Source organism: Enterobacter sp. RIT418, from assembly GCF_003057745.1.
Lineage (GTDB): Bacteria > Pseudomonadota > Gammaproteobacteria > Enterobacterales > Enterobacteriaceae > Enterobacter.
Genome location: NZ_QBJD02000015.1, coordinates 57,015 through 114,685 on the forward strand (window position 1 = coordinate 57,015; position 57,671 = coordinate 114,685).

The window sequence follows — 57,671 nt, forward strand, 5'->3', positions numbered from 1 at the left end:
CGATGGATTCAAACGGAGGGTAAGACGCCTCGGTAGCGAAGCGAATGGTCTGAGCTGCGGTAGCGGAAAGGCTGACGCTTGCGAGCAGCGCGGCAATCAATACTTTTTTCATTATCATTTTTCCCTAACACATCAGTGAGATAAGTAGTTTTTGAAGGCGTCGGTTTGCGGGTTGCTAAAGCAGCTCGCGTCACCTTGCTCAACGATATACCCGTTTTCCATGTAGACCACGCGGCTGGCGGTTTTGCGCGCCACTTCCACTTCGTGGGTCACGATGACCTGAGTAATGTTGGTTTCCGCCAGCTCGCGGATAATGCTGACGATTTGGGCGGTAATTTCCGGGTCCAGCGCGGCGGTCGGCTCATCGAACAGCAGCACCGCCGGCTCCATCATCAGCGCGCGGGCAATGGCCACGCGCTGCTGCTGCCCGCCGGACAGGTGCAGCGGATAGCGATCGCTGTATGGCTTAAGGCGCAGGCGCTCGAGCAGCTTTTCGGCACGCGCCATCGCCTGGTCTTTGCTTAAGCCCAGCACGCGGCACGGGGCCTCGATCAGGTTTTGCAGCACGGTCAGGTGCGGCCAAAGATTGTACTGCTGGAAAACCATGCCAACGTTTTGACGCAGTTCGCGAATCGCTTTATCGGAAGGCGTTTTGGCAAAGTCGAAATGATTACCCGCGATCGCCAGCGTGCCGGAGCGCGGCATTTCAAGCAGATTAAGAACACGCAAAAGAGAGCTTTTTCCCGCGCCGCTTGGGCCAAGCAAAACCAGCGTTTCGCCTTCCGGGCAGTTCAGCGTGATGTCAAACAGCGCCTGGTGTGCGCCGTAGAAGCAGTTAATGCCGTTTAGTTTAATACTCATCGGGGCAGTCTTTACTCATCCAGGCAATCTATAGCAATTGAGGCCGCAGATAGTACCGTTGACAGAATAGTTATGCAATATTTCTGCGTTAAAAGTTAAATATAACCCGTATTCTGATCTAAACATAGCACAAAATAGGGAACGGCAGGGGGGGCGAGAATAAATGTCGGCATTCCGCATGAAATGCCGGACATTTTACGGGGGTAACAATTTTAGGGCTGCGTTTTAGCGGTTTTCAATCGACTGGCGAAGCGTGCCCGCCGGGGCGTGTACGCTGCCGCCGATGTACCGTACGTCGTCCACGGCCCAGCACTGGCCTTCGCGGATCATCAGCACCTCATCCTGCCAGGTCTGGCTGCCCTGGGTCAGCTTCACGCGCAGGGGGATGTTGCGGGCATCGGTGTTCGGAATGGTAGAGGCGCTGGCGACGTCGGCGCTGTCCGGCAGGGTGGCGCGGCTGGAGAACGGATCGGATTTGAGCAGCGCGTCATGCTGCGGATCGCGCGCCGCGTCGTTCAGCAGTTTTGCCAGACCATCGCTCAGGTATGGGCGCAGGGCGGTGAGATCGTTACCGCGATGCTGAATACGATAATCGTAGAACTGCTGCGCCACGGCGTCCGGGCCGCCGTCAATACAAGGGCCGCTGCGGGTTCCAATATCCTTAAAAGCAGGCGTGACCGTGGTGCACGCGCTGAGCACCAGCGCACACGGCACTAAAAGCGTTAAAGCAGAGTAGCGCATGTTGATTTCCTTATTTATTAACTATCCTTTCAATCATAGCGTAACGAACCGATAATGCAGTTGCTAACGCATTGAACGCTAAAGAAGGAGAGAAAGTATGCAATTTTCAACCACGCCTACCCTGGAAGGGCAACCCATCATTGAATATTGCGGCGTCGTCACCGGCGAAGCGATTCTTGGCGCCAACATCTTCCGCGACTTTTTTGCCGGCATCCGCGACATCGTCGGCGGGCGTTCTGGAGCGTATGAAAAGGAGCTGCGTAAAGCGCGCGAAATCGCCTTTAAGGAGCTCGGCGAACAGGCCAAAGCGCTCGGCGCGGATGCGGTCGTCGGGATTGATATTGATTACGAAACGGTCGGCAAAGACGCCAGCATGCTGATGGTGAGCGTCAGCGGCACGGCGGTGAAAACCCGCCGATGAAGCGCTCGCTTGCCGCCGTCCTGCTGGCGATGATGCTGGCAGGATGCGCCACGGAAAAAGGCGTGGTTGATAAAGGCGCCTACGAGCTGGATACCCGCCACCAGGCGCAGGCGGCCTACCCGCGCATAAAGGTGCTGGTTATTCACTATACCGCCGATGATTTTGACACCTCGCTTGCTACCCTCACCGATAAAAACGTCAGCTCCCACTATCTTATCCCCGCCAGGCCGCCAGCGCCTGACGGCAAGCCGCGCATCTGGCAGCTGGTGCCCGAAAGCGAACTGGCCTGGCACGCGGGAATCAGCTTCTGGCGCGGGACGAACCGCATTAACGACACTTCCGTCGGCATTGAGCTGGAAAACCGCGGCTGGCAGATGATTAACGGGCAGAAGCGCTTTACGCCGTTTGAACCTGCGCAAATCAGCGCCCTGATCCCGCTCGCTAAAGACATCATCGCGCGCTATAGCATCAAGCCCGAAAACGTGGTCGCGCACGCGGATATCGCCCCGCAGCGTAAGGACGATCCCGGCCCGCTGTTCCCGTGGGAAGCGCTGCACAGGCAGGGCATTGGCGCATGGCCTGACGCCGATCGGGTGGCGTTTTACATGAACGGGCGCCCTCGCTTTCAGGCAGTCGAGCAGAGCGCCTTGCTCGACCTGCTGGCGCGCTACGGCTATGAGGTGCCTGACAACGGTACGCCGCAGCAGCTGAAAAGGGTCATCATGGCGTTTCAGATGCATTTTCGCCCGCAGCTGTGGAACGGCGCTGCGGACGTGGAGACGATGGCGATTGCCGAAGCGCTTCTGGAGAAATACGGACAGGGGTAATCCTTCGGGATTGCCTCCGAAAGGGCTGATTTTTCTCTCTTTAAGTAAGATTAATCTTAAGTACAATCTCAATTAACTTTTAGTTAATTGACTTAAAATTACCCGCGATTAATATAGACACATAGCCTGCTAAGTAATTGCAAAAATATAATCATTAAGTAGTACTTTCTCTATTTTATTTACGTATTCATCAGGAATGCATTCGTGGCCCTGGTATTATCCGTGGCCGCAGATAATCTTAAATTACATCTTAAACGGGTATAACAATATTAAGCATCTACGGTAAAAAATTACGTCCACAACAAGAGATGGAAACCATTATTTCTGCGACGTCAGGTTATGAAGAAAAAACGTTAAAGAAATGGCAGAAAATCTCCACGTCTGATTCAGGAAAAATTCATATCATCGTCAGTGGCGACGTCGAATTTCGTCGTGAATCGGATGAACTTTGCATGTTCACCTTACAGGGCCAGTGTATTTTTGGTCTTTCCTCAATCTTTTATAACTCGTCCCACATGTACGGCCTGGTGCGCGGCAACACGGTTGTTCGCTCCATCGACAAAGAAGAGTTTATGCGCCTGATGACCGAGAAAGGCCTGTGGCCACAGCTGACAAAAGTGCTCTCCTGGTATATCTGCATGCTCAGCAAGCGTGACGATGTACTGGTTGCCCGCAGCGCGTATTCCGTCGTACGCGAGTTTTTATTAGAAATAAATGAGCTGATCGTCCATCACCAGCGCGATATTAACGTTTATGACTATATTCAGGAATACACCAACCTGGCTCGCAGCACCATTATTAAAATCCTTTCCGATTTAAAGAAAGGGCAATACATTGTGGTGGAGAAAGGACGTCTCCTGAACCTCACCAACCTGCCTGAAAAATATTAATGGCTTCCGCCGGTCCTCTTTTCAATAAAAGGGGGCCTTGTTATTTTCTGCTGTTCTTCCTTCACCTCGACATTACCCTGCGTCTCATCGGTTGGTGGCGCAGGTATTTTTCCTTGAGAATAATCTTGCTCTTGTTCTTTTAGCGCCTGCATAAACAGCGTTTTTAACGATGCGCTGTCATCATCCGCGCCTGAAGCCGGTGAATCGTGCTCTTCCGTTCCGGGAAGCGTATCGCGCGACGTATCGTGCGGCGCGTCCAGATTGCCGTCGGGCGCCTGCTGCCAGTCCGCGTCATCGCCGTTAATCGGCATATCCTGCATGGGCGGAACGTCTTCATGTACCGGAATGGGTTTCGGCTGCGGGTGCGGGAACGGCTTGCTTACGTACACGTAGTGCATGTCCGAAAGCGACGTTTCCGGTTTCGTCGTGTTCACCTTAACCGGTTCCGGCGCGGGATGGCGCAGGTTCCAGTAAACGTGGGCGTAAAGCCCGGCGATAATCACGGCGGCGATCCCCAGCATCCACAAAAACGTGTTGCCGAAGACCTTTTTCAGACTGGGAAAACGGTATGAAAACCACACCGCTTCCCCAGTCTCATAGCTGCGCTGGGCAGCGAGACAGATCGTAGACATTATGCGTGTTTCTCCTGGGGGGTTGCGCCCGCCGTCGTTTGGGGAGCCTGTATCAGTACGCTTGGCGTAGCGTGAGTTTCACGCATCAGCTGCATCAGGGTATCTTCACCCGGAATACCGTCCACGTGCAGGTTCAGTTTCTCCTGGAACGCGCGGGTGCGCTTCATTAACTCCGCGGTCCACGCCTGCGCGTGGGTTTCCGGCATTCCCAGCGCCAGGCTGAGCTGCCGATCGAGCCAGGCGAGATCTTTGCCGTCGCTGGCCGCGCTGATGGCGTCTTTGCCTTCCGGCGTCAGGCGGTGCAGCAGCGTATAGTTGCCGGTGGCGTGCTGGTTATACCAGCTGCGGCTCACCTGCCAGGTTTTCCCGTTCATCAGCAGATCCAGGGTGCGATCGCCCACGCGGGCGACAACAGCATAGTTCAGGTGGTTGCCAGTGGTGATTTCTCCGACCCACGGATAGCCCTCTTTCCCCAGCTCCGCCAGCGGGGCATTTCCCTGCCTGCACGTCAGGTTGACCTTCGACGCGTTCTGGCACAGCGCGTCATCGGCGGAGGCATCGTATCCCCACATCAGGTAAAGCTGATGCATGGCGTCCGGCTGGTTAACCATTTCATTATCGATGACCGGAACAACCGGCGCCTGAACCTGCGGCTTGGGCTGTTTCCAGCTCGCCGGGATCGGCAGCGCGACGGGCAATCTGGCACTAATGAAGGCGGTTTGATACCAGCCGCAGGCGGCGAAAAGCACCGAGGCAAACAGTCCCACGGTTGCCAGGCGCTTACCGTGTTTTTTTGCCGGGAGGATTTCGCCCGCGGCCAGGCGCAGGTGCCGAGGGCTCACTGCCGGGGCGCGTTCGGTCCAGGCGGCGAGCAGGGCAAGATGCGCCAGCGCGTTAAATGACGTGATGTTCCCTTTGGTCAGGGTATGCATTTTGCGCACGCGCGCCGGTACCAGCGGGGAATTTTCGCAGCCGTGCTCGTCGCACTGCGCCTGAACGTAGCTCAGGGTTTCGCGGCAGGTCATGGCGCGCAGCGCGTGGTGGGTATGCACATACTCTTTGAGCCCTGAGCGCTGCATCAGTTCGGCTTCCTGAGCGGCGGCGCCCATCAGGACGATGGATAATTGAAACTCCAGCTCATGGGCGCGGGTCAGCAGCATGCCCAGGACCTCATGGCAGCTCTCTTTCATCGCTTCCACGTGGGTAATAACCAGCACTTTACCGTTCGCCTTGCGGGAAGAGGGATCTTCCTGCCACTGGCGCAGCACCGCATCAACGGCGTGAATGCGATTCTTACTCTCTTTGGTGCCTGGATTGAGCTTGTACAGCAGGCTACTGGCGCTCAATTTTGGAAAGGCATTAATCGCGAGGACGTTGCGGCCGTGGGATTTCAGCGCATCGCTGAACTGGCCCAGCAGCGGCGCGTCGTTGCAAAAGAGTCCGGTAATACCCGCCTGCTGGATCTTCTCTTTCAGCAGGTTAAAAACGTCCTGATGATAAGGCACAAAAAAATCACCCGAGGCGCGAGTGACCTTTTTGAACGGCGGATTCTGGAAATGAAAATGACTCTGATACATACGACTTACCGTCTCTTTACATGAATAGCATTAGGGCGAAAAAGTAAGGTAAGGCGGGGTGATGGTCAATTTGCAATCAGGGTAAAAATAACCTGTTCCCGCTATCTAACATCACGTATTTATTGGGTCAATATTTTTCTTTATTAAAGTTAATGGCGAAGCAAGTGGTCGATTTACAGCCGGATAATTACTATCTACTTCACATATTGGCGCAGCATAACGCTGCTTTTTTTCGCTTTGCTAAAGGCCAGATGAAAATGAGGTTCTCATTTCTTTCCAGGTTGATAATGCCCTGTATTATGTTTGTGACGCTATTGTTTTGCGGTCACCAGGGATACGTCATCTTTAAGGATTATAAAAAACAATCTACCAGGCGGGCGCTTGCGAACGTAAAGCCGCAAATAAAGCGTCAGGAAGAAAACGCGTTCACCCTGTTTAATGCCGCCGTCCGTCAGGATGCGCTCGCCGCTGCGGCAAAAGCGCCGCTCTCCGCCGAGATTGAAGGCATTGTCAGCAGCGATGAATCCTGGCTCTCCTTCGCCGTCATCAAGACGCCATCAGGGCAGAAAAGCTACCGAGAAGGGGAAAGCCTGACGGGGTTTAACGACGCGTATGTGGAAGAAATTAATCAAGATAATGTGGTGGTCAATTATGAAGGGGCCACACAGGTTCTGGCGTTAAAAAAACCAGATTACTTCAAGGGCGGCGTTGACAGCGGCCCGGTAACCAAATCGACAAAAGACGCGGGCGCTGACAGCCTGCACCTCAATGATTATCTGGTGTTAAAGCCGGTTATCGAAAAGGGCCAGCTGGAAGGCTACAACATAAACCCAAGGAATGCCTCCGCTTTCTTCAGCCATTCAGGGCTGAAAAAAGGCGACGTGGCGGTAAAAGTCAATTCTGTCGATATGACCAAAGAAGCTGAGGCAAAAAATATTATTGCCAGTTGGTCGAAAATGAAAGAAGCGGAGGTCGTCGTAAGACGTCACGCTCACCTTGAAAATATTCGGGTCAATGTTCTAAACAATTAACAAGTGTACAGACATGAAGAAATTTCCTTGGGCGTGCGTGGCGCTGACCGCATTGTCGTTATATTCCGGTTCGCTGCTTGCAGCCAACTTTAGCGCCAGCTTTAAAAATACCGATATTCGAGAATTTATCGATACCGTCGGGCGTAACCTTAATAAAACCATTCTGGTCGATCCTTCCGTTCAGGGCACGGTATCGGTCAGAACCTATAACGTGCTGACGGAAGACGAATATTATCAGTTCTTCCTGAGCGTGCTGGACCTGTACGGTCTGTCGGTGATCCCGATGGATAACGGCATGGTCAAAGTTGTGCGCTCAAGCGTAGCCCGCACCGCCGGTGCGCCGCTCGCGGACAGCAAAAACCCGGGCAAGGGCGATGAGATCATCACCCGCGTTGTGCGCATGGAGAACGTGCCGGTGCGCGAGCTGGCCCCGCTGCTGCGCCAGCTGAACGATGCGACCGGGATCGGCAACGTGGTGCACTTCGAGCCGTCGAACGTGCTGCTGTTAACCGGCAAAGCGTCGGTGGTAAACCGCCTGGTGGACCTGGTGCAGCGCGTGGATAAAGACGGCGTTCAGCGCCGCGAAATCGTGCCGCTGCGCTATGCCTCCGCGAAGGGGCTCTCCGACATGTTGAACAACCTCAACAACGAAGAGCAAAAAGGGCAAAACGCGCCGCAGCTGGCCACCAAAGTGGTCGCGGACGACGAGACCAACAGCCTGGTGATCAGCGGCTCGGAAGACGCGCGTGCGCGCACCCGCTCCCTGATCGGCCAGCTGGATCGCGAGCAGAACAACGAGGGGAACACCCGCGTGTTCTACCTCAAATATGCCAGCGCGACCAAGGTGGTTCCGGTGTTAACCGGCATCGGCGAGCAGCTGAAGGACAAAGCCGGCGCGCCGAAGAGCAAAACGGCGACAGCGTCTACCGACCTGAACATAACCGCCGACGAATCAACCAACTCACTGGTGATCACCGCGCAGCCAAACGTGATGAACTCGCTGGAGAAGGTGATCGACAAGCTGGATATCCGTCGTCCGCAGGTGCTGGTGGAAGCGATCATTGCTGAAGTGCAGGACGGCAGCGGCATGGATCTCGGCGTGCAGTGGACCGGCAAGCACGGCGGCGTGCAGTTCGGCTCGACCGGGCTGCCGATCAGCCAGATTAAGAACGGCACGATGAAGGGCACAAGCTTTACCGGCCTGGCCACCGGCTTCTTTAACGGTGATTTCGGCGCGCTGCTCACGGCGCTCTCGACCGGGGCCAAGAACGACATTCTTTCTACGCCAAGCGTGGTCACGCTGGATAACAAAGAGGCCTCGTTCAACGTCGGTCAGGACGTGCCGGTGCTGTCCGGCTCCCAGACCACCAGCGGCGATAACGTCTTCAACTCCGTTGAGCGTAAAACCGTCGGTACCAAGCTTAAGATCGTGCCGCAGATTAACGACGGCGACATGATTCATCTGAAGATCGAGCAGGAAGTGTCCAGCGTGGACAACAGCGCCACCGAAGATGCGAGCCTAGGCCCGACCTTCAACACGCGCACCATCAACAACGAAGTGATGGTCCACAGCGGCCAGACGGTGGTGCTCGGCGGCCTGATGGAAAACGTGACCAAACAGACGGTGTCGAAAGTGCCGCTGCTGGGCGACATTCCGCTGGTCGGGCAGCTTTTCCGCTACACCTCGGAGGACACCTCCAAGCGCAACCTGATGGTCTTTATCCATACCACGGTGCTGCGCGATGACGACAACTACAGCGCCGCATCGAAAGAGAAATACGATCAGATCCGCGCGCGCCAGCAGCAGCGGATGGAGGAGAAGAAGCTTGGGATCGTTGAAAACAGCGACAACCCGGTGCTGCCCGCCTTCCCGGTCGATAAAAGCAGCAGCGTGACGCCCGTGAAATCAACCGGCGCGGCTTCCCGTAACCCGTTTAAAGAGTAGCGCGGAGGTGCAACGTGGATGAACTGAGCAGAACGCTGTGCAGCAGCAGCTACGCAAAGGACAACGGCATCTTGTTTTACCACGACGAGGTCTTTGTCCGGGACGATACGCCGGCGTTTGCCCTGCTGGAGATGCGCCGGGTGCTGGGGCGGGCCTTCGTGCCCGTCATTCTCAGCGCGGAAGCATTCGAGGAGATGCTGACCAAAATCTGGCAGCAGAACAGCGGCGTCTCCCAGCAGATGGTGGACGACATGGACGCCGATATCGATCTGATGGCGCTGACCGAGGAGATCCCGGACAACGAGGATCTGCTGGAAAACGACGAAAACTCGCCGGTCATCCGCCTGATCAACGCCATTCTCGGCGAGGCGGTGAAGGACGGCGCGTCCGATATTCATATCGAAACGTTCGAGCGCACGCTGAGCATCCGCTTTCGCGTCGACGGCGTGCTGCGCCCGGTGCTGCAGCCCGCGCGCAAGCTCGCGCCGCTGCTGGTGTCGCGCATTAAGGTCATGTCAAAGCTCGACATCGCCGAAAAGCGCCTGCCGCAGGATGGCCGTATCTCGCTGCGCATCGGCCGCAAGGCGATCGACGTGCGCGTGTCGACCATTCCGTCGCAGTACGGCGAGCGCGTGGTAATGCGCCTGCTGGATAAATCCAACCTCAAGCCGGATATCAACAAGCTTGGGCTGATTGATGAAGAGCTGGAGAAGCTCAAGGGGCTGATCGACCGCCCGCACGGCATTATCCTGGTCACCGGACCGACTGGCTCCGGTAAAAGTACCACCCTGTACGCCATTCTGTCGGCGCTGAACGGCCATGAGCGCAATATTCTGACCGTCGAAGATCCGATCGAGTACGAGCTGGAAGGGGTGGGGCAGACGCAGGTCAACCCGCGCGTGGACATGACCTTTGCCCGCGGGCTGCGCGCGATCCTGCGCCAGGACCCGGACGTGGTGATGATCGGGGAAATTCGTGACGGCGAAACCGCGCAAATCGCGGTGCAGGCGTCGCTCACCGGTCACCTGGTCATGTCTACGCTGCACACCAACAGCGCGGCGGGCGCCATCACGCGCCTGCGCGACATGGGGCTGGAGTCATTTTTGATCGGTTCGTCGCTGCTCGGCGTCATTGCCCAGCGTCTGGTGCGTCGGCTGTGTACCCACTGCCGGACCACCAGTCCGCTGGACGCCAATGAAAAGGCGCTGTTCAGCTTTATGGAGACGCCGCCGAAGGCGATTTATCGCGCGGTGGGGTGCGAGCACTGCCGTCAAAGCGGCTATCAGGGCCGCGCGGGCATTCACGAGTTTCTGGTGGTGGATACCGCCATGCGTCGCGCCATCCACGAGGATAAAGACGAAATGTCCCTCGAAACGCAGCTGTTTAAGCAGGCCTACAGCCTGCGCGAAAACGGGCTGCTGAAGGTGATTTCCGGCGTCACGTCGCTGGAAGAGGTGATGCGCGTCACCGCCGAACGCGGGGGGGATGAGTAATGGCCCTCTACGCGTGGACGGCGACGGACATGGCGGGGAAAACCCGCCGCGGTACCCAGCAGGCCGAAGGGCAAAAGCAGGTGCGCCAGTGGCTGCGCGAGCAAAAGCTGATGCCGGTCAGCATCAGTGAAACCCGCGAGAAGGCGGAGGCCGGCAAGGCGAAGACGGGCGTTAAGCTCTCGACGCCGGTGCTGTCGATGTTTACCCGCCAGCTGTCGACGCTGGTCAACGCGTCGCTGCCGCTCGAAAGCGCGCTGAAGGCAATCTCAAAGCAGACGGAAGATAAAAAGCTCGCGGCGATGGTGGTGGAGATCCGCGAAAAGGTAGTGGAAGGCCATACGCTGTTTGACGCGTTTAGCCAGTTCCCGCGCACCTTCGACAAGCTCTACTGCACCCTGGTGATGGCCGGAGAAAAAACCGGCCACCTGGGCGACGTGCTGGAAAAGCTGGCGGAGTACAACGAGCAGCGCCAGAAGATGAAAAGCAAGCTGACGCAGGCGATGGTCTACCCGATCACCCTGACGGTGGTGGCCATCGCGGTCATCAGCATCCTGCTGGTGGCGGTGGTGCCGCAGGTGATCGAACAGTTCACCCACATGAAGCAGCAGCTGCCGATCACCACCCGCACGCTGATCGCGGTGAGTGACTTCCTCCAGGCCTACGGCATGTATATCGTCGGCGCGCTGGTCGGCGGGTTTATCGGCTTTAAGGCCTGGCTTAAGAACGCCAAAAACCGCTTTAAGTGGAACAGCTGGCTGGTCAACGGATCGCCGATCAAAAAGCTGGTGTGCGCCATCAACAGCGCCCGCTACATCCGCACGCTGAGCATTCTTCAGGCGAGCAGCGTGCCGCTGCTGGAGGGGATGTATATCGCGATGGACGGTATCGAAAACCTCTATGCCCGGCAGGTGCTCGAGCAGGCGGCGGATACCGTGCGCCAGGGGGCCTCACTGTATGCCGCGCTGGATCAGGCGAAACTGTTTCCGCCCACCATGCTGTATATGATTGCCTCCGGCGAAGAGAGCGGGGAATTAGGCAATTTAATGGACCGCGCGGCGGAAAACCAGGAATCGGCTTTACAACATCGAATCACGTTAACGCTGTCGGTATTTGAACCGGCGCTGGTGGTGAGTATGGCGACGATTGTTTTATTCATCGTCCTGTCAATATTACAACCGCTTCTGCAACTTAATAATATGGTAGGTTAAATCATGGCTTTAAAACGTAAAAACCTGGCTCGCCAGGCGGGCTTCACCTTGCTCGAATTAATGGTGGTTATTGTTATTCTCGGCGTGTTGGCGAGTATGGTTGTGCCCAACTTAATGGGTAATAAAGAAAAAGCCGACGCGCAAAAGGCCACCAGCGATATTGTCGCGCTGGAAGGTTCGCTGGATATGTACAAGCTGGATAACCACCGCTATCCCACCACGGAGCAGGGCCTGCAGGCGCTGGTCACCAAGCCGGAAATCGCGCCAATCCCGAACGGCTACCGCGCCGACGGCTATATTCGCCGCCTGCCGCAGGACCCGTGGGGCAGCGATTATCTGATGGTGAGCCCGGGTGAGCACGGCGCAGTGGACGTATTTTCCGCAGGCCCGGACGGCGAAGCGAATACCGCCGATGACATTACCAACTGGTCTCTGGATAAAAAAGAGAAATAATGAAAAAACAACGCGGCTTTACGTTGCTGGAAATTATTCTGGCCCTGGTGATATTTGCCAGCTGCGCCATGATGGTGGTGTCAACCATACCTTCACGCAGCGGTGCGGATATTTTTGGCCAGCAATTAAAAGCCCTCGTTGATTATGGCTCTGACCGTGCGGTAATGGACGGAAATATTGTCGGGCTGGTCGTGACCACCGATCAATATCAGCTGGTGACCCTGGAAGATAAGCAGGGCGAACGCCGCTGGGTGCCATTATCCGCCGGACGTATCACGACGAAAGGCGATTTTCCGCCCGACATGTACGTTTCGCTGTCGCCTCAGCGCCTGGCCGCTACGGTGGACAGCGAGCCGCAGGTGCTGTTTTTGCCTGACGGTGAGATCGGCCGGTTTACGCTCACCCTGCAAAGCCACGACAAGCAGCACCATTTTCGCGTGGTGTCGCAAGGAGCGGCGCCGGTATCGGTAGAAAACGATGACTAAGGGCAAGGCAAAGCAAAAAGGGATGACGCTGCTGGAGGTGATGGTCGCACTGGTGATCTTCTCCACCGCGGCGCTGGCGCTGATGAACTCCGTCTCCCTGAACGTCCGTTTCACCCACGGCCTGGCCGAAACGCTGCAGGCGAGCTGGGTGGCGGAGAACCAGCTCGCCGAGGCGCAGCTGACGAAGAGCGATTTCCCCGATGCGGAACAGCAGGGCACGGAAATCATGGGCGGGCGCAGCTGGAACTGGCGCAAGCAGCGGGTGAAAACGGCGGATAACCGCTGGGCGAACGCGATCCGCGTGTATGCCGAAGGCGACGAAAGCCAGCCCGCGATTGCCCTGCAGATTATCCCGCCGGGAGAGAGCAAGTGAATAAAACGCAGCGCCAGCGCGGGTTTACCCTGCTGGAGATCATGATTGCGCTGACCATTTTTGCCGTGATCAGCACGCTGGCCTGGCAAATTCTTGACGGGGCCATGCGCACCAGTTCGGCCACCGATGCCAGCGCGGCAAAGCTCAACCAGGTGCAGCGCGCCTGGAGCCTGCTGGAGCGTGATTTCTTTCAGCTCCAGCCCCGCGCGCCGCGCAACGAGCCGGATCTGTTTCGTCAGGACGGCGACACCGTCGAGCTGACCACGCTGAACGGCGTGAGCGGAACCGTGCAGCTGGAGCGCGTGCGCTGGCGGCTGGAAGAGGGGCGTTTATACCGTGACGTCTGGCCGGCGATTGACGGCCCGGCGGACGTGAAGCCCGACGCAGTGCCGATCGTTAACGAGGTGAAATCCCTTAGCTGGCGCTTCTACCGCAAGGGCTGGCTGAAAAGCTGGACGGACTCCGCGCACCAGCCGGACGGCGTGGAGCTGACGCTGACGATGAACAACGGCGATACGTGGCGCTGGGTGTTTACCACCCCGGGCGATGTGCCGCAGGCGGCCGCGCCGGAGAGTGCGCCCGCCCCGACGGCGGAGGCTGCGCCGTTGCCGGACGCCGCGCCCGCCCCGCAACCCGTGCCGGACGTGAAACCATGAACGCATTACGCAAACAACGCGGCGTTGCCCTGCTGGTGGTGCTGATCCTGCTGGTGATGATGTCCGCGCTGGCGGCGAAAATCAGCCAGCAGTTCTGCCGCAACCTGCAAAAGACGCACTACCAGGTCAGCCAGCAGCAGCTGCGCTGGGCGATGCAGGCCCAGGAAAAGGCGATCAAGGATCGCCTGCAGGAAGACGCCAGCGGCGAAAGCAAGGCGCTCGATCCTGAAGGGGCGTGGCATCAGCCGCTGGAGACGCAGGGCGACGACTACACGGTGGTCGGCCAGGTCGAGGACGCGCAGGACTGCTTTAACGTCAACAACCTGCTGGCAGTTGAAAAAGCCGCACAGGGGCAGGCGGAAAGCGGCGTGCCGCAAAAGCCGCGCAGGGAGCTGATTCTCGAGCAGATCCTCACCGACAGCGGCGTGAGCCATACCGCGGCGGAAGAGATCTATCAGCAGCTGGTGGACTACCTGGACGGAGACGCTACCACGAGTAAGGACGGGGCCGAGAGCGACGCCTGGTCGGGGCTGGTGCCCGCGCGTCAGCCCGCGAACCAGATGATGCGCGCCATCTCGGAGATCAAGCTGCTGCCCGCCTTCCCGGCGGCGGCCTACCCGAAGGTGAGCCGGCTGCTGTGCGCGCTGCCGGATTCGGCGAGCAAAGTGGACGTGAACACCCTGAAGCCGGAGCAGGCGGCCATTCTGGCGGCGATGTTCCCTGGAAAAATAACCCAGGACGACGCGGCGCGGCTGATTGAATCGCGTCCGGAAGCGGGCTGGGAAAATATGGAGGCGTTCAGCAAAGCGCTGGAGCAGACCTTCCCGCAGTTGAAGGATGATTTACCCCAGGTGGCCGAGTTTCTCGCCATCAACAGCCGATATTTTCGCGTCAGCTACACCGGGAATACCGATGAGCTAACGCTTCGCGTGGTGAGCCAGCTTCAGGTGAATAATGAAGCCGGTGAAATTGTGACGTGGCAACGTCGTTACCGAATGATTGAATAACACAAGTTGAACGCTATGAAACAGGTGCTTTTTGTTCGTCCCGACAGTCGCGAGGACGGAAAGATTATGTGGTGCGAGTCCGGCAGTCAGGAGGTCATCACCGGTGAAGGCCGCGAGGCGCTGGATACGCTTGCGCAGCATCCCTTAGCCACGCGCGTCTGCCTGCTGCTGCCCGCGGGTGAAATGGTTTTCCGCCATTTTACGCTGCCGAAAAAGATGGCCTCGCAGGCTACGGCCTTCTCGTGGATGGCGGAAGAGACGCTGATCGGCGAGGTGGATAACCTTCACTGGACGGTGCTCAATAAAAAAGGGGCGGAGGTTGACGCGGTGGCGATTGATGCCGATCGCCTGCGCGGCTGGCTGGACCGTTTCCAGGAGGCCGGGCTAAAGGTGGTCCAGGCGCTGCCCGACGCCTGGCTGCTGCCGGTTGCCGCGGGCGGCAGCACGATCGTCGCGCTGGAGGACAACTACTGGCTGCGCCTGTCTTCCCACGTGGCCTGCGAGGTCGAGGCGGCCCTGCTGCCGCTGCTGATGCAAAAGGCGGGCGAGGGCGAGGTGGCCTGCTACGGCGAGGCTCCCGCCGGGGTTGAGGTGGATGAGCGCCTGGCCTGGGAGCATCCGCTACTGCTGATCCAGCCGCAGTGGGCGCACAGCCGCGTCAACCTGCTGCACGGTGCCTTTGGCGCTACAGCCTCTGCCGGTAGCGCAAAGCGCTTAAAGGCTGCCATCGCCGCGGCGGGGCTGCTTTCGCTGGGGCTGTTGCTGGGCCCGCGCGTCGCCATGGCGTGGATGCTGGTCCAGCAGGAGAACCAGATGCAGGAGGAAATAATGCAGGTCTATCAGCACCATTTCCCGAGCATGCGCCATCAGACCAACATCAAATACCACTTTGGCCAGAGCGTGAAAAAGCAGAGCAAGGGTATTTTTCTGCAGCTTGAGGATCTGGACACCGCGAAGCGGGCCGTTCCGGCAATGGAAATCAACCTGGTCGAGTACGACTACCCGAACAATACGCTGTCGCTTAGCGTCAGCGCGCAAAACCCGCAGGCGCTGCAGACGTTTGTCCAGCAGGCCAGTGAGAATTTTGATTTTACGCTACAGCCTGTTTCCAACAGCGCGCCGTATACCGCCATGATCTCAGGGAAATATAAATGAAAGCGCGAATCGCTCAATTAACATCACGTTATCAACAATACAGCACCCGGGAAAAAACGATATTGAAAGCAGGCATGGCCGCCTTGTGCTGTGCGGCCATTTATTATGGAGGCGTCGTTCCTTTGGATAATATGATTAAAGATAGTCAGTTGACATTAAAAAAACAGAGCGAAACGCTGACCTGGATGAGAGACGAAATTGATAAAAATCATCTTCCGGTATTACAGGTGAAAACGGATAACCCCAGAAGCGTTGTCGAAAACAGCGCGCACGAAATTAATATTTCCCTCACCGATATTCGCCAGGACGGTCAAACGCTGGCGTTCGTGGTGAATCGGATTAACGTTTATGAGCTGAAAAACTGGCTGCGTGAAATGAACCTCACGTCCGGCATTCGTTTAGAGAAAATGAACCTCACGCCGGTAGACCATTTAAGCGACGTGAAGGCCGATATTCAGCTCACCTGGAAAAAGGTGGCATGAATACGTTAATGCTGGTGCGGGAGAGTTGCCCGGCGGGATTCAGCGCAATGAGCGGCGTGCTGGGGGCGATCGTGGGCAGCTTTCTCGGGCTGGTGGCTGAACGCGTTCCGGCCATGATGATGGACGACGAGAGCCGCACAAACCTGCTCTTTCCCGGCTCGCACTGCCCCGCCTGCGGGCACTCGCTGAAGGCGTGGGAAAATATCCCGCTCGTCAGCTGGCTGGCGCTGCGCGGGCGCTGCAGCCACTGCCGTACGGCCATTCCGCTGCGGTTATTTTTAATCGAAGGCGTTACGGCGCTCTTTTTTGCCGTTTCGGCCTGGTGTATTGCCGATATTCAGGCGCTGTGCTCGCTTTGGCTGCTGGCGTCGTTCCTGCTGCCGCTGGCGATGATTGACCGGGAACACCAGCTGCTGCCCGACTGCCTGACGCAGCCGCTCCTGTGGGCCGGGCTGCTGATGCATGCCTTCTCTGGCAGCCTTCCGCTGCGCGATGCGCTGCTCGGCGCTGCGGCGGGATACCTGTCGCTGTGGCTGCTGTACTGGGGATTCAGGCTAACGACGGGCCGCGAGGGGCTGGGCTACGGTGATTTTAAGCTGCTGGCCGCGCTGGGCGCCTGGTGCGGCTGGCAGGCATTGCCGACTATCGTGCTTATTGCCGCACTGAGCGGTATTGCGGGTTATTTTCTGATGATTAAATCAGATAAAAATAACCTCATCATCTCTTTCGGACCGTACCTCTCTTTTGCTGGAATAACGGTATTCATTAGTCAGCTTCTCGTTATTAACGTTTGATTGGATGGTCAAGTTTTTTTAAAAATTTTTTCGACGAGGAAAGGGAAGGAAACCCTTTTGCCTCCGGTGTATCGTAAGGGATATAGGCAATAAGGAATTTGTGCTTGTGTCTTTTTATGGAGGAATACAGCGCGTCATCTCAATTTTAGTTTGAAATATTACGTCGTTTAATATTGTCAGTGAGATTTATATTCCATGTTTTAAAGGAAAGCATGGGTAACACATTTTCAAATAAATTTATCAGGAAATAAGAATGAAATTTATGAAGCCTAAATATCTGGCGCTTTTTGTGGCAGCAGCGTCCAGCTCTGTCTTCGCAGCGGCACCGGGTACGCCTTCTATCAGCAGCGGCAACGACAAGTTTGCCATTGTAGAAGTGGATCAGGCCGCGCAGGACTATAACAGCCTTGTGAAAGTGCATGACGGCGCTGACGTTAAGGTTGAGTGGAACGTCTGGAGCGGCGATGCGCCAACCTCTGCGAAAGTCCTGCTTGACGGCAAAACCGTCTGGAGCGGCGCGGGCAGCGCGTCCGGCTCGGCGACCTTCAAAGTGAAAAAAGGCGGTCGTTACCAGGAGCAGGTTGAGCTGTGTAACGCCAGCGGCTGCACCAAGAGCGCGAGCAAGCTGATCGTCGTTGCCGATACCGACGGTAGCCACCTGCTGCCGCTGAACGCAGCGATGCAGGAAAACAACAAATCCTTCAGCAAGCACACTGATAAAGTGGTTGCCGCCTATTTCCCAGAGTGGGGCGTATACGGCCGTAACTTCCCGGTAGATAAAATTCCTGCCGCTAACCTGAACCACATTCTGTACGGCTTCATTCCAATCTGCGGCGGCGACGGCATCAACGACGGTCTGAAAACCGTTGAAGGCGGTAACAGCTTCTCCGTGCTCCAGCGCGACTGTGAAGGCCGCCCTGATTACACCGTGGCAATCCACGACCCGTGGGCTGCGCTGCAAAAACCACAGTCCGGCGTCTCTAACTGGGACGACCCGTACAAAGGTAACTTCGGCCAGCTGATGGCGCTGAAAAAAGCCCACCCTGACCTGAAAATTCTGCCTTCTATCGGCGGCTGGACCCTGTCTGATCCGTTCTTCCACATGGGCGACTCCGCGATCCGCGCACGCTTCGTCTCCTCTGTTAAAGATTTCCTCAAAACCTGGAAATTCTTCGACGGCGTAGATATCGACTGGGAGTTCCCTGGCGGCGGCGGCGTGAGCGAAAACCTCGGCAACCCGCAGCAGGACAAAGCCACCTACACCGCGCTGATGCACGACCTGCGCGCCATGCTGAACGAGCTGTCTGCTGAAACCGGCCGTTCTTACGAGCTGACCAGCGCCATCGGTGCCGGTAAAGACAAGATCGAAGACGTGGATTACAACGCTGCCCAGCAGTACATGGACCACATCTTCCTGATGAGCTACGACTTCTACGGCGGCTGGAGCAACACCGATCTGGGTCACCAGGCGGCGCTGCGCGGCGCTGAGTGGAAGCCAGACACCAACTACACCACCGAAAACGGCGTTGACGCGCTGCTTGCTCAGGGCGTACAGCCGGGCAAAATCGTGGTGGGTGCGGGCATGTACGGCCGCGGCTGGACTGGCGTTCACGGTTACACCGGCGACAACCCGTTCACCGGTACGGCAACCGGTCCAGTGAAAGGGACCTGGGAACCGGGCGTCGTTGACTACCGTCAGATCGTTAACGAATACAAGGGCAAGCCGGGCTGGGAATACAAATATGATGCGGCAGCAGAAGCACCGTACGTATTCAACAAGTCTACCGGTGACCTGATCACCTATGAAGACGCCCGCTCTACTGCCGCTAAGGGCAAGTACGTGATGGCGAAAAACCTGGGTGGCCTGTTCTCCTGGTCTATCGACTCCGATAACGGCGACATCCTGAACGCGATGAACGAAAGCCTGCTCGGCGGCTCAACGCCGGTTGAGCCTGTTGCGACCAACCATGCGCCGGTCGCCACTGCGGTTGACCAAGCGGTAACGGGCCCGGCAGCGGTAACGCTGGACGGTTCTGCTTCCAGCGACCAGGACGGCGATGCGCTGACCTACAAATGGACCCAGATCTCTGGCCCAACCGTGACCCTGGCGAACAGCACCAAGGCGAAGGCCACCTTCAACGTGGCTGCGGTCACCAGCAACCAGACGCTGGCGTTCCGCCTGACCGTGACGGATGCGAAAGGTCTGAGCAACTCCGTGGACGTGCAGGTTCTGAACAAAGCGCCAAAAGCGAACCAGGCCCCTGTCGTTAACAAAATCGACGCGGTTTCCCTGGAAGCAGGCCAGAGCTACACCCTGAACGCACAGGCTGCGGATCCGGACGGTGATGCGCTGACCTACTCCTGGAGCGTTCCAGCGGATATGCACGCGACCGGTACCAATACCTCCAGCGTTAACATCACCGCGCCAGACGTAAGCTCTGACTCCAGCTACACCCTGAGCGTTATCGTTTCTGACGGTAAAACCAGCGTGCAGTCCGACGTACAGGTTTCCGTGTCGCCTAAAGCGGCTCCGGCCCCTGTTGACGAAGATACCAACCCATCTGACGAAGGCACTCAGCCGTCTGACGAAGGTACCACCCCATCTGATGAAGGTACTACCCCATCCGATGAAGGGACTCAGCCAGCGGACGAAGGCACTGCAACCGGCAGCTGTGATAACCCAGTAGACGCCAATGCCAGCAAATACGCTGCATGGGACGCCAGCAAGGTTTACAACAACGGCGACACCGTCAGCTCCGGCAACCTGGTCTGGAAAGCGAAATACTGGACTCAGGGCAACAAGCCAGGCTTCGATGCTGACGCATGGGAACTGGTCAGCCAGGTGAAAATGAACTGGCGCTCTGACCTCGTCTACAACGGCGGTGAAACCACCACCTACAACGGTTCCGTATACCGTGCGAAATGGTGGACCCGCGGTGACAAACCGGGCAACAGCGACGTATGGGTGAAAGAAGGCGCGTCTGCGGACTGCAAATAATCTTCTGAACTAACATTGCGGGCGTAATATTCGCCCGCAATATCTGACCACGCCCCGCTTCGGGTGTGGTCAATTCTAAAATTAACAGTGACGTGCGCAAAAAGAGGATGGGATATAACGTAAGCAGGTGCATAAATGAAACGCATGATTTTATTATTACTGTTTGTCAGCCAGAGCGTGTTTGCAAACTGTTGGGATAAAGCGGCGCATTATTACCACGTCGACCCGTATTTATTATTTGCCATCGCCAAGGTGGAATCAGGAATGAACCCCAGAGCCGTTGGCTGGAACCGTGACGGTTCGCATGATGTAGGGCTGATGCAGATTAACAGCACCCATTTTGATGAATTAGAACGCCGCGGCATTGATGAACGCCGCCTTATTGTTGAACCCTGCACCTCCATCATGGTTGGCGCATCCATTCTCTCTAATATGATTAAAGTGTATGGCTATAACTGGGAAGCGGTAGGCGCGTATAACGCCGGGCTGAAAAAAGAGAATTATCCGAAGCGAATGCAATATGCCCACAAGGTGTGGAGTAAATATCAGGAAATAAAACAGCGTAACGCATATGTTTATTAATTTTTGTTTTTTGAAGAATACCGTTCAGTGTTCTTCAGAAAGTGAAAAGAACCGCACGCTCAGGTTTATTTATTAATGGACTAATACATAAGCCGTGTTTGCATTAACCATTGTTGCTTAAAAACAGGATTATTTGAGATGAACAAAAGGACTCTTCTGAGCTTACTCGTTGCAGGGGCATGCGTTGCTCCGTTTATGGCTCAGGCTGCTTCGCTGCAGGCGACCAGCAGCGAACCGTACACCATGAAAGCCAGCGATCTGGCGAAAAAAGAGAAGGAGCTGACGAGCTTCCCGCTGATGGCGTCCGTCAAGGAGACCATCCGCACGCTGGATAACGAGCAGGTTGAGCTGATTGAGCCAGGCCGCGCGGCGAATCCGGACAACGTGAAGCGCGTTGAAGGCATCGTGAAGGAGAGCGACTGGGAGTATCTGTTCCCGATGCGCGCAGCTTCTTATACCTATAGCAACTTCCTGAAGGCGGTGGGCAAGTTCCCGGCGCTGTGTAAGACCTATAACGACGGTCGCGACAGCGACGCGATCTGCCGTAAAGAGCTGGCAACCATGTTTGCCCACTTTGCGCAGGAAACCGGCGGCCACGAAAGCTGGCGTCCAGAAGCCGAATGGCGTCAGGCGCTGGTTCACGTCCGTGAAATGGGCTGGACCGAAGGCCAGAAGGGCGGCTACAACGGTGAATGTAACCCGGAAATCTGGCAGGGTCAGACCTGGCCTTGCGGTAAAGATAAAGACGGCGACTTCGTCAGCTACTTTGGCCGCGGCGCGAAGCAGCTCTCTTACAACTACAACTACGGTCCGTTCTCTGAAGCGATGTTTGGCACCGTTCGCACCCTGCTCGACAAGCCTGAGCTGGTGGCTGACACCTGGCTGAACCTGGCGTCCGCGATCTTCTTCTTCGCGTATCCACAGCCGCCAAAACCAAGCATGCTGCAGGTTATCGACGGCACCTGGCAGCCAAACGATCGCGATAAGGCGAACGGCCTGGTTCCAGGCTTCGGCGTGACTACCCAGATCATCAACGGCGGCGTTGAGTGCGGCGGCCCGACTGAAATTGCTCAGTCTCAGAACCGCATCAAGTACTACAAAGAGTTCGCGAACTACCTGAAAGTGCCTGTTCCGGCAAACGAAGTGCTGGGCTGCGCCAACATGAAGCAGTTCGACGAAGGCGGCGCGGGCGCGCTGAAGATTTACTGGGAGCAGGACTGGGGATGGAGCGCGGATACGCCAGACGGTAAGACCTACTCTTGCCAGCTGGTGGGCTACCAGACGCCGTTCAGCGCCTTCAAAGAGGGTGATTACACTAACTGCGTGAAGAAATTCTACAACGTTAACATCATCAACGACGATGGCTCTGCCACCAAGCCTGACGAAACGCCGGTAACCCCAGCGCCAACGCCGGCCGATGAAACGCCAGCACCAGCACCTGCGCCAACGCCGGATGAAACGCCAGCTGAACCGGCCGTGGTTAACCATGCGCCAGTGGCGCAGATCGCCGGTCCAATCGGCGCGGTTGAAGCCGGTGCGCAGGTTTCCCTGAGCGCGGAAGGCTCCTCCGACCAGGACGGCAACCAGCTGACCTACACCTGGCGTTCCCAGGACGGCACCACGGTGACCGGCCAGGACAAAGCGGTAGTGACTTTCACTGCGCCTGAGTCCGCAACCGCGCAGCAGATTGAAGTCAGCTTGACCGTCAGCGACGGCGAGCTGAGCAGCACCACCACCTATCTGCTGAACGTGAAGGCTAAAGCCGCCACTCCGTCAAAAGACGAAGGCACCTCCGGTTCATACGCCGCGTGGAGCGCGAACAGCAAGTACAACGCAGGTGATATCGTGAACAACCACGGTAAACTGTTCCAGTGCAAACCGTTCCCGTACAGCGGCTGGTGTAACAACGCCCCGTCATACTATGAACCAGGCGCAGGTCTGGCATGGGCTGACGCCTGGACGGCTCTGTAATAGCAAAACGGCAACCGAAAGGTTGCCGTTTTGGTGTTTACACTTTCCCCTCACCCTAACCCTCTCCCCAAAGGGGAGAGGGGACAGATCGTGTGCGGTGTGATTTTCTTCCTCTCCCCGTGGGAGAGGGGACAGACTGTGCGCGGTGTGATTTTCTCCCTCTCCCTGTGGGAGAGGGCCGGGGTGAGGGCACCAAACTAGCGGTGAAGCTTCCCGTGATCGCGTAACCACGCCGCCGTGCGCACAATCCCCTCATCCAGCGTCACCACCGGCTTATACCCCAGCTCGTTCTGCGCGCGAGAAATATCCAGCGTGAAATCAAAGTTGAGCTTCGAGACGCCGTAGTGCGTCAGCGCAGGCTCTTTGGCGGATTTGCTGCCAAAGCGCTCCATGCTGCGGGCGATCATGTCCAGCATCGGGTAGGGAACGGAGCGAATGCGGCACTGGATCTGCAGCTCGTCAATCAGCCTCTGGACGATGCTGCGCAGCGTGCACGGCTCGCCGTTGGTGATGTTATACGCCCGGCCTGAAACCAGCTTTTCGCAGTCCGGCTGGCTTGCCAGCCACATCGCGTGAACCGCGTTTTCGTAGTAGGTCATATCCACCAGCGCATCGCCGCCGCGCGGCAGCAGCACGCTGCCGTAGTGGTGCATCATCTGCGCCAGGCGTGGGATAAACACCTTATCATGCGGCCCAAACAGGCTCTGCGGGCGCAGTACGGTAAAGCGGGTATGCGGGTTGGACTGCGCAAGCAGGTCGATAACCTCTTCGCTGGCGGCCTTGCTGCGGGCAAATTCGCAGGCAAAGCGCGCCGGACGGAAATCTTCCTGAATATCGCGGTGGTGGTGATAATCAAAATAGAGCGACGGGGAAGAGATATGGATGAAGTTACGCACGCCCCAGGCAACGGCCCATTCGCCCAGACGACGCGTTGCGCGCACGTTGGCGAGATCGAAGGCTTCCTGGGTTCCCCACGGCGAGGTGAAACTGGAGCAGTGCCACAGCGTGTCGATTCCGGCAAGCATCACCTTAGCCTGAGAGGAGACCAGCTCCGTCAGATCCGCATGGACAAATTCCGCGCCCATTTTTTGCAGCAGCTTGCCCATTGCCTCGTTGCGACCGGTTGCCCTGACGCTGATGCCTTTGTTGCGCAGAAACTCGACCGCGTTTCGGCCTAAGCCGCTGGTCGCACCGGTAACCAGTACCTTCATAACTGTCCACTGTGTTGAAAAGAATTTCGTGCGCATTCTTCCGTGAATTACGCGAGTATGCAATGGGAAAGGTGAAAGAATAAGAGTTTTAATTAGATATTTTAATGCTTTTGTTCTGCCAGCCGCGCAATGCGTTTTGCCATGCCGCGGAAGATAAACAGGTGCGCCGGGATCATAAACAGCCAGTAGAACAGGCCGGGCATGCCGTGCGGGTGCCACCACGCGCGAACGTCCAGCTCGCGATGGTCGCCTTTGTCTTTCAGCGTGAAGCAGAGCCGTCCAAGGCCCGGCGCCTTCATGCCAAACAGCAGCGCCAGCTGTTTTTCCGGCTCGACGATAATCACCTTCCAGCTGTCGACCGCATCGCCAACCTTTAAATAGGGATGAGCGGGGCGGCCCTTCGCCAGCCGGTGGCCGACGAGCAGGTCCATCGCGCCGCGCGTTTGCCAGAGAATATTGCCGAAGAAGTAGCGCTCTTTGCCGCCGATCTGGTTGATAACCTCCCATAGCGCTGCGAGGCTCGCCTTGGTTTTCACCGTGCAGCCCGCCTGTTTGGGATAGTAGCCGTACTCGGGCCGCCAGCGGGCAAAGGCCTGGGCGTCGTAGCCCCAGTCGCTGGAGTTCACCAGCTTTTCCTCTTCCTTCAGCGTGTTGCGCACCGCGTCGTCGAAGCGGATCAAATCCTGCGGGATCAGCGCGCGAAGCTCGCGATCGTCCGCCAGCAGGTCGTGCTTAAGCCCCTGGATCAGCGCTTTCGCCGTGGTCGGCGGCACGGAGGTGATGACGTTTAAAAACCACACCGAGATCCAGCGGGTCGGGAAGGGAACGGGCACCAGAAGCCGGTGGCGGCCGCTGACCCGCATAAAATGTTCGAACTGCTCCTGGTAGCTCAGCACCTCCGGACCCGCCGCTTCCAGCACGCGGTGCTGGTCTGCGGGATGGTTAAGCAGTTCCACCAGGTAATGCAGCAGGTTTTCCAGCGCAATCGGCGTGGTGCGTGAGCGTACCCAGCGCGGCGGCGTCAGCACCGGCAGGTTGTAGACCATATCACGCATCACTTCGAACGCGGCCGAGCCTGCGCCGACGATGATCCCCGCCCGCAGCTCGGTGACGGGGACATTGGCGCTGCGCAGGGTGTCGCCGGTCAGCTGGCGCGCGCGCAGGTGGTCCGACTGCTCGTGCTCGGGCGCCTGCAGCGAGCTGAGAAAAATCACCTGCTTCACCGGCGTTTGCAGCAGCGCGTCGCGCACGTTCATCGCCACCTGGCGCTCGTGGGCGATGAAATCGCCGCCTTCGCCCATGCTGTGAACCAGGTAATAAAGCGTATCAACGCCTTCGAGCAGCGCGGGCAGCGTCTTCGGCCAGTTCAAATCGACGTTGTGGCAGGTGACGCCGGGCAGCTGCTGCTTTTGCAGGCGTTCCGTGCTGCGCGCCACGGCCAGCACCTGATGCCCCTGCTGGCCGAGCGCCGAGGTCAGATGTTGACCGATATACCCGCTGGCACCCAGCACCAGAATCCGTTGCGCCACGTTGCTCTCCTTTATTAACGCTGTAAAAACGCCTGCCAGTGCTTCACGACTTCAGACAGCTGGTCGCGGCTGACGTCAAGATGCATCACCAGGCGCACCACCGGAGAGGCGTTGATCAGCACGCCGCGGGCCTTCATAAACTCGCCCAGCGCGGCGGCGTTTTCGTCGCCCACGCGCACGAACAGCATGTTGGTGTCGTGACGCATCACGTCCGCGCCGATCTCGCGCAGCTGCGCGGCCATCCACGCGGCGTTGTCGTGGTCATCCTTCAGACGCGCCACGTTGTTTTTCAGCGCATAAAGGCCCGCCGCCGCCAGAATCCCCGCCTGGCGCATGCCGCCGCCGGTCATCTTACGCCAGCGGTTGGCGCGCTTGATGTAGTCGGCGTTGCCGACCAGCAGCGAGCCGACGGGCGTCCCCAGCCCTTTGGAGAGGCATATGGTGAACGAGTCGCAATATTGCGTGATGTCTTTGAGTTCGCAGCCGTATTCCACCACCGCGTTAAAGATGCGCGCGCCGTCAACGTGCAGGCCCAGCCCGCGCTCGCGGGTAAATTCCCACGCCGCTTTCAGGTACTCGCGCGGCAGCACTTTGCCGTTGTGGGTGTTTTCGAGGCTCAGTAATTTGGTGCGGGCGAAGTGAATATCGTCGGCTTTGATTTTCGCCGCGACCTTATCCAGCGGCAGGGAGCCGTCCGCTGCGGCGTCAATCGGCTGCGGCTGAATGCTGCCGAGCACCGCCGCGCCGCCGGCTTCGTACAGGTAATTATGCGCGCCCTGGCCGACGATGTACTCTTCGCCGCGCTCGCAGTGGCTGAGCAGCGCGACCAGGTTGGCCTGCGTACCGGTTGGCAGGAACAGGGCGGCCTCTTTGCCGCCCAGCTCCGCCGCGAAGCGCTGAAGTTCGTTGACCGTCGGGTCGTCGCCGTACACGTCGTCCCCGACCGGGGCGGCCATCATCTCGTCGAGCATGGCGCGCGTCGGCCGGGTTACGGTATCGCTGCGTAAATCAATCATGGCAAGTCCTTATGTTTAAAAAGGCAATGCCAGATGTTTTACCTGAGCCAGTTGGTTTTTGCTAGCTCCATCACCTCGTCGCCGCGTCCGCTGATGATGGCGCGCAGCATGTAGAGGCTGAAGCCTTTGGCCTGCTCCAGCTTGATCTGCGGCGGAATGGCCAGCTCGTCCTTGGCAACCACCACGTCCACCAGCACCGGGCCGTCGATGGAGAAGGCGCGCTGTAGGGCTTCGTCTACCTCCGAGGCCTTCTCCACGCGGATGCCGGTGATGCCACAGGCTTCGGCGATGCGGGCGAAGTTGGTGTCGTGCAGGTCGGTGCCGTCCGTCAGGTAGCCTCCGGCCTTCATCTCCATGGCCACGAAGCCCAGCACGCTATTGTTAAAGACCACGATTTTAAGCGGCAGCTTCATCTGCACCACCGACAGGAAATCACCCATCAGCATGCTAAACCCGCCGTCGCCGCACATCGCCACCACCTGACGCTCCGGCGCGGTAGCCTTCGCGCCCAGCGCCTGCGGCATGGCGTTAGCCATCGAGCCGTGGTTGAACGAACCGAGCAGGCGGCGCCTTCCGTTCATCTTCAGATAGCGCGCCGCCCAGACGGTTGGCGTGCCCACGTCGCAGGTGAAGATGGCATCGTCGTCGGCAAAATGGCTGATCTGCTGCGCCAGATACTGCGGGTGAATCGCCTTGTCGCTCGGCTTAGCGAGATCGTCCAGGCTTTTGCGCGCGTCGCGGTAGTCGCTTAGCGCTTTGTCGAGGAACTTGCGGTCGGTTTTTTCTTCCAGAAGCGGCAGCAGGGCGGTGAGGGTGGCTTTAATATCGCCGATCAGCGCCATGTCCACCTTGCTGTGCGCGCCGATGCTGCCGGGGTTGATGTCGATCTGGATGATTTTAGCATCGGTCGGGTAGAAGGCGCGGTACGGGAACTGGGTGCCGAGCAGGACCAGCGTGTCGGCGTTCATCATGGTATGGAAGCCGCTGGAGAAGCCGATCAGCCCGGTCATGCCGACGTCGTACGGGTTATCGTATTCGACGTGCTCTTTGCCGCGCAGGGCGTGGACGATCGGCGCTTTCAGCTTGCCCGCGAACGCCAGCAGCTCTTTATGCGCCCCCGCGCAGCCGCTGCCGCACATCAGGGCGATATTGCTGGAGTAGCGCAGCAGCTGGGCGAGCTTTCTCAGCTCCTCTTCGGCTGGCGTCACCACCGGCAGCGGCGCGGGATACCAGTGGCTGCTGGCGCTTTCCGGCGCGGCCTTCAGCGCCACGTCGCCCGGCAGAACCACCACCGAGACGCCGCGGTTGAGCACCGCCTTGCGCATGGCGATCGCCAGCACCTGGGGAATTTGCTCCGGCGAGGAGACCAGCTCGCAGTAGTGGCTGCATTCACGGAACAGCTCCTGAGGATGCGTCTCCTGAAAATAGCCGCTGCCGATTTCGGAAGAGGGGATGTGGGCGGCAATCGCCAGCACCGGCACGCGGTTGCGGTGGCAATCGAACAGGCCGTTAATCAGGTGCAGGTTGCCCGGCCCGCACGACCCGGCGCAGACGGCCAGTTCGCCCGTCAGCTGCGCCTCCGCGCCTGCGGCAAACGCGGCGACCTCCTCATGGCGGGTAGGCATCCATTCGATTGTTTTCATTTTATTGAGGCTATCGCTCAGCCCGTTCAGGGAATCGCCGGTCACGCCCCAGATGCGCTTAACGCCCGCCTGGTCGAGGGTTTTAGCTATATATGCAGCCACGGTTTGTTTCATGGGTGTCCATCTCCTTTAAGTGATCTCGCTTACAAGCTTAGAAGAAAGAAAGCGGCTTGCCCGGCAGAAGATGCGCAGACCCTTTTTTTTGCGTGATTTGTAATCTATTGATTTGTATAGCGGGAAAAGAGAGCGCTGAAAAAAGGGTTTACTGGCGAAAATGCGGGGGTTGTATTTATTTTACAAAGAGATAAGCGTAGATTGGTCCAGTTCACTGCCGAGCAGGCAGCTTAGAAAACCCTCTACCGCCGCAGCGGGAAAAACTCGATGTTCACTGCCGAGCAGGCAGCTTAGAAAACCGGTGTTGAGATGGCGGCGCGCCAGGAACGGTTCACTGCCGAGCAGGCAGCTTAGAAAATGAAATCGACATGATGCGTTTGAGCATCATGGTTCACTGCCGAGCAGGCAGCTTAGAAATGGCTGGAGTCCCAGCTATGAGGCGTTTATGAGTTCACTGCCGAGCAGGCAGCTTAGAAAGACGGCAATGAGAATGTTGTTGAGAATGCTAAGTTCACTGCCGAGCAGGCAGCTTAGAAACAAAGGCTGAAAATCTTTCACGCGAAGCCGCGAGTTCACTGCCGAGCAGGCAGCTTAGAAATATCGCGCCAGAGGAAACTCAATGGCGCACACGTTCACTGCCGAGCAGGCAGCTTAGAAACGGTGGCAGCTGCAATGCCGCTGGATAATTTTGTTCACTGCCGAGCAGGCAGCTTAGAAATGCGTCGTCATGACCAGATTAACGGAAAAGAAGTTCACTGCCGAGCAGGCAGCTTAGAAAGAACGCGTGTTTTAACGCGGGGTTTAACTTCGGTTCACTGCCGAGCAGGCAGCTTAGAAATCTCGCAGCAGTCGCAGGTGTACGCCAGCCAGGTTCACTGCCGGACAGGCAGCTTAGAAAACAAGATGAAAGACTACACCGTCTATCCGTCTGTTCACTGCCGGACAGGCAGCTTAGAAACGTGAGGGGGGATCATCAATCCTTTTGGGTCTGTTCACTGCCGGACAGGCAGCTTAGAAATTAGTCGATGCGATGCCATGGAATGGCTTGCTGTTCACTGCCGGACAGGCAGCTTAGAAATCGGCAAACGAGTGACCGGAGGCCCGCGCGATGTTCACTGCCGGACAGGCAGCTTAGAAAGCACCCGTCATACCGCATTACACCATCAACTGGTTCACTGCCGAGCAGGCAGCTTAGAAAGGTTGTGACCAGAGTCGGCCGGGTTGTTATTGGTTCACTGCCGAGCAGGCAGCTTAGAAACTTACGTCAATCACGTTTAAGGCCCGCGCCGTGTTCACTGCCGAGCAGGCAGCTTAGAAACGAAATCCGAAGGGGGTTGGCGGAGCTTGGCGGGTTCACTGCCGTTCAGGCAGTTTAGGAAATAATCGAATCTATGGGATCGGTATCATTCGCTCTGCCGTACAGGCAGCGCTGTATCAAGCAAGTGCAGAACCCAAAAGCCCGGCAGCGATATCGCTAACCGGGCTTTCATTTTACGTTAACCGATTATGCCAGAACTAAATCACCCTGCGGATGGCACGAGCAGGCGAGCACGTAGCCTTCGGCGATTTCCGCGTCCGTCAGCGTCATGGTGCTGCTGACGGTATAGTCGCCGGACACCACCTTCGTTTTGCAACAGCCGCACACGCCCGCGCGGCAGGCGGCCGCTACGGGCACGCTGTTGCTCTCCAGCGCCTCAAGCAGCGTGGTGCCCACGCGGCCAAAGAAGGTTTGCGCAGGCTGCAGCTTGGTGAACCTGATGCCGCTGGTCGCCGCTTCCGCCACCGGGGTGAAGAACTGCTCTTTGTAGAAGCGCGTCACGCCCAGCGCCTTCACCTCTTTTTCCACGATATCCATATACGGAGCCGGGCCGCAGGTCATCACGGTGCGGGAGGCAATGTCCGGCACGCTTTGCAGCAGCTCGCGGCTCAAACGGCCCGGCACAAAACCGTGCGTGGCGTTATTTTCCGCCACCAGCGTCACCGGGTAGTTGCGCCACTCGTCGGCAAAAATTACGTCCTGCGGTGAACGCACGCTGAAAATCACCAGCACGTCGGCCTGCGGGCGGTTTTTCGCCAGCCAGCGGCGCATTGACATAATCGGCGTCACGCCGCAGCCCGCCGCCAGCAGCAGGAACTTATCTTCCGCTTTGTCGTCGCAGGTGAACTCGCCCTGCGCGTCTGAAAGCCAGATATAGTCCCCGCGCTTCACGTCGCGCGTCAGCCACTGAGAGCCTGCGCCGTCATCGATGCGGCGCACGGTGAGGGTAATGTACTCGCTTACGCCCGGCGTGGAGGAGATGGTGTAGGCGCGCAGGGTGTCCGCAGCGTTGCGCACGCTGACCAGCGCATACTGGCCCGCGCGGTACGGGTAGTAGTCATGGCACAGCAGCGAGAGCGTCCACACGTCCGGCGTCTCCTGATGGATGTGGTGCACCTGCATCCGCCACGGGCACTGTGAGGTTGGCATCGTCATCAAAAACTCCTTATGCGCTCAGCAGCTGTTTCATGTCGTCTTCTACGTTCGTCACCGAACGCAGGCCAAATTTCTCGTTCAGCACGGCCAGCAGGTCCGGCGTCAGGAAGCCCGGCGCGGTAGGGCCAGTCACGATATTGGTCACGCCGAGAGAGAGCAGGGTCAGCAGAATGACGATGGCTTTTTGCTCGAACCAGGAGAGCACCAGCGACAGCGGCAGGTCGTTCACGCCGCAGCCCAGTTTTTCCGCCAGCGTGACCGCCAGAATGATGGCCGAGTAGGCATCGTTACACTGGCCCGCATCGATCAGGCGCGGCAGACCTTCGATGTCGCCGAAGTCCAGCTTGTTGAAACGGTATTTGCCGCAGGCCAGCGTCAGGATCAGGCAGTCTTCCGGCACGCGGGTGGCGAAATCGGTGAAGTAGTTACGCTCGCCGCGCGCGCCGTCGCAGCCGCCGACGAGGAAGATGTGGCGCAGCTTCTCGCGGCTCACCAGGTCAATCAGGGAATCCGCCGCGCCCAGCAGGGTCTCGCGGCCAAAGCCGACGGTGATGAGGTGCGGAATTTCGCTGTACGGGAAGCCCGCCATCTGCTGCGCCTGCGCAATTACCGGGCCGAAATCGTCGCCTTCGAGGTGGCTCACGCCCGGCCAGCCGACGATGCTGCGCGTCCAGATGCGGTCGTCGTACGCGCCGACGGTCGGGTCGATGATGCAGTTAGAGGTCATCACGATCGGGCCCGGGAAGCGGGCGAACTCCACCTGCTGGTTCTGCCAGCCGCTGCCGTAGTTGCCGATCAGGTGCTTGAATTTACGCAGCTCCGGGTAGCCGTGCGCGGGCAGCATTTCGCCGTGGGTGTAGACGTTTACGCCGGTGCCTTCGGTCTGCTTCAGCAGGTTATAGAGATCCTTCAGGTCGTGGCCGGAAATCAGGATGCATTTGCCTTCGGTGGCCTTCACGTTGACCTGCGTTGGCGTCGGGTGGCCGTAGGCGCGGGTTTCACCGGCGTCGAGAATGCTCATCACGCGGAAGTTCATCTGGCCGATTTCCATGGAGCACTCAAGCAGCGCATTCATGTCGGCAGGCCACGTGCCCAGCCACGCCATGATCTTGTGATACTGCGCGTAAATATCGTTGTCGTACTGGCCGAGAACGTGCGCGTGTTCCATATAGGCCGCGGCGCCCTTCAGGCCGTACAGGCAGAGCAGGCGCAGGCCGAGAATGTTCTCGCCAATCGCCGCTTTGTCTTTGTTTGGGGTAAATTCCGCCGCCTGGCGCTGCAGCTCGCCGAGGTCGTCGCTGACCAGCTGAAGCCCGGCCATCGGGTTATCCACCGCGGCGTTGGCATCCGCGCTCAGGCACTGCGCCTTCAGCGCTTCGCGCAGGGCGATGGCTTCACGGGCGTAACCGACGATGCGCGGAGAGTCAAAGTTGACGTTGGTCAGCGTGGAGAAAAAGGCGCGCGGCGCAAAGCTGTCGACGTCGTGGTCGACAATCCCGTATTCGCGGGCTTTAAACGCCCACGCGGACAGCCCCTGCAGCGCCGCGATCAGCAGATCCTGCAGGTCTGAGGTTTCTGCGGTTTTACCGCACATTCCCTGCGCGTAGGAGCAGCCGTTGCCTGCCGGGGTACGGATGGTTTGTTCACATTGCACACAAAACATAATCACACCTGTTAAAGTTATATTTGATATACATGTTTAAGATTATGCCCGTGCCGGGACGGAGAAAAGTGCTTTCTGCATCAAAAGAGAGGGAGATTGATTTAGCGCAATTTTGGCGGCAGGAACGCTACCGCCAGAGAGGTATCAGGCTGAGAAAAACGCCATCAGAATCGGGACCAGCAGGCTCAGAATAAAGCCGTGGACGATGGCGGCAGGCACCATCTCAATGCCGCCGGAGCGTTGTAAAACGGGCAGGGTGAAGTCCATTGAGGTGGCACCGCACAGGCCGAGCGCCGTCGAGCGGCTGCGGCGCACCAGGCCCGGGATCAGCATAATGGCGATCAGCTCGCGCGCCAGGTCATTGAAGAAGGCGGCGCTGCCGATGACCGGGCCGAAGGACTCGGTGAGCAGGATCCCGGAAAGAGAGTACCAGCCGAAGCCCGATGCCATCGCGAGGCCCGTTTTGATCGGCAGGCCGAGAATTAAGGCGTTTATGACGCCGCCAATCAGCGAGCTGGCGACCACGACCACTGCCACAATCATTCCCCGACGATTGAGGACAATCTGTTTTAGCGTCATGCCGTTATTGCGCAGCTGAATGCCGATCAGGAACAGCAGGAAAATCAGGGTATATTCGCTGGCCTGCGTTGCGTGCTGTAAAAATGCCCATCCGGTTAAGCCGAGCAGAAAGCCGAGCACCACCACGCCGCACAGCTTTAATGATTCCAGCGCCATGGCTATACGTGAGGGTAATTTTTCCTGATGGTGGTGGTTTTTCCACGGAATAGACCGTTCGAGCCAAAAAAGCGCGGCAATATTGCACAGCAAAATAACCACAACGGTGACCGCGGAATAATGAAGTATAGAGAGTAAATTGGCCGACAGGTTATCGAGGAAGGCCAGGCTTATTCCCATGAAGAAAAGAATGACGTAGACAATCCAGCTGAGAAAACGGTTGATCAGCCTTAATGCCGATTCACGCCGCAGCGGTATAAGGTAGCCCACGATCAGGGGCAAAAGAATAATGAGGAGTCCTGAAAACATGAACGGCCTTTCCTTTTGAGTATCTTTAAGCGCCAGAGACACTACCCAATAAAGGCTGCCCAGTAAAGCCACAAAAAAAGCCGGGGGGCGGTTACGCCTTACCCGGCTCGTGCGTGCGATCCGTAGCCCTCTCCCACGGGGAGAGGGAGGGAATGATTAATCGCGTTTTTCCAGCAGGGTGCGGTACAGCACGCCGCCCAGGATACCGCCGACGATTGGCATCACCCAGAACAGCCACAGCTGCTCAAGCGCCCAGCCGCCCTGGAAAATGGCGACCGCGGTGCTGCGCGCCGGGTTGACGGAAGTATTGGTTACCGGGATTGAGATCAGGTGAATGAGCGTCAGCGCCAGGCCAATCGCGATCGGCGCGAAGCCTGCAGGCGCGTGCTTGTCCGTTGCGCCGTGGATCACCAGCAGGAAGCCCGCGGTCAGCACGATTTCAATCACGATGGCAGAGAGCATAGAGTATCCGCCCGGTGAGTGCTCGCCATAGCCGTTAGAGGCAAAGCCGCTGGCGGCAGCATCAAAGCCTGCTTTACCGCTGGCAATAACGTACAGCACCGCTGCGGCTATAATGCCGCCAATCACCTGGGCAATAATATAGCCAATCACCTCTTTTGCCGGGAAACGGCCGCCGGCCCACAGGCCGAGGGTAACGGCCGGGTTGAAATGACCGCCTGAAATATGCCCCACGGCAAATGCCATGGTTAATACCGTCAGGCCAAAGGCCAGCGCGACGCCGACAAATCCAATACCTAATTCCGGAAATGCCGCCGCAAGCACCGCGCTACCGCAGCCACCAAACACCAGCCAGAATGTACCAAAGCATTCTGCCGCTAATTTTCTAAACATAACCACCTCAAAAAATAAACTTCCGCACGCTTTAAAGCGCACGGCCTATATCGTCATAAAGGGATGACGACTCAAAGAGCCAATATTTTAGAAACCATTAACATCCCTTCGCCAGTTAAATAAATTCAATTAATTTGATTTTAGGCAATGTGATGTCGTTCCTTGTTCGAACGGGTGGTAAAAAAAGCATAGACCAATTTCGGAGCGGTAGTATCTGTGCTGTTAGCCTTATTTCGAATGAAACCATGTAGGGAGATTTTAAATTTTTCCGGGCAGGTTTAAATAATCGACGCGTATGGGTATGTCCTGCCGGGCGCCCTGCCGCTATACTGCTGATAACTTGAAGGAAAAAGTGTTCATTTTGCGGGGGATTTATGCTTCTCGAACGTGTAGAAATTGTCGGGTTTCGCGGTATAAACCGCCTGTCACTGCAACTTGAGCAAAATAATGTCCTGATAGGGGAGAACGCCTGGGGTAAGTCCAGCCTGCTGGACGCATTGACCCTGCTTCTCTCGCCGGACGATACCCTTTATCACTTCACGCACGACGACTTCTGGTTTCCGCCGGGAGACGTCGCCGGGCGCGAGAAGCACCTGCACATCATTCTGACCTTCCGCGAGTCTGAGCCCGGTCGCCATCGCATTCGCCGCTTCCGACCGATGTCGCCGTGCTGGGTGCCATGTGAAGACGGCTATCATCGTCTTTTCTACCGCCTGGAAGGTGAGATGGCGGAAAACGACAGCGTTCTCACCCTGCGCGAGTTTCTCGACCAGAAAGGCAATCCGATCCCGCTTCAGGACATCGACGAGCTTGCCCGCCACCTGATCCGGCTGATGCCGGTCCTGCGCCTGCGCGACGCGCGCTTTATGCGGCGCATTCGTAACGGCTCCGTGCCCAATATGCCGGACGTGGAGGTGACCGCCCGCGAGCTGGATTTTCTGGCCCGCGAGCTGGTTTCCCGGCCGCAGAACCTCAGCGACGGGCAGATCCGCCAGGGGCTGTCTGCGATGGTCCAGCTGCTGGAACACTACTTCTCCGAGCAGGGAACGTCTCAGTCCCGCCACCGCCTGATGCGCCGCCGCTCGCACGACGAGCAGCGCAGCTGGCGCTATCTCGACATTATTAACCGGATGATTGACCGCCCCGGGGGCCGCACGCACCGGGTGATCCTGCTGGGGCTTTTCTCCACGCTGCTGCAGGCGAAGGGCACCGTCCGCCTCGACCGGGACGCGCGGCCGCTGCTGCTGGTGGAAGATCCTGAAACGCGCCTGCACCCGATCATGCTCTCCGTCGCCTGGCACCTGCTCAACCTGCTGCCGCTGCAGCGGATCGCCACCACCAACTCCGGCGAATTGCTTTCGCTGACCCCGGTGGAGTACGTTTGCCGCCTGGTGCGTGAGTCTTCGCGCGTAACGGCCTACCGGCTGGGGCCGGGCGGGCTAAACGCCGAGGACGGGCGGCGCATTGCGTTCCACATCCGCTTCAACCGCGCATCGTCGCTGTTTGCCCGCTGCTGGCTGCTGGTGGAAGGCGAAACGGAAACCTGGGTCATCAACGAGCTGGCGCGCCAGTGCGGCCACCATTTTGACGCGGAAGGGATTAAGGTGATCGAATTTGCCCAGTCGGGGCTCAAGCCGCTGATCAAATTTGCCCGTCGGATGGGCATAGAGTGGCACGTGCTGGTGGACGGCGACGAGGCGGGCAAGAAGTACGCCTCCACCGTGCGCAGCCTGCTGAACAACGACCGGGAAGAAGAGCGCGATCATTTAACCGCGCTGCCCGCCATGGACATGGAGCACTTTATGTACCGTCAGGGGTTTGACGACGTATTCCACCGTATTGCGATGGTGCCGGTCGACGTGCCGATGAATATGCGCCGGGTGATTGCCAAAGCGATCCACCGCTCGTCGAAGCCCGACCTGGCGATTGAGGTGGCGGCGGAGGCGGGCAGGCGCGGCGTGGAATCCGTTCCGACGCTGCTGCGCAAGATGTTCTCCCGCGTGCTCTGGCTGGCGCGCGGAAGGGCCGACTAGCGCTCGCTTTGTCTGCAACCCGCGGTTCAGATAGAATCAACGGCGATGATAGCCAGAACAATTAATTGGAATATTTATGAACCTTAAGGGAAAACGCGGGAAGCTCTTTCTGCTGCTGGCGGTAGTGATATTGATCGGCGTGTATTGGCTATGGCAGGTGCTGAACGCGCCCGTGCCCCAGTACCAGACGCTGATTGTTCGCCCCGGCGAGCTGCAGCAAAACGTGCTGGCGACGGGCAAGCTCGACGCGCTGCGCAAGGTGGACGTGGGCGCGCAGGTGAGCGGCCAGCTGAAAACGCTGTCGGTTGAGATTGGCGACAAGGTGCAAAAAGGCCAGCTGCTCGGCGTGATCGACCCCGAGCAGGCCGAAAACCAGATCCGCGAGGTGGAAGCAACGCTGATGGAGCTGCGCGCGCAGCGCAGCCAGGCGCAGGCGGAGAGCCGCCTTGCACAGGTGACGCTGAGCCGCCAGCAGGCGCTGGCAAAAACGCAGGCCATTTCCCGGCAGGATCTGGACACCGCCGCCACGGAAGTCGCGGTCAAGCAGGCGCAGATTGGCACCATCGACGCGCAAATCAAGCGTAACCAGGCCTCGTTGGATACGGCGAAAACCAACCTCGACTACACCAAAATCGTTGCGCCGATGGCCGGTGAAGTGACCCAAATCACCACCCTCCAGGGGCAAACGGTGATTGCGGCGCAGCAGGCGCCGAACATCCTGACCCTGGCCGATATGAGCACCATGCTGGTCAAGGCGCAGGTATCAGAGGCCGACGTTATTCACCTTAAGCCCGGGCAAAAGGCCTGGTTCACGGTGCTCGGCGATCCGCAAACCCGCTACGAGGGCGTGCTGAAGGATATCCTGCCGACGCCGGAGAAGGTGAACGACGCCATCTTCTATTACGCCCGCTTTGAGGTGCCGAACCCGCAGGGCGTGCTGCGTCTGGACATGACCGCCCAGGTGCACATTCAGCTGACCGGCGTGAAAAACGTCCTCACCATCCCGCTCTCCGCGCTGGGCGAATCCGCTGGCGACAGCCGCTATAAGGTCAAAGTGCTGCGCAACGGCGAAACCCGCGAGCGCGAGGTGACCATTGGCGAGCGCAACGACACCGACGTGGTGGTGGTGAAAGGCCTGGAAGAGGGCGAAGAGGTCGTCACCAGCGAAAGCCTGCCCGGAGCGGCTAAATGACGGCGCTGCTTGAGCTAAACGATATTCGCCGCAGCTACCCGTCCGGCGACGGGCCGGTGGAGGTGCTGAAAGGGATCACCCTGCGCGTGGAAGCGGGAGAGATGGTGGCGATTGTCGGCGCGTCCGGCTCCGGTAAATCGACGCTGATGAATATCCTCGGCTGCCTGGATAAACCGACCAGCGGCACCTACCGCGTGGCGGGGACGGACGTCTCTACGCTGGACGGCGACGCGCTGGCAAAGCTGCGCCGCGAGCACTTTGGGTTTATCTTTCAGCGCTACCATCTGCTTTCGCACCTGAGCGCGGCGCAGAACGTTGAGGTCCCGGCGGTGTACGCGGGCGTGGAGCGCAAAAAGCGCCTCGAGCGCGCGAAGGCGCTGCTGGCGCGTCTGGGGCTGGCGGAGCGCGTGGAGTATCAGCCGTCGCAGCTTTCCGGCGGCCAGCAGCAGCGCGTGAGCATCGCCCGGGCGCTGATGAACGGCGGTCAGGTGATCCTCGCGGATGAACCAACCGGGGCGCTCGACAGCCATTCGGGTGAAGAGGTGATGGCGATCCTCCACCAGCTGCGCGATCAGGGGCATACGGTGATTATCGTGACCCACGACCCGCAGGTGGCGGCGCAGGCGGAGCGCATCATTGAGATCCACGACGGCGAGCTGGTCAGCAACCCGCCGCCGCGCGAGTCGCGCGCTGCGGCACCGAAAGAGCCGCTGCCGGTCTCCACCGGCTGGAGCCAGTTCTCCAGCGGCTTTCGCGAGGCGCTCACCATGGCCTGGCTGGCGATGGCGGCCAACAAGATGCGCACGCTGCTGACCATGCTCGGCATCATCATCGGCATCGCCTCGGTGGTGTCGATTGTGGTGGTGGGCGACGCGGCAAAACAGCTGGTGCTGGCGGATATCCGCGCTATTGGCACCAACACGATTGACGTCTACCCCGGTAAAGATTTCGGCGACGACGAGCCGCAGTACCAGCAGTCCTTAAAGTATGACGACCTGGCGGCCATCCAACGGCAGCCGTGGGTCAATTCGGCCACGCCCGCGGTGTCGCAAAACCTGCGCCTGCGCTACGGCAACATCGACGTGGCGGCAAGCGCGAACGGCGTCAGCGGGGACTATTTTAACGTCTACGGCATGACCTTTAGCCAGGGCGCGACCTTCAACGCCGAGCAGCTCGCGGGCAGGGCGCAGGTGGTTGTGCTGGACGACAATTCGCGCAGGCAGCTTTTCCCGAACAAAACTAACGTGGTGGGGGAGGTGATCCTCGTCGGCAACATGCCTGCGACGGTCATCGGCGTAGCCGAAGAGAAGCAGTCGATGTTTGGCAGCAGTAAAATCCTGCGCGTGTGGCTACCGTATTCCACCATCTCCGGGCGAATTATGGGGCAGTCCTGGCTGAACTCGATCACCGTTCGCGTGAAGGAAGGTTACGACAGCGCGCTCGCCGAGCAGCAGCTTGAGCGCCTGCTGACGCTGCGCCACGGGAAGAAGGATTTCTTCACCTGGAACATGGACGGCCTCTTGAAAACCGCGGAAAAGACCACACGTACTCTTCAGCTGTTCCTGACGCTGGTGGCGGTCATTTCGCTGGTCGTCGGCGGCATCGGGGTGATGAATATCATGCTGGTGTCGGTGACGGAGCGTACGCGCGAAATCGGCATCCGCATGGCGGTGGGCGCTCGCGCCAGCGACGTGCTGCAGCAGTTTTTGATTGAAGCGGTGCTGGTGTGCCTGGTGGGCGGTGCGATGGGCATTGCGCTGTCGATGATGATTGCCTTTGCGCTTCAGCTCTTTTTACCGGGCTGGGAGATTGGCTTCTCGCCGGTGGCGATCCTCACCGCGTTTTTGTGTTCGACCTTCACCGGCATTTTGTTCGGCTGGCTCCCGGCACGCAATGCCGCGCGGCTTGATCCGGTAGACGCGCTGGCGCGGGAATAACCCGAAAATAAAAATGCCAGCCGATCGGGCTGGCATTTTGCCTGCGGGGTGTACACAATTAAACAGAGCGCTACGCGACCGTTGCGACCGCTTCTGCTTCAATAACGGGGACGATAAGACTGGCGTGATTGCCCTTTGGCCCCTGGTGTACGTCGAACTGAACGGACTGCCCGGCTTTGAGCGTCCTGTAACCATCCATCTGAATGGTGGAATAGTGAGCGAAGATATCCTCGCCGCCGCCTTCAGGGCAGATGAACCCAAACCCTTTGGCGTTGTTGAACCACTTAACAGTACCCATTTCCATGCTTCGACTTCCTTCGTAAATCTTATAAATTAAGATGGAATGAACCGGTGGTGGAGTGGAGGCTGTTCAAAACCTCGCCAACTCACGCTTGTACAATTTAGATAAACGAAAGAAGCCGTCAAGCGTTTGGCGCTGGAGTTGGGACAATAATCAACCAAAATTTGAAGCAGTTAACGCTATTGCAACAGTTTGTGACAGACATCGCGGATGACAGTAATAGATGATTGTTATCTAACATCTGAGGTAGATTCAAGAAGATGATGCATCATGGGTAAGACCAACGACTGGCTGGATTTCGACCAGCTGGCGGAAGACAAAGTGCGCGACGCGCTAAAACCGCCATCTATGTATAAAGTTATGTTAATGAACGATGACTACACGCCGATGGAATTTGTTATTGACGTGCTACAAAAGTTCTTTTCTTATGATGTAGAACGTGCAACGCAACTGATGCTTACCGTTCATTATCGAGGCAAAGCCATCTGCGGCATTTTTACGGCAGAAGTGGCGGAAACCAAAGTAGCGATGGTGAACGATTATGCGAGGGAGAACGAGCATCCGTTGCTGTGTACGCTGGAAAAGGCCTGATAAGGCATAAAATTGGGGGAGGTGCCTATGCTCAATCAAGAACTGGAACTCAGTTTAAACATGGCTTTCGCCAGAGCGCGTGAGCACCGACATGAGTTTATGACCGTCGAGCATTTACTGCTCGCACTGCTTAGCAACCCGTCCGCCCGCGAAGCGCTGGAAGCCTGCTCCGTGGACCTGGTGGCGCTACGTCAGGAACTCGAAGCCTTCATCGAACAAACCACACCGGTGCTGCCTGCCAGTGAAGAAGAGCGCGACACGCAGCCGACGCTCAGCTTCCAGCGCGTGCTGCAGCGCGCGGTTTTCCACGTCCAGTCTTCCGGGCGTAGCGAAGTCACCGGTGCGAACGTGCTGGTGGCCATCTTCAGCGAGCAGGAGTCCCAGGCGGCCTACCTGCTGCGCAAGCACGAAGTCAGCCGACTCGACGTGGTGAACTTTATTTCTCACGGAACGCGGAAAGACGAGCCGAACCAGGCCTCGGACTCCAGCAATCAGATCAACAACAGCGAAGAGCAAGCAGGCGGGGAGGATCGTATGGAAAACTTCACCACCAATCTTAACCAGCTTGCTCGCGTGGGCGGTATCGATCCGCTGATTGGTCGCGATAAAGAGCTGGAGCGTGCGATCCAGGTGCTGTGCCGCCGCCGCAAAAACAACCCGCTGCTGGTGGGGGAATCCGGCGTGGGGAAAACCGCCATCGCCGAAGGGCTGGCCTGGCGTATCGTGCAGGGCGACGTGCCGGAAGTGATTGCCGACTGCACCATCTACTCGCTGGATATCGGCTCGCTGCTGGCGGGCACCAAATACCGCGGCGATTTTGAAAAACGCTTTAAGGCGCTGCTGAAACAGCTGGAGCAGGACACCAACAGCATCCTGTTCATCGATGAAATCCATACCATCATCGGCGCGGGCGCGGCGTCCGGCGGCCAGGTCGATGCCGCTAACCTGATCAAACCGCTGCTCTCCAGCGGCAAGATCCGCGTGATGGGCTCCACGACCTATCAGGAGTTCAGCAACATTTTCGAGAAAGACCGCGCGCTGGCGCGTCGCTTCCAGAAAATCGACGTCACCGAGCCGTCCGTTGACGAAACGGTGCAGATCATCAACGGCCTGAAAACCAAGTACGAAGCGCACCACGACGTGCGTTATACCGCGAAAGCGGTGCGTGCGGCGGTGGAGCTGGCGGTGAAATACATCAACGACCGTCACCTGCCGGACAAGGCGATTGACGTGATCGATGAAGCAGGTGCGCGTGCGCGCCTGATGCCGGCCAGCAAGCGCAAGAAAACGGTTAACGTGGCGGATATTGAGTCCGTGGTGGCCCGCATCGCGCGTATCCCTGAGAAGAGCGTTTCTCAGAGCGACCGCGACACGCTGCGCACCCTCGGCAATCGCCTGAAAATGCTGGTCTTTGGTCAGGATAAAGCCATTGAGGCCTTAACCGAAGCGATCAAGATGGCGCGCGCCGGGCTGGGGCATGACCACAAGCCGGTCGGTTCCTTCCTGTTCGCTGGCCCAACCGGCGTCGGGAAAACCGAGGTGACGGTCCAGCTTTCCAAAGCGCTGGGCATTGAGCTGCTGCGCTTTGATATGTCCGAGTACATGGAGCGCCACACCGTCAGCCGCCTGATTGGTGCGCCTCCGGGCTACGTGGGCTTTGACCAGGGCGGCCTGCTCACCGACGCGGTGATCAAGCATCCGCACGCGGTTCTGCTGCTCGATGAAATCGAGAAGGCGCACCCGGACGTGTTCAACATCCTGCTGCAGGTGATGGACAACGGGACGCTGACCGACAACAACGGGCGCAAGGCGGACTTCCGCAACGTGGTGCTGGTGATGACCACCAACGCCGGGGTGCGTGAAACCGAGCGTAAATCCATCGGCCTGATCCACCAGGACAACAGCACCGATGCGATGGAGGAGATCAAGAAGATCTTCACGCCGGAGTTCCGCAACCGTCTGGACAACATTATCTGGTTCGATCACCTGTCTACCGAGGTGATCCATCAGGTGGTGGATAAGTTCATCGTCGAGCTGCAGGTTCAGCTGGACCAGAAAGGCGTGTCGCTGGAAGTCAGCCAGGAGGCCCGCAACTGGCTGGCCGAGAAAGGCTACGACCGTGCGATGGGCGCCCGTCCGATGGCGCGCGTGATTCAGGACAACCTGAAGAAACCGCTGGCGAACGAGCTGCTGTTCGGCTCGCTGGTGGACGGCGGCCAGGTCACCGTAGCGCTGGACCAGGCGAAGAACGAGCTGACTTACGACTTCCAGAGTGCGGCGAAGCACAAGCCGGAAGCGGCACACTAAGTCGTTTTAGTATAAAAGCCGGGTTTTTAACCCGGCTTTTTTGTGCCCGCTTTTCTTCCACTCCCCGTGGAAAGGGCCGGGAAGAGGAAGAAAAGCGGCAACAGCGCTGTCGTATTGAGTGTTTGTTCCCTCTCCCTGTGGGAGAGGGTCAGGGTGAGGCAAGGTAAAAGCAAAACAGCAACGTAAGTTGCTGTTTTTGGTGTTTTTACCCTCTCCCCGTGGGAGAGGGTCAGGGTGAGGGCATCTGACCGCAGAGGAATTTTGCGAGGCGCTTTCCAGTTTCTTTCTAAGTCGGTTGCTGGATAAATTCACAGTGATAAATTGGCGGCGCACCTGCAAAATCAGGTGTCGGGATTGGCGTCCTGAAAGTGTGTGAGCAGCAGTTATTGCTGCAGGCTTCGTTCGCCCTAAAGAAAAGGGTATCATTCTGCATCTGGCGGGCGAATCGGAAGCTTCTTTGAAGCGCCAGTAAGCACACACACTGGTACGCCAATTCCTTTTCGCCCGCCGCCAGAGAATTGGCGTTTCCTGCGGTGGTAAATTCAAAGTGTGTGAAGGAATTACCCAATGAATACAGAAAACAATTTCGCCCATCTCTACAGCGAATTCTCCCTCAAACCCGATCTCCCCGTCCTTGTCGAACGCTGCAAGCTGCTGGTCGAAATTCTGCTGGACTGCAATTCGCTGCCGCAAACGCAGCCTGTATGCCGCTGCCTCGGTGCCTATCTGGATGCAGTGAAGGAAGGGCTTGCGGAATCGATGAGCGATTTTCGCGTCGTGGAATTTGAAGACGAGCAGCCGCAGCACAAGGAGTGGCTGCTGGATGATACGGAAACGAAGTGCGATTACTGCCGCGCGCTCAATCACGTCCTGCTGATTTCGCATTTTGACCGCGACATGCTCCCGCATCTGACGGGCCTGCTGCATGACATTACGCACTCAATGGCTGATGACATGGTTGTGCCTCGTTGCCAAAACACGGTTGTGCATCTTATTCCCTGACGTGAAAGAGTTTGTCAGGACGTAAACTGACGCATAACTGCGGAACCCTTTTTTTGAATGCCTTTCTAAGTTATTGATTTATGAATAATGAAATTAATGGCTGGAAAAAAGGGTTCAGACAGAGAAAGTTGATTTTTTTCTTTTAGAACAATAGGGTATTGTTGTTTTCTTCCAGTTCACTGCCGTACAGGCAGCTTAGAAAAGAAGTCCTCAACTTTATCAAACATACCCTCATGTTCACTGCCGTACAGGCAGCTTAGAAACGCAAACCCTGCACGACAGATTTGAACAGCTAGTTCACTGCCGTACAGGCAGCTTAGAAAACTGCGCAGCTGCTGAGCAGCGCAGCAGAAGAGTTCACTGCCGTACAGGCAGCTTAGAAAGACCGGAGACGTCATAGAGTCACCCTCTACACGTTCACTGCCGTACAGGCAGCTTAGAAAGTGATGGGCAGCGTACTGATGAGCCTACGCCAGTTCACTGCCGTACAGGCAGCTTAGAAAAGAAAATATTCAGGCGCTTTTTGAGGCGTCAGGTTCACTGCCGTACAGGCAGCTTAGAAAAGCGCGATGCGCGCCAGCTCCAGTTCTTCCTCAGTTCACTGCCGTACAGGCAGCTTAGAAATCCGTGAGGTGAAATAGAATGTTCAGGTGGTTGTTCACTGCCGTACAGGCAGCTTAGAAACATGGAGCATTCAGCCGCAATAGCTGACTGGGAGTTCACTGCCGTACAGGCAGCTTAGAAACGTTATTTTGCGTGCGGCGAATACGGATCAAAGTTCACTGCCGTACAGGCAGCTTAGAAATATATTGGCTGGAGGTGGGCGGAGAATATGAGGTTCACTGCCGTACAGGCAGCTTAGAAAACAGAGAGCGCCATTGATGCGCCGATTAAGCGGTTCACTGCCGTACAGGCAGCTTAGAAATTTGATATAAGGCGCTTTGAACGTTTCTTTCGGTTCACTGCCGTACAGGCAGCTTAGAAAAATCACTGGAAAGCGACCTCTCCCCGGCTTATGTTCACTGCCGTACAGGCAGCTTAGAAATATCATTGTGCACGCTCCAGAAAGTCGTTAACGTTCACTGCCGTACAGGCAGCTTAGAAAACGTCGGCCGCCGTCGGTATATTCGGATCGTTGTTCACTGCCGTACAGGCAGCTTAGAAAAATATCAAGCACTACGGGCGGCGGCACCGGCTCGTTCACTGCCGTACAGGCAGCTTAGAAATGACAGCGTGGTTAAACCAGAGGGCGAAGAAATGTTCACTGCCGTACAGGCAGCTTAGAAATAATGGTGGCGGTGTTGAGTGCGGTATTTCCAGTTCACTGCCGTACAGGCAGCTTAGAAAGAGCTACTCAAAGCGGCGTAATAAATTAAGGTTGTTCACTGCCGTACAGGCAGCTTAGAAAGGAAAACTACCCGCTTGAGAATGGCAAGTTACGTTCACTGCCGTACAGGCAGCTTAGAAATCGAAATTACTGATTAATAATTTCCGGTCTGTCGTTCACTGCCGTACAGGCAGCTTAGAAAGCTCGGGACACGTGTGATGTTGCTTGAATACGGGTTCACTGCCGTACAGGCAGCTTAGAAAGCTTGCGCATTACACCTTTACCCTGACTGATCCGTTCACTGCCGTACAGGCAGCTTAGAAATATAAAGTCTCACCTTGAGGTTGTGGAGCATCGTTCACTGCCGTACAGGCAGCTTAGAAATTTAATAACTTCTGCATTTTCGTACCCGGTTGGTTCACTGCCGTACAGGCAGCTTAGAAAAGGCGGCCAGCGATATGCTCGACGAAGTGATAGTTCACTGCCGTACAGGCAGCTTAGAAAGGAAAAAGAGTCAATTTTAAACGCCATTTTCTTGTTCACTGCCGTACAGGCAGCTTAGAAAGCGCGAACCGGTTCAAGGACATGGCGGGCATCGTTCACTGCCGTACAGGCAGCTTAGAAAAGCAACCACGGTCCCGAGAGGTTTATCAAGGCGTTCACTGCCGTACAGGCAGCTTAGAAAGACTGCCGGCTCGAGCGTGATCGGCAGGCTTATGTTCACTGCCGTACAGGCTGCTTAGAAACTGGCGCGCAGAGGGTGAGGTGCACGGCTACCGGTTCACTGCCGTACAGGCAGCTTAGAAAAGGCTGCTTCCGTTCACGGCGTAAATTATGGAGTTCACTGCCGTACAGGCAGCTTAGAAAGCTTGTCGCGGTGCCTCGCGAGGTGTCAGTAAGTTCACTGCCGTACAGGCAGCTTAGAAAAGAAAGTGCGGATTCTATTTTAGGTCGCGTTGGTTCACTGCCGTACAGGCAGCTTAGAAACGGCGGCTCCATGAAACCGCCGTAGTGAATTTGTTCACTGCCGTACAGGCAGCTTAGAAAGGCAACAGCCGGGTAAATGTTTCTTGCTTAAGGTTCACTGCCGTACAGGCAGCTTAGAAAAGAAAATTTCGCCGCGCTACACGTGGCAATGTGTTCACTGCCGTACAGGCAGCTTAGAAACGAAAGTCGTCACCGGCGCGGAGGATGCCAGCGTTCACTGCCGTACAGGCAGCTTAGAAAACATTGCAGACGGCACCGGCACCACCGATGAAGTTCACTGCCGTACAGGCAGTCAATAACAAATTAATCAAGGAAAAGATATGAAGATTCTTAAATCCTTATTAGGTTTATGGTTAATAAGTTTGGGAAACAAGACTGAGGACCTGTCAGTCGTAAAACTATATGGAAGACCATTATGGCTTTAAATGGAACTATGATGCTTAACGGTGCTGACTACGCGCCCTTTAACCTCTTTGGTGTTGGCGTGTTCATGGCCCATTCTGGGAAAGGAGCCTACCGTAACAGCGGCTCTTGTGGTGCAATAAAAGGTGCGGGTCCAATTCCCCCGGGTAAATACTGGATTGTTGATCGTGGCACAGGAGGGGTCTTTTCAGGATTGAAAGCTAAGGCGCAAGATCAGTGGAACAAAATCAGATTTGGGGCTGAATTTGGACGTGATGAATGGTTTGCCTTGTATAAGGATGATTGGGGAATAGATGATGGCACCTGGATTGAAAACGTCTACCGTGGATTGTTCAGACTTCATCCCGGAACGGTGTCAGAAGGTTGTATAACGATCGCACATAATTCTGATTTTGCCTTAATTCGCAATGCACTTATGAACACAGAGCTTATTCAGATTCCTTGTATGCGTTCCCTGATGGCACGTGGCTTGGTCGAGGTTATTGATGGTGGCTACAAAAATGGTTGTTCGTAAACGGGCTGTTAGGTTGATCAAAACGGTCTGGTTTCTGACAATCACTTTTAGCGTCGGTTATTTTTTAGCTCCTCCGGAAGCTTATCTCAATCATGAGATGATATCTAAAATATGCAATGTGATTTATGGCGACGTGAATGCAGAAACAATGTACGAAACGCATACCAATATTGATATGTTGATGGTTTTTTCATTCAGTGTGTTTATTTATTTCGTAACGGTAAAGACATTCAGTAAAATAAGGAGATAACATATATCAGCTACCTGCGTCGACATACGCATGGCTTGTGGTTCAATCACGTTTTGGCCGATCGCCTCGGTAAAATCCTTTATGGATCTAAAAATATCGGTCAGGATTATTTATACGAGCTTTATACATACGTCCGGTTGATAGTTATCTAGTTAATAATAGAGACTATTTACCTGTCAGTAATGAACTTTTTTAACCAAATAAGGTAATAGAGTATGCCAATTCCTCCCTATATGTGGCTCAAAGATGATGGCGGTGCAGACATTAAAGGCTCAGTAGATGTGAAGGACCGTGAAGGTAGTATTGAGATCATAGGGTTAAGCCATGGCCTAAATCTCCCGATAGACAGTGCGGACGGTAAAATTACTGGTACGCGTCAACATTCATCAATGAGGATTGAAAAGGAGGTAGATAGGTCAACCCCCTATTTTTATAAAGCTGCATCTACCGGACAGGCATTAAAGAGCGCTGAAATTAAGTTTTATCACATTAATGATGCTGGTCAGGAGGTTTGCTATTACATTGTGTTGTTGGAGAACGTAAAGGTGACTGGCATTAACTGTGCCGTACCGAACGTGAAACTTGCGGCTAATGATAAAATCAACCACGTTGAGAGTGTGAGCCTTCAGTATGATAAAATAACCTGGCGCATCGTCGATGGGAACATTATGCACAGCGACGCCTGGAACGAACGGCCCTCAGCATAAGCGTTGATACCTATGCGCTAAATGCAGACATATACCACCGATATCCTGAGGAACCACTGCCGTACAGGCAGCTTAGAAATAAAACGTAACGCCCGTGTCATTTGTGTACAGTTCGCTGCCGTACCCCTATGTATATTTATTTACGGCTCGCCTGCCAAAAAAGAGAGTTAACGCTTCTGGTAATATAATTCTGCAAATAAAGGTACTTAGTAATCGGAAATGACACAAAAGTTACTAGAATATATCATCTATCGATGTGGATATATATTCCATTAAATTGAAACACATATAACCCTTCTGAATAATATTCTTGCGATTAATGCCTGCTAAAAATAATTGGCAATGAAATTAGACAGTTAAGTTTTGTTTAATGTCTCATAATAACTCTTTTTTTGAATTGGATCACATTCCCCACATACACATCATCGATACCATAATCATCATCGATACGTTAACAGATATATTCTATGACCCAGCCAGCCATTACGCCTTCAGATCTGAAAACGATCCTTCATTCTAAACGCGCAAATATCTATTACCTGGAAAAATGCCGTATTCAGGTAAACGGCGGGCGGGTGGAATATGTCACTCAGGAAGGTAAAGAGTCGTTTTACTGGAACATCCCAATAGCGAATACCACCGCCGTAATGCTGGGAATGGGGACCTCGGTCACCCAAATGGCGATGCGGGAATTTGCGCGCGCGGGCGTAATGGTCGGCTTTTGCGGTACGGACGGCACGCCGCTGTATTCGGCTAATGAAGTGGATATTGACGTCTCCTGGCTATGCCCGCAAAGCGAATATCGGCCCACGGCGTATCTGCAAAACTGGGTCTCGTTCTGGTTCGACGAGGAAAAACGACTGCAGGCGGCAAAGCAGTTTCAAATGATTCGGCTTCAGCAAATAGAGAAACACTGGCTGGGGTCGAGAATGCAGTGCGAGGCGGCGTTTCATCCGGATAAAACCCGGCTGCTTGAGTCTCTGGCATGCGCCCGGGAGAACATGTCGAACTCCGCCGACCATACTGCGTTGATGCTCAAAGAAGCGCTTCTCACTAAATCCCTCTATAAACAGGTTAGCCTGGCGGTTGGCTACGGCGATTTTAGCCGTGCCAAACGCGGTGGCGGTGTGGATATGGCTAACCGGTTTCTCGATCAGGGAAACTATCTGGCCTACGGGCTTGCTGCGGTGGCCGCGTGGGTGACGGGGATCCCGCACGGGCTGGCGGTGATGCACGGCAAAACCCGGCGTGGCGGGCTGGTCTTCGATCTTGCGGATCTGATTAAAGATGCGCTGGTGATGCCCCAGGCGTTTATCGCGGCGATGCAGGGAGAAGACAACATGCAGTTTCGCCAGCGCTGTATCAACGCCTTTCAGCAGGCAGACGCGCTGGACGTCATGATCGCGACGCTTCAGGAAACGGCTTGCTCACTGGCGGGTGTGGCAGAATGAACGTCCTGATTATCTCCCGCTGTACCAAACGCGCCCGTGAAATCAGCTGCCAGATTATTGACCAGTTTGCCGAACGCACCGGCGATGCGGCCTGGCAAACCCCCATAACCCTTGATGGCCTCAATACCCTGCGAAAATTATTGCGCAAACACGCGCGACGTAATACCGCGGTGGCCTGCCACTGGATTAAAAAAAGCGGTGAGACGGAATTGCTCTGGAGCGTGGGCAACCTGCGCCGCTTCAACGCCCAGGGACGCGTGCCGACAAACCGCACGACATCCAACGTGTTGAAAAGCGGAGCTGAACATCACTGGTACTGCGCAGAAAGTATTGCGCTGCTGGCCGCCATCGCCGGGCTGTTTCACGATTTTGGTAAGGCGGGAAAATGCTTTCAGCAGACCCTGACGGGTAAAAGTGATTATCGCTGCCAGCCTTATCGCCATGAATGGATTTCAGCCCGGCTTTTTCAGGGGTTTGCCGCAGGGCAGACCGACGAGGCGTGGCTGGCATCGCTTGAGCACCTGAAGCCTGCCGACGAAACGCGAATGCTGAAAGCAATGCTCAAGGAGCCGCAGCTGACGGACGGCAGTCCGTTAAAGGGACTGCCTCCGCTGGCGAGGATCGTGACATGGCTGATCCTGTCTCATCACCGCCTGCCGCAATCCCTGCAATCCAGACCCAACCTTCAGTACTGTGACGGCTGGCTTGATCGTCAGCTGAATGTCCACTGGAACGCGCTCAATCACCAGATCAATGAGAAGCATAAGTGGCAAGCCAGCGACTTAAAAAGCGTCTGGACATTCCCCAAGGGTACGCCTTTTAAAAGCGCCGTCTGGCGTGAAAAAGCCAGGCAGATCGGCAGGCGTGCCCGCCATGCAGCGTCGTTACGCCAGTATGGCACGCTGGACAATCTGTTTACCGCGCACCTTGCCCGTCTGTCATTGATGCTGGCCGATCACTTTTATTCTTCACAACCACCCTGCGTCCAGTGGCAGGCACAAGACTTTGATCTGTGGGCCAATAGCGATCGCGCCACCACTCAGCTAAAACAAAAGCTGGATGAACATAGCACAGGCGTGGCGCATCACGCCCTGCTGCTGGGGCGATCGCTGCCCTGGCTGCGGCGTTCGCTGCCCGCGATTGCGCGGCACAACACCTTTCGCGAGCGGGCGAAGGGTGAGCGGTTTCAGTGGCAGAACAAAGCCTGGGATGTGGCGTCGGCGCTTCGCGAACGCAGTGCAGCGCAGGGATTTTTTGGCATCAATATGGCATCCACCGGCTGCGGTAAGACCTTCGCCAATGCCCGCATTATGTATGCTCTGGCGGATGAGCACGCAGGCTGCCGCTTCAGCATCGCACTGGGCCTGCGTACCCTGACGCTGCAAACCGGGCAGGCGCTGCGCGAACGTCTGAGACTGGATGAGGACACGCTTGCCGTGGTCACCGGTTCGGCTGCCGTGCGTGAACTTTATGAACGACAGCTTAAAGATCAGAAAAAGGAGGAAGAGCCGGACGACAACAGCGCCAGCGACGAAGCATTTTTCGCCAGCCATCAGTACGTTCAGTATGAAGGCAGCGTGAGTCATGGCATCGCACAGCAATGGCTCTCTTCCGAGCCTGCGCTTAACCGGCTGGTGAGCGCGCCGGTGCTGGTCACGACTATTGATCATCTGATGCCCGCCACAGAAGGCATTCGCGGCGGCAGGCAGATCCCCGCTATGCTGCGCCTGATGACCAGCGACCTGGTGCTGGACGAGCCCGATGATTTTGATATTAACGACCTGCACGCGCTCTCCCGGCTGGTGAACTGGGCCGGAATGCTCGGTTCGCGCGTGCTGCTCTCTTCGGCCACGCTGCCGCCCGCGCTGACGCAGACCCTGTTCGAGGCATATCGGGCGGGGCGGGAAGCGTATCAGCAGGCATGCGGCGAGCCGAACAGGCCCGTTAATATTTGCTGCGCCTGGTTTGATGAATACGGCGCGCAGTCGCAGGATGTGGCTGAAGGTGGGGTGTTCCAGCAGGCGCACGCCCGGTTTGTCGCCGGGCGGTTGAAAAAGCTTCCTCACCAACCCGTTCTGCGGCTGGGGAAACTTGCCCGCGTCGAACCTGAATCCACCGGCGCGCAGGCGGTTATTTCCGCGGTCGCGAAAACGCTGTATCAGCAGATGCATGACCTTCACCGTGCTCACCACAGCACGCACGTAAGCGGAAAAACGGTGTCATTTGGCCTGATACGGCTGGCAAACATCAACCCGCTGGTGGCCGTGGCGCAGGCGCTGATGGCCATGCCCGCGCCGGAAAATACCTGCATCCACTACTGCGTGTATCACGGGCGGCACCCGCTGGTGGTGCGCTCGCACATTGAAGCCCGGCTGGACAGTGCCTTTACGCGCCACGATCCCGACAGAATCTGGCTGCTCCCCGAGGTGAAACAGGCGCTGGAATCGCCCTGCCAGCACCATCTGTTTGTGGTGCTTGGCACGTCCGTTTTAGAGGTGGGGCGCGATTTCTGCGCCGACTGGGGGATTATCGAACCCAGCTCCATGCGCTCGCTGATCCAGTTCGCCGGGCGAATTCAGCGCCACCGTCAAAAAGTGCCGGAGACTGAAAACCTGGTGATTTTGAACCGCAATATTAAGGCGCTGCGCGGCGAGATTATTGCGTACTGCAAGCCGGGTTTTGAGACGGAAAAAAACGCGTTTAGCGATCATGATTTGCAGACGCTGCTGCCCGCAGCGGCGTACTGTGCCATCAATGCCGTGCCGCGAATCACTGATGCAGTAGCGGATAACGCCTTTGCCGCACAGGAACACACCCGGCTGCGTGCCGCGCTGCTGGAATCTACTGACAAGAACGAGGCCATCGCTGCCCACTGGTGGAGACTGCCGCTCACCTGGTGCGGCGAGCTGCAACGGCGCACGCCGTTTCGTCAATCGGCATCACAGGAAACGTTTTACCTGGGAATGCAAGAGGAAGACGACAAGCCCGCTTTTTGTCTGATACAGACCAACGGCGGCCTGAAAGATGCGGGGCGTTTTGAACGCCAGGAGATTAAGCTGGCCGACGGCGTGGAGCCGTGGATTGCCGTGGACTATCAGGAGATATTGCTGGCGCAGGCCGAGGCGAAGCAGATGGCGCTGAAAGACGTCTCAACGCGATATGGGGAGATTACGGTGAGGGAATCAAAAGAGCAGTGGCGATATCACCCGATTCTGGGTGTTTTCAGGGATTATTACTAATTGTCAGGAGCAGGTATGTCTGTAGAAGCACTGACCGCTTTTATTGCTGAATATATTGCCGCACGACGGCAAACGAAGCTGGAAGCGTTTGATAAAGACGCGGCAAAGCGTGACGCGGCGGATCGCGTAGCTCTGGCAGCTGAGCGCCGGGAGCTTGAGCTTCGCTATGAGCCGCAGACCTGGCTCACCGATGCAGCACGACGAGCCGGGCAGATTAGCCTGGTCACCCATGCGGCAAAGTTTACGCACGGGGATTCAAAAAGCAGCAGCCTGTACAGCGAAACGACGCAGAAAGAAGGCTATCTCAGCAGCGCGACATTGGACGATATAGACCCCGATGCCGTCGGGAACGCCGCGGCGCTGGACGTGGCAAAGCTGCTGCAAACCCGCGTTGAAGGGGATTCGCTTCTCGCCTGCCTCAAACGCGGCGAGCGTACCCCGCTTGCAGCCTTCACGGACGATGCGGCTCAGCTCGATGAATGGATTACCGGTTTTTCCCGCGCGCTCACGCCCGGTGAGCCCGCTTCGCACAAGCTGGCAAAGCAGAATTATTTCCCGGTGGGTGACGATTACCATCTCCTCAGCCCTCTCTTTGCCACCTCGCTGGTGCAGGCTTACCACCAGAAGATGCTCGCGTTTCGTTTTGGCGATGACATAAATGCCATCCGCAAAGCGCGGCGCGAGAAAACCTGGCATCCGCAGCCTCTTGTGCTCTTTCCTGACAGCGCTGAAATGCACTTTGGCGGGACCAAGCCGCAGAATATCTCCTATCTGAACAGCGTGCGCGGCGGGCGGGTCTGGCTGCTTTCGGCGCAGCCTCCGCAGTGGAAGCGTGCGGATAAACCCCCGGTAAATCTGCGCTCGGTATTTACCGCTGGAGGCCAGTTTGACCGGCGGGCAGGTACGGCGGTACAGCGGTTGATATCGCTACTTACGCGCTCGAAGGACTACAACAACCGACACATCCGTGAATCACGCGATAAGTATATCGACGAGCTTATCGACCTGCTGTTTGTTGTCGTATCAGAACTGCAGCGTGAAAAATGGCAAGGCTGGACGCTCAGGTGCCCGACGTTAAAAACACACCAGCAGCTCTGGCTCGATCCGTGGAGAACGAAAACCGACGAGGCATTTCGCAAAGAGCGGGATAAAGACGACTGGCTGGAAGAGGTCGCCGCTGATTTTTCGATATGGCTGAACGCCCGCTTGCGGAAAGATTTACCCGACGTCGGAGCGGTAGAAAAACGGGAATGGGAGACACGCGAAAGGCTTCGCACCAACCTGCGTGAAATGGAAAAAATGATCCGGGAGGCGCTGAAATGAGCACGCTAATCCTCTTACGTCACGTGCGCGTGGAAAACGCCAACGCCGTTGCGGGCATCACATGGGGCTTTCCAGCCGTCACCCACTTTTTAGGCTTCACCCACGCCCTGTCGCGTATCCTGACGCAAACCCACGGGCTGACGCTGGAGGGCTGCGCCGTGGTGAGCCACGGGCACCAGCTCCACGCGCATACCTCTGGGCGCGAGTATCAGTTTGCCCTGACGCGCAACCCGCTGACGCGCGAGGGAAAAACTGCCTCCTTCAACGAAGAGGGGCGAATGCATATGACCGTCTCCCTACTGCTGGAGTGTCACGGTGAAATCGTTAACGGCGATTACGGGCAGCAGGCGCTGGCAGAGTTTCTGAAATCACGTTGCCCGACGCTGCGCCTGGCGGGCGGCATTATCGTCAGCATTAAAGATATTGCGGTTATGGATAAGCCGACGTCGGATGAACAGCTGGCTTACCTGAAGTGGCAGCTGACGCCGGGCTTTGTCCTGCGCGATCGCAGCGTCTGGCTTGAGGAACATCACCAGAGCCTGCTTGAGGATAACCCGCAGGCCACCCTGCTGGACGCCTGGCTTGATTTTGCCGCCCTCAAGTTTCAGGCGGAAACCCCGGAAGAGGGGGAGATCCATGAGGGCGAACCTGCGGACTGGCAGCGCGTGCCAAAACCGCGGCCGGGCTATCTGGTTCCGCTGATGACGGGTTACCAGCGCATTTCTGAACTCTACGCCCCCGGCGCGGTGGCAAACGCCCGCGACGATCGGACGCCATTTGCTTTTACCGAAGCGGTGTACGGCGTGGGCGAGTGGTGTGGGCTGCATCGCATTTCGTCGCTGGAGGATATTTTCTGGCGCTACCGCACCACGGAAACCGGCTACTACTGCCAGGGCGCCGACGCGCTGCAGGCAGCAAAACAACATTCATAAAAAGGACTATCACATGGCAAAGGCTCCAACTGCCGTTAAAACGGCTTCTGTACTGGCATTCGAGCGCAAGCTGGCAACCTCAGACGCGGTAATGTACGCGGGAAACTGGCAAGGGACGGACTGGCAGCCGATCCGGCTTCAGGAAAAAGCGGTGCGCGGAACGATTTCCAACCGCCTGAAAAATGCGCTGGTTAACGACCCAACGAAGTTGGATGCGGAAATCCAGAAAGCCAACCTGCAGCGCGTGGACGTGGCGGCGCTGCCGGCCGAGGCCGATACCCTTCAGGTGAGATTCACCCTGCGCGTGCTGGGCAACCTTTCCATACCGTCGGTTTGTAACGATCGCGCCTATCAGGATGCCCTGCAGCAGGTTATTGAAGGGTACATTGCCGAGCACGGCTTTAGCGCGCTGGCGCATCGCTATGCCACCAACCTGGCGAACGGTCGCTTCCTGTGGCGTAACCGCATAGGTGCAGAAAAAATTGAGATTACGGTCAAGAAGGGGAGTGAGACCTGGACGTTCAACGCCCATGACTATCCGCTGCGGGATTTCACCGCACAGGATAAGGCGCTAAACGCGCTTTCGCAGGAAATCGATAAAGGGCTGCGCGGTGAAAGCTTCGTCCTGCTGGAGGTGAGCGCTAACGTGCTGCTGGGCAAAGGGCAGGAGGTATTCCCGTCGCAGGAGCTGGTGCTCGACAGCAACAGCACCAGGAGCCGCCTGCTTTATCAGGTGGATAACGTGGCGGGAATGCACTCGCAGAAGATCGGCAACGCGGTCAGAACGATTGATACCTGGCATCCCCGCGTGGACGAACTCGGGGCCATTGCCGTGGAGCCCTACGGCTCAGTCACCAGCCGCGGTATCGCATGCCGCCAGCCGAAAGAGAAAATGGACTTTTATACGCTGCTGGATAACTGGGTGACGAAAGGGCACAAGCCAGAGGTAGATCAGCAGCATTACGTGATGGCGATTTTGATCCGCGGCGGCGTGTTTGGCGAGAAGAGTGAATAAGGAGTCATGATGGATCACTACCTTGAGATCCACGTCCTGCCTGACCCGGAGTTCAGTGAAGAGGTGCTGATGGCGGCACTGTTTGCCAAACTTCACCGGGCGCTGGGCGCGCGGGGAAAGGGCGATATTGGCGTGAGCTTTCCGCTGCATAACCTTAAGCCGGGCACCTGCCTTCGTCTGCACGGGAGTGCTTCGGCCCTGCAGGCGCTGGAGTCAACGTTGTGGCGAAAAGGGCTGACGGACTATTGCCATTGTACGGATATCTGCCCGGTTCCGGCGATAGCGCGCTGGCGCTGCGTGAGCCGCGTGCAGGTCAAAAGCAGCCCGGAGCGATTGTTGCGTCGTTCGGTCAAAAAAGGCTGGTTGACGGAGGAGGAGGCTCAACAGAGGCTGCCGGGCATGAGCCAACAGCAGACCGATTTGCCCTGGCTCAATTTGCGCAGCCTGTCCACGGGGCAGACGTTCCGGCTGTTTATCCGGCACGGCGAGATTGGTAATTCGCCCGTTTCGGGGACGTTTTCCGCCTACGGCTTAAGTTCCGCGGCTACCATCCCCTGGTTTTAACTGTGTCAGGATGTCTGCAAATCATATAAAAAAATAAGGCCGGGATTAACCCGGCCTTATTTCATATTCATCTGCCTTTACAGGCGAAAACAATTAGCGACTACGGAAGACAATGCGGCCTTTGCTCAGGTCGTACGGGGTCAGTTCAACAGTCACTTTGTCGCCCGTCAAAATGCGGATATAGTTTTTGCGCATTTTACCGGAGATGTGCGCAGTTACCACGTGACCGTTTTCCAGCTCTACGCGAAACATGGTGTTAGGCAACGTATCAAGTACGGTACCCTGCATTTCAATATTGTCTTCTTTGGCCATCTAATCCTCTGGGGTATCACTACCAAGTTTTGAACCGGCAAGATAATGCCGAAATTCATCAATTAAGTAAAGAATTGCGCGATTAAAACGCAGCAAAACAGTTTCAGCGCATTGCCCAAGCGTCACGCTACAACCGAACAGGAAGCGCATTCGTAAAGGGGAGACGACAGGATAAACGTCAGGACGTTATCTGAAGCGGGGGTCCCAAACGGCGGCGGGGCAACAGGCAGAAGCTACTCTGCGGCGTAATTATAACACCCTCATAAAAAATGTGCGGAAAACATTTAGGCTTTGGGCATAAAGAGCGTGCGTGGGATCCAAAAATCGTGCGCAAGCGTCTCATGACGATAGCTGTCCAGATGCTCAATGTAGCCGCGGCGCGAAATTTCAACGGCGCCGAGCGACGCGGTATGCTCATTAAGGACCTGGCAATCCAGCAGCTTACCACCGCGTTCAGCAAACTCTTTGCAGAACACCAGCAGCGCGGTTTTGGACGCGTTCACGGCGCGGGAGAACATTGATTCGCCACAGAACAAGGTCCCCTGGGCTACGCCATACATGCCGCCCACCAGCTCATGCTTTTCCCACACCTCTATCGAATGCGCATAGCCAAGCTCGTGCAGGCGCTCGTAGGCGATAACGATCTCACGGGTGATCCAGGTGCCTTCATGGCGGTCGCTGGCGCAGCCTTCGATCACCTGGCTGAACGCATGGTTGAGGGTCACGCGATAGGGAGATTTAGCATGAAACCGCTTCATGCTGCGGCTGAGGTGAAACGCCGTTGGCCACAGCACCGCGCGCGGGTCGGGTGACCACCATAAAATAGGATCGCCCGGGGAAAACCACGGGAAAATTCCGCGCTGATAGGCCATTAACAGCCGCGCTGGGCTGAGATCGCCGCCCAGCGCCAGCAGACCGTTGGGCTCACGAAGCGCCCCCTCAGGTGAGGGGAACGCAATATTATGACGAGAGAGCTGGACCAGGCGCATGACGGCGAAACTCCACTACGCGAGTTGGGATCGGTTCAAATATAGCTTACAGACGCTGTTTAAACTGATAGTAGCGACCCTGTTTTGCCATCAATTCAGAATGATTACCTTGCTCAATAATGTGCCCGTTGTCCATCACAATTATTTG

General features: G+C 56.9%; 49 protein-coding genes and 1 CRISPR repeat array (2 of these 50 cut by a window edge). Of the genes, 32 read left to right on the plus strand and 17 right to left on the minus strand.

Annotated features, from left to right (window positions below):
* The 3 genes from artI to DBY73_RS17025 all read right to left on the minus strand — a co-directional run.
* Positions 1-112, minus strand: the 5' end (the start) of a protein-coding gene (artI, locus tag DBY73_RS17015; protein ID WP_112012250.1) for an arginine ABC transporter substrate-binding protein ArtI. The gene continues 620 nt to the left of window position 1, outside the view; the window shows 112 of its 732 coding nt (coding positions 1-112); its start codon is at positions 110-112; its stop codon lies off the left edge, out of view.
* A gap of 20 nt (positions 113-132) precedes the next feature.
* Positions 133-861 (minus strand): arginine ABC transporter ATP-binding protein ArtP, encoded by a 729-nt coding sequence (gene artP / locus DBY73_RS17020; protein WP_112012251.1) that lies wholly within the window; start codon positions 859-861, stop codon positions 133-135.
* Positions 862-1,086: 225 nt separating this feature from the next.
* The gene (locus DBY73_RS17025) at positions 1,087-1,602 is read right to left on the minus strand and encodes a lipoprotein (RefSeq protein WP_112012252.1); all 516 of its coding nucleotides are present in this window, start codon (positions 1,600-1,602) and stop codon (positions 1,087-1,089) included.
* 97 nt (positions 1,603-1,699) lie between these two features.
* On the opposite strand from DBY73_RS17025, the gene DBY73_RS17030 reads away from it, so the two are divergent.
* From DBY73_RS17030 to DBY73_RS17040, 3 genes are all read left to right on the plus strand, one after another.
* Complete coding sequence (locus DBY73_RS17030) at positions 1,700-2,023, plus strand: heavy metal-binding domain-containing protein (RefSeq protein ID WP_112012253.1); 324 nt, start codon at positions 1,700-1,702, stop codon at positions 2,021-2,023.
* The gene (locus tag DBY73_RS17035) at positions 2,020-2,850 is read left to right on the plus strand and encodes an N-acetylmuramoyl-L-alanine amidase (protein WP_112012254.1); all 831 of its coding nucleotides are present in this window, start codon (positions 2,020-2,022) and stop codon (positions 2,848-2,850) included. The genes DBY73_RS17030 and DBY73_RS17035 overlap by 4 nt, the downstream gene beginning before the upstream one ends.
* Positions 2,851-3,116: 266 nt before the next feature.
* Positions 3,117-3,740, plus strand: a complete 624-nt coding sequence (locus tag DBY73_RS17040) for a helix-turn-helix domain-containing protein (protein WP_112012255.1) — start codon at positions 3,117-3,119, stop codon at positions 3,738-3,740.
* Here the strand turns inward: DBY73_RS17040 and DBY73_RS17045 are convergent.
* Complete coding sequence (locus DBY73_RS17045) at positions 3,737-4,372, minus strand: hypothetical protein (RefSeq protein WP_112012256.1); 636 nt, start codon at positions 4,370-4,372, stop codon at positions 3,737-3,739. The two genes, DBY73_RS17040 and DBY73_RS17045, sit on opposite strands and share 4 nt — an antisense overlap.
* Positions 4,372-5,949 carry a peptidoglycan-binding domain-containing protein gene (locus DBY73_RS17050; protein WP_112012257.1) on the minus strand — a complete coding sequence of 526 codons (1,578 nt, stop codon included), beginning with the start codon at positions 5,947-5,949 and terminating at the stop codon, positions 4,372-4,374. Before DBY73_RS17050 ends, DBY73_RS17045 begins: the two co-directional genes overlap by 1 nt.
* A gap of 299 nt (positions 5,950-6,248) precedes the next feature.
* Here DBY73_RS17050 and gspC point away from each other — a divergent pair, with 299 nt between their 5' ends.
* From gspC to DBY73_RS17125, 15 genes are all read left to right on the plus strand, one after another.
* Entirely contained in the window at positions 6,249-6,980 is a 732-nt protein-coding gene (gene gspC, locus DBY73_RS17055; RefSeq protein WP_112012307.1) for a type II secretion system protein GspC, read from the plus strand.
* Between the two features lie 13 nt (positions 6,981-6,993).
* Positions 6,994-8,925, plus strand: coding sequence for a type II secretion system secretin GspD (gene gspD / locus DBY73_RS17060; RefSeq protein ID WP_112012258.1), 1,932 nt, complete (start codon positions 6,994-6,996; stop codon positions 8,923-8,925).
* 14 nt (positions 8,926-8,939) lie between these two features.
* Entirely contained in the window at positions 8,940-10,418 is a 1,479-nt protein-coding gene (gspE, locus tag DBY73_RS17065) for a type II secretion system ATPase GspE (RefSeq protein WP_112012259.1), read from the plus strand.
* A complete protein-coding gene (gene gspF / locus DBY73_RS17070; RefSeq protein WP_112012260.1) occupies positions 10,418-11,626 on the plus strand; it encodes a type II secretion system inner membrane protein GspF in 1,209 nt (402 codons plus the stop codon). Before gspE ends, gspF begins: the two co-directional genes overlap by 1 nt.
* A 3-nt stretch (positions 11,627-11,629) precedes the next feature.
* Positions 11,630-12,079, plus strand: coding sequence for a type II secretion system major pseudopilin GspG (gspG, locus tag DBY73_RS17075; protein WP_112012261.1), 450 nt, complete (start codon positions 11,630-11,632; stop codon positions 12,077-12,079).
* Positions 12,079-12,564, plus strand: a complete 486-nt coding sequence (gene gspH, locus DBY73_RS17080; protein WP_112012262.1) for a type II secretion system minor pseudopilin GspH — start codon at positions 12,079-12,081, stop codon at positions 12,562-12,564. Before gspG ends, gspH begins: the two co-directional genes overlap by 1 nt.
* Positions 12,557-12,937, plus strand: coding sequence for a type II secretion system minor pseudopilin GspI (gspI, locus tag DBY73_RS17085; protein ID WP_112012263.1), 381 nt, complete (start codon positions 12,557-12,559; stop codon positions 12,935-12,937). The genes gspH and gspI overlap by 8 nt, the downstream gene beginning before the upstream one ends.
* A complete protein-coding gene (gspJ, locus tag DBY73_RS17090) occupies positions 12,934-13,593 on the plus strand; it encodes a type II secretion system minor pseudopilin GspJ (protein ID WP_112012264.1) in 660 nt (219 codons plus the stop codon). Before gspI ends, gspJ begins: the two co-directional genes overlap by 4 nt.
* Complete coding sequence (gene gspK / locus DBY73_RS17095; protein ID WP_112012265.1) at positions 13,590-14,600, plus strand: type II secretion system minor pseudopilin GspK; 1,011 nt, start codon at positions 13,590-13,592, stop codon at positions 14,598-14,600. Before gspJ ends, gspK begins: the two co-directional genes overlap by 4 nt.
* Positions 14,601-14,615: 15 nt before the next feature.
* Complete coding sequence (gene gspL, locus DBY73_RS17100; RefSeq protein ID WP_112012266.1) at positions 14,616-15,755, plus strand: type II secretion system protein GspL; 1,140 nt, start codon at positions 14,616-14,618, stop codon at positions 15,753-15,755.
* Positions 15,752-16,237 carry a type II secretion system protein M gene (locus tag DBY73_RS17105; protein ID WP_112012267.1) on the plus strand — a complete coding sequence of 162 codons (486 nt, stop codon included), beginning with the start codon at positions 15,752-15,754 and terminating at the stop codon, positions 16,235-16,237. The genes gspL and DBY73_RS17105 overlap by 4 nt, the downstream gene beginning before the upstream one ends.
* Complete coding sequence (locus DBY73_RS17110) at positions 16,234-17,031, plus strand: A24 family peptidase (RefSeq protein WP_112012268.1); 798 nt, start codon at positions 16,234-16,236, stop codon at positions 17,029-17,031. The genes DBY73_RS17105 and DBY73_RS17110 overlap by 4 nt, the downstream gene beginning before the upstream one ends.
* 253 nt (positions 17,032-17,284) lie before the next feature.
* The gene (locus DBY73_RS17115) at positions 17,285-20,029 is read left to right on the plus strand and encodes a glycosyl hydrolase family 18 protein (protein ID WP_112012269.1); all 2,745 of its coding nucleotides are present in this window, start codon (positions 17,285-17,287) and stop codon (positions 20,027-20,029) included.
* Between the two features lie 135 nt (positions 20,030-20,164).
* The gene (iagB, locus tag DBY73_RS17120) at positions 20,165-20,611 is read left to right on the plus strand and encodes a type III secretion system invasion protein IagB (RefSeq protein WP_112012270.1); all 447 of its coding nucleotides are present in this window, start codon (positions 20,165-20,167) and stop codon (positions 20,609-20,611) included.
* 138 nt (positions 20,612-20,749) lie between these two features.
* Positions 20,750-22,582 carry a glycoside hydrolase family 19 protein gene (locus DBY73_RS17125; RefSeq protein ID WP_112012271.1) on the plus strand — a complete coding sequence of 611 codons (1,833 nt, stop codon included), beginning with the start codon at positions 20,750-20,752 and terminating at the stop codon, positions 22,580-22,582.
* A gap of 197 nt (positions 22,583-22,779) precedes the next feature.
* Here DBY73_RS17125 and DBY73_RS17130 read toward each other — a convergent pair whose 3' ends face one another.
* From DBY73_RS17130 to aqpZ, 8 genes are all read right to left on the minus strand, one after another.
* The gene (locus DBY73_RS17130; protein ID WP_112012272.1) at positions 22,780-23,793 is read right to left on the minus strand and encodes an NAD(P)-dependent oxidoreductase; all 1,014 of its coding nucleotides are present in this window, start codon (positions 23,791-23,793) and stop codon (positions 22,780-22,782) included.
* A gap of 101 nt (positions 23,794-23,894) precedes the next feature.
* Positions 23,895-25,322 (minus strand): SDR family oxidoreductase, encoded by a 1,428-nt coding sequence (locus DBY73_RS17135; protein WP_112012273.1) that lies wholly within the window; start codon positions 25,320-25,322, stop codon positions 23,895-23,897.
* Positions 25,323-25,336: 14 nt separating this feature from the next.
* Positions 25,337-26,338 (minus strand): low-specificity L-threonine aldolase, encoded by a 1,002-nt coding sequence (ltaE, locus tag DBY73_RS17140; protein ID WP_112012274.1) that lies wholly within the window; start codon positions 26,336-26,338, stop codon positions 25,337-25,339.
* A gap of 38 nt (positions 26,339-26,376) precedes the next feature.
* On the minus strand, positions 26,377-28,095 hold the full coding sequence (gene poxB, locus DBY73_RS17145; RefSeq protein ID WP_112012275.1) for a ubiquinone-dependent pyruvate dehydrogenase: 1,719 nt from the start codon (positions 28,093-28,095) through the stop codon (positions 26,377-26,379).
* Positions 28,096-29,599: 1,504 nt separating this feature from the next.
* Entirely contained in the window at positions 29,600-30,568 is a 969-nt protein-coding gene (gene hcr, locus DBY73_RS17150) for an NADH oxidoreductase (RefSeq protein ID WP_112012276.1), read from the minus strand.
* Positions 30,569-30,578: 10 nt separating this feature from the next.
* Positions 30,579-32,231 (minus strand): hydroxylamine reductase, encoded by a 1,653-nt coding sequence (hcp, locus tag DBY73_RS17155; protein ID WP_112012277.1) that lies wholly within the window; start codon positions 32,229-32,231, stop codon positions 30,579-30,581.
* 144 nt (positions 32,232-32,375) lie between these two features.
* Complete coding sequence (locus DBY73_RS17160) at positions 32,376-33,275, minus strand: lysine exporter LysO family protein (RefSeq protein WP_112012278.1); 900 nt, start codon at positions 33,273-33,275, stop codon at positions 32,376-32,378.
* 156 nt (positions 33,276-33,431) lie between these two features.
* Positions 33,432-34,127, minus strand: a complete 696-nt coding sequence (gene aqpZ / locus DBY73_RS17165) for an aquaporin Z (RefSeq protein ID WP_112012308.1) — start codon at positions 34,125-34,127, stop codon at positions 33,432-33,434.
* 374 nt (positions 34,128-34,501) lie between these two features.
* Between aqpZ and DBY73_RS17170 the strand changes: the two genes are divergently transcribed.
* The 3 genes from DBY73_RS17170 (at position 34,502) to macB (ending at position 39,289) form a co-directional block, all read left to right on the plus strand.
* Positions 34,502-36,160 (plus strand): ATP-dependent endonuclease, encoded by a 1,659-nt coding sequence (locus tag DBY73_RS17170; protein WP_112012279.1) that lies wholly within the window; start codon positions 34,502-34,504, stop codon positions 36,158-36,160.
* 76 nt (positions 36,161-36,236) lie between these two features.
* Entirely contained in the window at positions 36,237-37,352 is a 1,116-nt protein-coding gene (gene macA, locus DBY73_RS17175) for a macrolide transporter subunit MacA (RefSeq protein ID WP_112012280.1), read from the plus strand.
* The gene (macB, locus tag DBY73_RS17180) at positions 37,349-39,289 is read left to right on the plus strand and encodes a macrolide ABC transporter ATP-binding protein/permease MacB (RefSeq protein WP_112012281.1); all 1,941 of its coding nucleotides are present in this window, start codon (positions 37,349-37,351) and stop codon (positions 39,287-39,289) included. Before macA ends, macB begins: the two co-directional genes overlap by 4 nt.
* Before the next feature lie 70 nt (positions 39,290-39,359).
* On the opposite strand, the gene cspD is transcribed toward macB, so the two are convergent.
* Positions 39,360-39,593, minus strand: coding sequence for a cold shock-like protein CspD (gene cspD, locus DBY73_RS17185; protein WP_112012282.1), 234 nt, complete (start codon positions 39,591-39,593; stop codon positions 39,360-39,362).
* A 267-nt stretch (positions 39,594-39,860) separates the two neighbouring features.
* Here cspD and clpS point away from each other — a divergent pair, with 267 nt between their 5' ends.
* The 11 genes from clpS (at position 39,861) to cas6f (ending at position 56,222) form a co-directional block, all read left to right on the plus strand.
* Positions 39,861-40,181, plus strand: coding sequence for an ATP-dependent Clp protease adapter ClpS (gene clpS / locus DBY73_RS17190; protein ID WP_006174393.1), 321 nt, complete (start codon positions 39,861-39,863; stop codon positions 40,179-40,181).
* Between the two features lie 27 nt (positions 40,182-40,208).
* The gene (clpA, locus tag DBY73_RS17195; protein WP_112012283.1) at positions 40,209-42,488 is read left to right on the plus strand and encodes an ATP-dependent Clp protease ATP-binding subunit ClpA; all 2,280 of its coding nucleotides are present in this window, start codon (positions 40,209-40,211) and stop codon (positions 42,486-42,488) included.
* 567 nt (positions 42,489-43,055) lie between these two features.
* Positions 43,056-43,490, plus strand: a complete 435-nt coding sequence (locus DBY73_RS17200) for a hypothetical protein (RefSeq protein WP_112012284.1) — start codon at positions 43,056-43,058, stop codon at positions 43,488-43,490.
* Between the two features lie 174 nt (positions 43,491-43,664).
* A CRISPR array of direct repeats spans positions 43,665-46,104; the repeat unit is 28 nt; unit sequence GTTCACTGCCGTACAGGCAGCTTAGAAA.
* A 115-nt stretch (positions 46,105-46,219) separates the two neighbouring features.
* The gene (locus tag DBY73_RS17205) at positions 46,220-46,741 is read left to right on the plus strand and encodes a DUF2778 domain-containing protein (protein ID WP_112012285.1); all 522 of its coding nucleotides are present in this window, start codon (positions 46,220-46,222) and stop codon (positions 46,739-46,741) included.
* Between the two features lie 465 nt (positions 46,742-47,206).
* The gene (gene tssD, locus DBY73_RS17215; RefSeq protein ID WP_112012287.1) at positions 47,207-47,698 is read left to right on the plus strand and encodes a type VI secretion system tube protein TssD; all 492 of its coding nucleotides are present in this window, start codon (positions 47,207-47,209) and stop codon (positions 47,696-47,698) included.
* 467 nt (positions 47,699-48,165) lie between these two features.
* Positions 48,166-49,149, plus strand: a complete 984-nt coding sequence (gene cas1f, locus DBY73_RS17220; protein ID WP_112012288.1) for a type I-F CRISPR-associated endonuclease Cas1f — start codon at positions 48,166-48,168, stop codon at positions 49,147-49,149.
* Positions 49,146-52,388 carry a type I-F CRISPR-associated helicase Cas3f gene (gene cas3f, locus DBY73_RS17225; RefSeq protein ID WP_112012289.1) on the plus strand — a complete coding sequence of 1,081 codons (3,243 nt, stop codon included), beginning with the start codon at positions 49,146-49,148 and terminating at the stop codon, positions 52,386-52,388. The genes cas1f and cas3f overlap by 4 nt, the downstream gene beginning before the upstream one ends.
* A gap of 15 nt (positions 52,389-52,403) precedes the next feature.
* A complete protein-coding gene (gene csy1 / locus DBY73_RS17230; protein WP_112012290.1) occupies positions 52,404-53,711 on the plus strand; it encodes a type I-F CRISPR-associated protein Csy1 in 1,308 nt (435 codons plus the stop codon).
* Entirely contained in the window at positions 53,708-54,643 is a 936-nt protein-coding gene (csy2, locus tag DBY73_RS17235; protein ID WP_112012291.1) for a type I-F CRISPR-associated protein Csy2, read from the plus strand. The genes csy1 and csy2 overlap by 4 nt, the downstream gene beginning before the upstream one ends.
* Before the next feature lie 13 nt (positions 54,644-54,656).
* Positions 54,657-55,658: a type I-F CRISPR-associated protein Csy3 gene (gene csy3 / locus DBY73_RS17240; protein ID WP_112012292.1), complete on the plus strand. Its 1,002-nt coding sequence runs from the start codon at positions 54,657-54,659 to the stop codon at positions 55,656-55,658.
* 9 nt (positions 55,659-55,667) lie between these two features.
* Positions 55,668-56,222, plus strand: coding sequence for a type I-F CRISPR-associated endoribonuclease Cas6/Csy4 (gene cas6f, locus DBY73_RS17245; RefSeq protein WP_112012293.1), 555 nt, complete (start codon positions 55,668-55,670; stop codon positions 56,220-56,222).
* Positions 56,223-56,315: 93 nt separating this feature from the next.
* Here cas6f and infA read toward each other — a convergent pair whose 3' ends face one another.
* From infA to cydC, 3 genes are all read right to left on the minus strand, one after another.
* On the minus strand, positions 56,316-56,534 hold the full coding sequence (infA, locus tag DBY73_RS17250) for a translation initiation factor IF-1 (protein ID WP_002211347.1): 219 nt from the start codon (positions 56,532-56,534) through the stop codon (positions 56,316-56,318).
* Positions 56,535-56,818: 284 nt separating this feature from the next.
* Entirely contained in the window at positions 56,819-57,523 is a 705-nt protein-coding gene (aat, locus tag DBY73_RS17255) for a leucyl/phenylalanyl-tRNA--protein transferase (RefSeq protein ID WP_112012294.1), read from the minus strand.
* Between the two features lie 46 nt (positions 57,524-57,569).
* On the minus strand, positions 57,570-57,671 hold the 3' portion of the coding sequence (gene cydC / locus DBY73_RS17260; RefSeq protein WP_112012295.1) for a cysteine/glutathione ABC transporter ATP-binding protein/permease CydC. It continues 1,620 nt past the right edge of the window; the window shows 102 of its 1,722 coding nt (coding positions 1,621-1,722); its start codon lies off the right edge, out of view — the gene reads right to left on this strand; the stop codon is at positions 57,570-57,572.

Bases quoted from the DNA above. Each gene is read 5' to 3' on its own strand.
- macA (WP_112012280.1), top strand. From the start codon at position 36,237: ATGAACCTTAAGGGAAAACGCGGGAAGCTCTTTCTGCTGCTGGCGGTA.
- DBY73_RS17115 (WP_112012269.1), top strand. From the start codon at position 17,285: ATGAAATTTATGAAGCCTAAATATCTGGCGCTTTTTGTGGCAGCAGCG.
- iagB (WP_112012270.1), top strand. From the start codon at position 20,165: ATGAAACGCATGATTTTATTATTACTGTTTGTCAGCCAGAGCGTGTTT.
- tssD (WP_112012287.1), top strand. From the start codon at position 47,207: ATGCCAATTCCTCCCTATATGTGGCTCAAAGATGATGGCGGTGCAGAC.
- DBY73_RS17025 (WP_112012252.1), bottom strand. From the start codon at position 1,602: ATGCGCTACTCTGCTTTAACGCTTTTAGTGCCGTGTGCGCTGGTGCTC.
- gspD (WP_112012258.1), top strand. From the start codon at position 6,994: ATGAAGAAATTTCCTTGGGCGTGCGTGGCGCTGACCGCATTGTCGTTA.
- artP (WP_112012251.1), bottom strand. From the start codon at position 861: ATGAGTATTAAACTAAACGGCATTAACTGCTTCTACGGCGCACACCAG.
- cspD (WP_112012282.1), bottom strand. From the start codon at position 39,593: ATGGAAATGGGTACTGTTAAGTGGTTCAACAACGCCAAAGGGTTTGGG.
- ltaE (WP_112012274.1), bottom strand. From the start codon at position 26,338: ATGATTGATTTACGCAGCGATACCGTAACCCGGCCGACGCGCGCCATG.
- poxB (WP_112012275.1), bottom strand. From the start codon at position 28,095: ATGAAACAAACCGTGGCTGCATATATAGCTAAAACCCTCGACCAGGCG.
- DBY73_RS17200 (WP_112012284.1), top strand. From the start codon at position 43,056: ATGAATACAGAAAACAATTTCGCCCATCTCTACAGCGAATTCTCCCTC.
- macB (WP_112012281.1), top strand. From the start codon at position 37,349: ATGACGGCGCTGCTTGAGCTAAACGATATTCGCCGCAGCTACCCGTCC.
- DBY73_RS17110 (WP_112012268.1), top strand. From the start codon at position 16,234: ATGAATACGTTAATGCTGGTGCGGGAGAGTTGCCCGGCGGGATTCAGC.
- DBY73_RS17205 (WP_112012285.1), top strand. From the start codon at position 46,220: ATGGCTTTAAATGGAACTATGATGCTTAACGGTGCTGACTACGCGCCC.
- cas3f (WP_112012289.1), top strand. From the start codon at position 49,146: ATGAACGTCCTGATTATCTCCCGCTGTACCAAACGCGCCCGTGAAATC.
- gspH (WP_112012262.1), top strand. From the start codon at position 12,079: ATGAAAAAACAACGCGGCTTTACGTTGCTGGAAATTATTCTGGCCCTG.
- aqpZ (WP_112012308.1), bottom strand. From the start codon at position 34,127: ATGTTTAGAAAATTAGCGGCAGAATGCTTTGGTACATTCTGGCTGGTG.
- gspC (WP_112012307.1), top strand. From the start codon at position 6,249: ATGTTTGTGACGCTATTGTTTTGCGGTCACCAGGGATACGTCATCTTT.
- hcr (WP_112012276.1), bottom strand. From the start codon at position 30,568: ATGACGATGCCAACCTCACAGTGCCCGTGGCGGATGCAGGTGCACCAC.
- DBY73_RS17170 (WP_112012279.1), top strand. From the start codon at position 34,502: ATGCTTCTCGAACGTGTAGAAATTGTCGGGTTTCGCGGTATAAACCGC.
- DBY73_RS17030 (WP_112012253.1), top strand. From the start codon at position 1,700: ATGCAATTTTCAACCACGCCTACCCTGGAAGGGCAACCCATCATTGAA.
- gspI (WP_112012263.1), top strand. From the start codon at position 12,557: ATGACTAAGGGCAAGGCAAAGCAAAAAGGGATGACGCTGCTGGAGGTG.
- DBY73_RS17050 (WP_112012257.1), bottom strand. From the start codon at position 5,949: ATGTATCAGAGTCATTTTCATTTCCAGAATCCGCCGTTCAAAAAGGTC.
- gspF (WP_112012260.1), top strand. From the start codon at position 10,418: ATGGCCCTCTACGCGTGGACGGCGACGGACATGGCGGGGAAAACCCGC.
- DBY73_RS17125 (WP_112012271.1), top strand. From the start codon at position 20,750: ATGAACAAAAGGACTCTTCTGAGCTTACTCGTTGCAGGGGCATGCGTT.
- cas6f (WP_112012293.1), top strand. From the start codon at position 55,668: ATGGATCACTACCTTGAGATCCACGTCCTGCCTGACCCGGAGTTCAGT.
- csy1 (WP_112012290.1), top strand. From the start codon at position 52,404: ATGTCTGTAGAAGCACTGACCGCTTTTATTGCTGAATATATTGCCGCA.
- aat (WP_112012294.1), bottom strand. From the start codon at position 57,523: ATGCGCCTGGTCCAGCTCTCTCGTCATAATATTGCGTTCCCCTCACCT.
- csy2 (WP_112012291.1), top strand. From the start codon at position 53,708: ATGAGCACGCTAATCCTCTTACGTCACGTGCGCGTGGAAAACGCCAAC.
- DBY73_RS17105 (WP_112012267.1), top strand. From the start codon at position 15,752: ATGAAAGCGCGAATCGCTCAATTAACATCACGTTATCAACAATACAGC.
- gspK (WP_112012265.1), top strand. From the start codon at position 13,590: ATGAACGCATTACGCAAACAACGCGGCGTTGCCCTGCTGGTGGTGCTG.
- DBY73_RS17035 (WP_112012254.1), top strand. From the start codon at position 2,020: ATGAAGCGCTCGCTTGCCGCCGTCCTGCTGGCGATGATGCTGGCAGGA.
- clpA (WP_112012283.1), top strand. From the start codon at position 40,209: ATGCTCAATCAAGAACTGGAACTCAGTTTAAACATGGCTTTCGCCAGA.
- gspG (WP_112012261.1), top strand. From the start codon at position 11,630: ATGGCTTTAAAACGTAAAAACCTGGCTCGCCAGGCGGGCTTCACCTTG.
- infA (WP_002211347.1), bottom strand. From the start codon at position 56,534: ATGGCCAAAGAAGACAATATTGAAATGCAGGGTACCGTACTTGATACG.
- DBY73_RS17130 (WP_112012272.1), bottom strand. From the start codon at position 23,793: ATGAAGGTACTGGTTACCGGTGCGACCAGCGGCTTAGGCCGAAACGCG.
- DBY73_RS17160 (WP_112012278.1), bottom strand. From the start codon at position 33,275: ATGTTTTCAGGACTCCTCATTATTCTTTTGCCCCTGATCGTGGGCTAC.
- DBY73_RS17045 (WP_112012256.1), bottom strand. From the start codon at position 4,372: ATGTCTACGATCTGTCTCGCTGCCCAGCGCAGCTATGAGACTGGGGAA.
- clpS (WP_006174393.1), top strand. From the start codon at position 39,861: ATGGGTAAGACCAACGACTGGCTGGATTTCGACCAGCTGGCGGAAGAC.
- hcp (WP_112012277.1), bottom strand. From the start codon at position 32,231: ATGTTTTGTGTGCAATGTGAACAAACCATCCGTACCCCGGCAGGCAAC.
- csy3 (WP_112012292.1), top strand. From the start codon at position 54,657: ATGGCAAAGGCTCCAACTGCCGTTAAAACGGCTTCTGTACTGGCATTC.
- cas1f (WP_112012288.1), top strand. From the start codon at position 48,166: ATGACCCAGCCAGCCATTACGCCTTCAGATCTGAAAACGATCCTTCAT.
- gspL (WP_112012266.1), top strand. From the start codon at position 14,616: ATGAAACAGGTGCTTTTTGTTCGTCCCGACAGTCGCGAGGACGGAAAG.